Origin of the sequence: Acinetobacter portensis (genome assembly GCF_023158935.1) — a bacterium.
In the GTDB taxonomy this organism is placed as follows: Bacteria; Pseudomonadota; Gammaproteobacteria; order Pseudomonadales; family Moraxellaceae; genus Acinetobacter; species Acinetobacter faecalis.
Genome location: NZ_CP096120.1, coordinates 57,672 through 115,342 on the forward strand (window position 1 = coordinate 57,672; position 57,671 = coordinate 115,342).

The 57,671-nt window shown below is 35.9% G+C and carries 55 protein-coding genes and 1 pseudogene (1 of these 56 only partly in view); 30 read left to right on the plus strand and 26 right to left on the minus strand.

All coding sequences use genetic code 11. The annotated features are described in order from the left end of the window. Positions 1-146: 146 nt before the first annotated feature. Complete coding sequence (locus tag MZO21_RS00300; RefSeq protein ID WP_248102477.1) at positions 147-599, plus strand: YcgN family cysteine cluster protein; 453 nt, start codon at positions 147-149, stop codon at positions 597-599. A 14-nt stretch (positions 600-613) separates the two neighbouring features. Here the strand turns inward: MZO21_RS00300 and MZO21_RS00305 are convergent, their stop codons facing one another. Next, a complete protein-coding gene (locus tag MZO21_RS00305; protein ID WP_248102480.1) occupies positions 614-1,075 on the minus strand; it encodes a DUF523 domain-containing protein in 462 nt (153 codons plus the stop codon). Positions 1,076-1,183: 108 nt separating this feature from the next. Between MZO21_RS00305 and MZO21_RS00310 the strand changes: the two genes are divergently transcribed. The 4 genes from MZO21_RS00310 (at position 1,184) to MZO21_RS00325 (ending at position 6,343) form a co-directional block, all read left to right on the plus strand. Further along, on the plus strand, positions 1,184-2,449 hold the full coding sequence (locus tag MZO21_RS00310; protein ID WP_248102483.1) for a replication-associated recombination protein A: 1,266 nt from the start codon (positions 1,184-1,186) through the stop codon (positions 2,447-2,449). 380 nt (positions 2,450-2,829) lie between these two features. Further along, positions 2,830-4,752 (plus strand): TonB-dependent receptor domain-containing protein, encoded by a 1,923-nt coding sequence (locus MZO21_RS00315; protein WP_248102486.1) that lies wholly within the window; start codon positions 2,830-2,832, stop codon positions 4,750-4,752. Positions 4,753-4,802: 50 nt separating this feature from the next. Further along, a protein-coding gene (locus tag MZO21_RS00320) for an IS4-like element ISAba1 family transposase (RefSeq protein WP_085940648.1) occupies positions 4,803-5,893 on the plus strand; the annotation gives its coding sequence in 2 pieces (ribosomal slippage) (positions 4,803-5,343 and positions 5,343-5,893; 1,092 coding nt in all). Between the two features lie 24 nt (positions 5,894-5,917). Then, complete coding sequence (locus MZO21_RS00325) at positions 5,918-6,343, plus strand: TonB-dependent receptor (protein WP_248103988.1); 426 nt, start codon at positions 5,918-5,920, stop codon at positions 6,341-6,343. 81 nt (positions 6,344-6,424) lie between these two features. On the opposite strand, the gene MZO21_RS00330 is transcribed toward MZO21_RS00325, so the two are convergent. The 4 genes from MZO21_RS00330 to dapA all read right to left on the minus strand — a co-directional run bounded on the left by MZO21_RS00330 (position 6,425) and on the right by dapA (position 9,553). After that, a complete protein-coding gene (locus tag MZO21_RS00330) occupies positions 6,425-7,060 on the minus strand; it encodes a YrbL family protein (RefSeq protein ID WP_248103985.1) in 636 nt (211 codons plus the stop codon). A 214-nt stretch (positions 7,061-7,274) separates the two neighbouring features. Further along, a complete protein-coding gene (gene purC / locus MZO21_RS00335) occupies positions 7,275-7,994 on the minus strand; it encodes a phosphoribosylaminoimidazolesuccinocarboxamide synthase (protein WP_248103982.1) in 720 nt (239 codons plus the stop codon). Positions 7,995-8,031: 37 nt separating this feature from the next. Further along, positions 8,032-8,640 carry a DUF3568 domain-containing protein gene (locus MZO21_RS00340; RefSeq protein WP_248103980.1) on the minus strand — a complete coding sequence of 203 codons (609 nt, stop codon included), beginning with the start codon at positions 8,638-8,640 and terminating at the stop codon, positions 8,032-8,034. Between the two features lie 13 nt (positions 8,641-8,653). Then, positions 8,654-9,553: a 4-hydroxy-tetrahydrodipicolinate synthase gene (dapA, locus tag MZO21_RS00345; protein ID WP_248103977.1), complete on the minus strand. Its 900-nt coding sequence runs from the start codon at positions 9,551-9,553 to the stop codon at positions 8,654-8,656. Positions 9,554-10,202: 649 nt separating this feature from the next. Here dapA and mhpT point away from each other — a divergent pair. The 3 genes from mhpT to MZO21_RS00360 all read left to right on the plus strand — a co-directional run bounded on the left by mhpT (position 10,203) and on the right by MZO21_RS00360 (position 13,294). Next, positions 10,203-11,483 (plus strand): 3-(3-hydroxy-phenyl)propionate transporter MhpT, encoded by a 1,281-nt coding sequence (mhpT, locus tag MZO21_RS00350; RefSeq protein WP_348983942.1) that lies wholly within the window; start codon positions 10,203-10,205, stop codon positions 11,481-11,483. Positions 11,484-11,633: 150 nt separating this feature from the next. Next, entirely contained in the window at positions 11,634-12,266 is a 633-nt protein-coding gene (gene pncA, locus MZO21_RS00355) for a bifunctional nicotinamidase/pyrazinamidase (protein WP_248103974.1), read from the plus strand. 83 nt (positions 12,267-12,349) lie between these two features. After that, positions 12,350-13,294: a bile acid:sodium symporter family protein gene (locus MZO21_RS00360; RefSeq protein ID WP_248103971.1), complete on the plus strand. Its 945-nt coding sequence runs from the start codon at positions 12,350-12,352 to the stop codon at positions 13,292-13,294. A gap of 60 nt (positions 13,295-13,354) precedes the next feature. Here MZO21_RS00360 and MZO21_RS00365 read toward each other — a convergent pair whose 3' ends face one another. Further along, entirely contained in the window at positions 13,355-14,608 is a 1,254-nt protein-coding gene (locus MZO21_RS00365; protein ID WP_248103968.1) for a hypothetical protein, read from the minus strand. A 77-nt stretch (positions 14,609-14,685) separates the two neighbouring features. Between MZO21_RS00365 and serB the strand changes: the two genes are divergently transcribed. The 3 genes from serB to MZO21_RS00380 all read left to right on the plus strand — a co-directional run bounded on the left by serB (position 14,686) and on the right by MZO21_RS00380 (position 17,291). Continuing rightward, entirely contained in the window at positions 14,686-15,906 is a 1,221-nt protein-coding gene (gene serB, locus MZO21_RS00370) for a phosphoserine phosphatase SerB (RefSeq protein ID WP_248103965.1), read from the plus strand. A gap of 412 nt (positions 15,907-16,318) precedes the next feature. Further along, positions 16,319-16,657, plus strand: coding sequence for a ciprofloxacin tolerance protein AciT (gene aciT, locus MZO21_RS00375; RefSeq protein ID WP_248103962.1), 339 nt, complete (start codon positions 16,319-16,321; stop codon positions 16,655-16,657). Between the two features lie 154 nt (positions 16,658-16,811). Then, positions 16,812-17,291 (plus strand): SCP-2 sterol transfer family protein, encoded by a 480-nt coding sequence (locus MZO21_RS00380; RefSeq protein WP_154773295.1) that lies wholly within the window; start codon positions 16,812-16,814, stop codon positions 17,289-17,291. 89 nt (positions 17,292-17,380) lie between these two features. Here the strand turns inward: MZO21_RS00380 and MZO21_RS00385 are convergent, their stop codons facing one another. Both MZO21_RS00385 and dtd read right to left on the minus strand, forming a co-directional pair. Beyond that, complete coding sequence (locus MZO21_RS00385) at positions 17,381-18,685, minus strand: IS4 family transposase (protein ID WP_248104251.1); 1,305 nt, start codon at positions 18,683-18,685, stop codon at positions 17,381-17,383. 109 nt (positions 18,686-18,794) lie between these two features. Next, entirely contained in the window at positions 18,795-19,235 is a 441-nt protein-coding gene (gene dtd, locus MZO21_RS00390; RefSeq protein ID WP_248103011.1) for a D-aminoacyl-tRNA deacylase, read from the minus strand. A gap of 236 nt (positions 19,236-19,471) precedes the next feature. Between dtd and MZO21_RS00395 the strand changes: the two genes are divergently transcribed. The 5 genes from MZO21_RS00395 to asd all read left to right on the plus strand — a co-directional run bounded on the left by MZO21_RS00395 (position 19,472) and on the right by asd (position 24,875). Continuing rightward, positions 19,472-20,989, plus strand: a complete 1,518-nt coding sequence (locus tag MZO21_RS00395) for a catalase (RefSeq protein ID WP_248103008.1) — start codon at positions 19,472-19,474, stop codon at positions 20,987-20,989. A gap of 177 nt (positions 20,990-21,166) precedes the next feature. Then, positions 21,167-21,664: an ankyrin repeat domain-containing protein gene (locus tag MZO21_RS00400; RefSeq protein WP_248103005.1), complete on the plus strand. Its 498-nt coding sequence runs from the start codon at positions 21,167-21,169 to the stop codon at positions 21,662-21,664. A 149-nt stretch (positions 21,665-21,813) separates the two neighbouring features. Continuing rightward, on the plus strand, positions 21,814-23,016 hold the full coding sequence (pncB, locus tag MZO21_RS00405; RefSeq protein ID WP_248103002.1) for a nicotinate phosphoribosyltransferase: 1,203 nt from the start codon (positions 21,814-21,816) through the stop codon (positions 23,014-23,016). Positions 23,017-23,184: 168 nt separating this feature from the next. Then, positions 23,185-24,027 (plus strand): sulfurtransferase, encoded by an 843-nt coding sequence (locus MZO21_RS00410; RefSeq protein ID WP_248102999.1) that lies wholly within the window; start codon positions 23,185-23,187, stop codon positions 24,025-24,027. Continuing rightward, complete coding sequence (asd, locus tag MZO21_RS00415; RefSeq protein ID WP_154773289.1) at positions 24,024-24,875, plus strand: archaetidylserine decarboxylase; 852 nt, start codon at positions 24,024-24,026, stop codon at positions 24,873-24,875. The genes MZO21_RS00410 and asd overlap by 4 nt, the downstream gene beginning before the upstream one ends. A gap of 57 nt (positions 24,876-24,932) precedes the next feature. On the opposite strand, the gene phoR is transcribed toward asd, so the two are convergent. Both phoR and phoB read right to left on the minus strand, forming a co-directional pair. After that, complete coding sequence (gene phoR / locus MZO21_RS00420; protein WP_154773288.1) at positions 24,933-26,291, minus strand: phosphate regulon sensor histidine kinase PhoR; 1,359 nt, start codon at positions 26,289-26,291, stop codon at positions 24,933-24,935. 10 nt (positions 26,292-26,301) lie between these two features. After that, positions 26,302-27,012: a phosphate regulon transcriptional regulator PhoB gene (gene phoB / locus MZO21_RS00425; protein ID WP_248102996.1), complete on the minus strand. Its 711-nt coding sequence runs from the start codon at positions 27,010-27,012 to the stop codon at positions 26,302-26,304. A gap of 479 nt (positions 27,013-27,491) precedes the next feature. Between phoB and MZO21_RS00430 the strand changes: the two genes are divergently transcribed. Then, entirely contained in the window at positions 27,492-28,322 is an 831-nt protein-coding gene (locus MZO21_RS00430) for an SDR family NAD(P)-dependent oxidoreductase (RefSeq protein ID WP_154773287.1), read from the plus strand. Between the two features lie 60 nt (positions 28,323-28,382). Here MZO21_RS00430 and MZO21_RS00435 read toward each other — a convergent pair whose 3' ends face one another. The 6 genes from MZO21_RS00435 to MZO21_RS00460 all read right to left on the minus strand — a co-directional run bounded on the left by MZO21_RS00435 (position 28,383) and on the right by MZO21_RS00460 (position 35,110). Further along, positions 28,383-29,759, minus strand: coding sequence for an LLM class flavin-dependent oxidoreductase (locus MZO21_RS00435; protein ID WP_248102993.1), 1,377 nt, complete (start codon positions 29,757-29,759; stop codon positions 28,383-28,385). Positions 29,760-29,886: 127 nt separating this feature from the next. Continuing rightward, the gene (locus MZO21_RS00440) at positions 29,887-31,257 is read right to left on the minus strand and encodes an MATE family efflux transporter (protein WP_154773285.1); all 1,371 of its coding nucleotides are present in this window, start codon (positions 31,255-31,257) and stop codon (positions 29,887-29,889) included. Between the two features lie 124 nt (positions 31,258-31,381). Continuing rightward, positions 31,382-32,536 (minus strand): methionine aminotransferase, encoded by a 1,155-nt coding sequence (locus MZO21_RS00445; RefSeq protein WP_248102990.1) that lies wholly within the window; start codon positions 32,534-32,536, stop codon positions 31,382-31,384. Between the two features lie 108 nt (positions 32,537-32,644). Next, the gene (locus MZO21_RS00450; RefSeq protein WP_248102989.1) at positions 32,645-33,952 is read right to left on the minus strand and encodes a DUF445 domain-containing protein; all 1,308 of its coding nucleotides are present in this window, start codon (positions 33,950-33,952) and stop codon (positions 32,645-32,647) included. A 14-nt stretch (positions 33,953-33,966) separates the two neighbouring features. Next, on the minus strand, positions 33,967-34,527 hold the full coding sequence (locus tag MZO21_RS00455; RefSeq protein ID WP_248102987.1) for a CC0125/CC1285 family lipoprotein: 561 nt from the start codon (positions 34,525-34,527) through the stop codon (positions 33,967-33,969). Positions 34,528-34,570: 43 nt separating this feature from the next. Further along, entirely contained in the window at positions 34,571-35,110 is a 540-nt protein-coding gene (locus tag MZO21_RS00460; protein WP_248103017.1) for a DUF924 family protein, read from the minus strand. A gap of 210 nt (positions 35,111-35,320) precedes the next feature. Between MZO21_RS00460 and gshA the strand changes: the two genes are divergently transcribed. Next, entirely contained in the window at positions 35,321-36,898 is a 1,578-nt protein-coding gene (gshA, locus tag MZO21_RS00465; protein ID WP_248102985.1) for a glutamate--cysteine ligase, read from the plus strand. A gap of 19 nt (positions 36,899-36,917) precedes the next feature. Beyond that, a complete protein-coding gene (locus MZO21_RS00470; protein ID WP_248102983.1) occupies positions 36,918-37,418 on the plus strand; it encodes a disulfide bond formation protein B in 501 nt (166 codons plus the stop codon). A 79-nt stretch (positions 37,419-37,497) separates the two neighbouring features. Here the strand turns inward: MZO21_RS00470 and MZO21_RS00475 are convergent, their stop codons facing one another. Continuing rightward, positions 37,498-38,829 carry an alpha/beta fold hydrolase gene (locus MZO21_RS00475; protein WP_248102981.1) on the minus strand — a complete coding sequence of 444 codons (1,332 nt, stop codon included), beginning with the start codon at positions 38,827-38,829 and terminating at the stop codon, positions 37,498-37,500. Between the two features lie 233 nt (positions 38,830-39,062). Between MZO21_RS00475 and MZO21_RS00480 the strand changes: the two genes are divergently transcribed. Continuing rightward, positions 39,063-39,635, plus strand: a complete 573-nt coding sequence (locus MZO21_RS00480; protein WP_248102978.1) for a YqiA/YcfP family alpha/beta fold hydrolase — start codon at positions 39,063-39,065, stop codon at positions 39,633-39,635. A 15-nt stretch (positions 39,636-39,650) separates the two neighbouring features. Then, on the plus strand, positions 39,651-41,531 hold the full coding sequence (gene parE / locus MZO21_RS00485; protein WP_248102975.1) for a DNA topoisomerase IV subunit B: 1,881 nt from the start codon (positions 39,651-39,653) through the stop codon (positions 41,529-41,531). Positions 41,532-41,583: 52 nt separating this feature from the next. Here the strand turns inward: parE and MZO21_RS00490 are convergent. Further along, positions 41,584-42,291 (minus strand): annotated as a pseudogene (locus tag MZO21_RS00490) (phospholipase D family protein). Positions 42,292-42,521: 230 nt separating this feature from the next. On the opposite strand from MZO21_RS00490, the gene MZO21_RS00495 reads away from it, so the two are divergent. Further along, entirely contained in the window at positions 42,522-42,923 is a 402-nt protein-coding gene (locus MZO21_RS00495; protein ID WP_248102972.1) for a nuclear transport factor 2 family protein, read from the plus strand. 47 nt (positions 42,924-42,970) lie between these two features. On the opposite strand, the gene MZO21_RS00500 is transcribed toward MZO21_RS00495, so the two are convergent. Together MZO21_RS00500 and MZO21_RS00505 are read right to left on the minus strand one after the other, a co-directional pair. Next, positions 42,971-43,480, minus strand: coding sequence for a GNAT family N-acetyltransferase (locus MZO21_RS00500; protein WP_248102970.1), 510 nt, complete (start codon positions 43,478-43,480; stop codon positions 42,971-42,973). Between the two features lie 97 nt (positions 43,481-43,577). Further along, the gene (locus MZO21_RS00505; RefSeq protein WP_248102969.1) at positions 43,578-44,324 is read right to left on the minus strand and encodes an outer membrane protein OmpK; all 747 of its coding nucleotides are present in this window, start codon (positions 44,322-44,324) and stop codon (positions 43,578-43,580) included. Positions 44,325-44,853: 529 nt separating this feature from the next. On the opposite strand from MZO21_RS00505, the gene MZO21_RS00510 reads away from it, so the two are divergent. The 5 genes from MZO21_RS00510 (at position 44,854) to MZO21_RS00530 (ending at position 49,239) form a co-directional block, all read left to right on the plus strand. After that, positions 44,854-45,246: an HPF/RaiA family ribosome-associated protein gene (locus tag MZO21_RS00510; RefSeq protein ID WP_248102966.1), complete on the plus strand. Its 393-nt coding sequence runs from the start codon at positions 44,854-44,856 to the stop codon at positions 45,244-45,246. 133 nt (positions 45,247-45,379) lie between these two features. Next, positions 45,380-45,922 carry an ankyrin repeat domain-containing protein gene (locus MZO21_RS00515; RefSeq protein ID WP_248102963.1) on the plus strand — a complete coding sequence of 181 codons (543 nt, stop codon included), beginning with the start codon at positions 45,380-45,382 and terminating at the stop codon, positions 45,920-45,922. Between the two features lie 18 nt (positions 45,923-45,940). Further along, positions 45,941-46,708, plus strand: a complete 768-nt coding sequence (locus tag MZO21_RS00520; RefSeq protein ID WP_248102961.1) for a transporter — start codon at positions 45,941-45,943, stop codon at positions 46,706-46,708. A gap of 66 nt (positions 46,709-46,774) precedes the next feature. Continuing rightward, complete coding sequence (gene dsbD / locus MZO21_RS00525; protein WP_248103014.1) at positions 46,775-48,559, plus strand: protein-disulfide reductase DsbD; 1,785 nt, start codon at positions 46,775-46,777, stop codon at positions 48,557-48,559. 2 nt (positions 48,560-48,561) lie between these two features. Further along, a complete protein-coding gene (locus MZO21_RS00530) occupies positions 48,562-49,239 on the plus strand; it encodes a glutathione S-transferase family protein (RefSeq protein WP_248102958.1) in 678 nt (225 codons plus the stop codon). A 44-nt stretch (positions 49,240-49,283) separates the two neighbouring features. Here MZO21_RS00530 and MZO21_RS00535 read toward each other — a convergent pair whose 3' ends face one another. Further along, positions 49,284-50,195 carry an alpha/beta hydrolase gene (locus MZO21_RS00535; RefSeq protein WP_248102955.1) on the minus strand — a complete coding sequence of 304 codons (912 nt, stop codon included), beginning with the start codon at positions 50,193-50,195 and terminating at the stop codon, positions 49,284-49,286. A gap of 154 nt (positions 50,196-50,349) precedes the next feature. Here MZO21_RS00535 and MZO21_RS00540 point away from each other — a divergent pair, with 154 nt between their 5' ends. After that, on the plus strand, positions 50,350-50,787 hold the full coding sequence (locus MZO21_RS00540) for a DUF2147 domain-containing protein (RefSeq protein ID WP_248102952.1): 438 nt from the start codon (positions 50,350-50,352) through the stop codon (positions 50,785-50,787). A gap of 59 nt (positions 50,788-50,846) precedes the next feature. On the opposite strand, the gene MZO21_RS00545 is transcribed toward MZO21_RS00540, so the two are convergent. Both MZO21_RS00545 and MZO21_RS00550 read right to left on the minus strand, forming a co-directional pair. After that, the gene (locus MZO21_RS00545) at positions 50,847-51,194 is read right to left on the minus strand and encodes a Spx/MgsR family RNA polymerase-binding regulatory protein (protein WP_248102949.1); all 348 of its coding nucleotides are present in this window, start codon (positions 51,192-51,194) and stop codon (positions 50,847-50,849) included. Positions 51,195-51,639: 445 nt separating this feature from the next. Continuing rightward, positions 51,640-52,458 (minus strand): exodeoxyribonuclease III, encoded by an 819-nt coding sequence (locus MZO21_RS00550; protein ID WP_248102946.1) that lies wholly within the window; start codon positions 52,456-52,458, stop codon positions 51,640-51,642. Positions 52,459-52,498: 40 nt separating this feature from the next. Between MZO21_RS00550 and pyrE the strand changes: the two genes are divergently transcribed. Further along, positions 52,499-53,149, plus strand: a complete 651-nt coding sequence (pyrE, locus tag MZO21_RS00555) for an orotate phosphoribosyltransferase (RefSeq protein ID WP_248102943.1) — start codon at positions 52,499-52,501, stop codon at positions 53,147-53,149. A 53-nt stretch (positions 53,150-53,202) separates the two neighbouring features. On the opposite strand, the gene MZO21_RS00560 is transcribed toward pyrE, so the two are convergent. Continuing rightward, positions 53,203-54,354: an IS4 family transposase gene (locus MZO21_RS00560; RefSeq protein ID WP_248104258.1), complete on the minus strand. Its 1,152-nt coding sequence runs from the start codon at positions 54,352-54,354 to the stop codon at positions 53,203-53,205. Positions 54,355-54,536: 182 nt separating this feature from the next. On the opposite strand from MZO21_RS00560, the gene MZO21_RS00565 reads away from it, so the two are divergent. Further along, positions 54,537-55,350, plus strand: a protein-coding gene (locus tag MZO21_RS00565) for an IS5 family transposase (RefSeq protein ID WP_432613351.1) whose coding sequence is annotated in 2 segments (ribosomal slippage) — positions 54,537-54,919 and positions 54,918-55,350 — 816 coding nt in all. Because the reading frame shifts where the segments join, the coding sequence is not laid out codon by codon here. A 220-nt stretch (positions 55,351-55,570) separates the two neighbouring features. Here MZO21_RS00565 and MZO21_RS00570 read toward each other — a convergent pair. Further along, entirely contained in the window at positions 55,571-56,839 is a 1,269-nt protein-coding gene (locus MZO21_RS00570) for a glycosyltransferase family 92 protein (protein WP_248104230.1), read from the minus strand. Positions 56,840-57,272: 433 nt separating this feature from the next. Beyond that, positions 57,273-57,671, minus strand: the 3' portion of a protein-coding gene (locus MZO21_RS00575; protein ID WP_152874006.1) for an IS1 family transposase. Its footprint extends 303 nt past the window's final position; only the last 399 of its 702 coding nucleotides appear in the window; the start codon falls outside the window, past its right edge; it ends in the stop codon at positions 57,273-57,275.

The window sequence follows — 57,671 nt, forward strand, 5'->3', positions numbered from 1 at the left end:
TAAAGATGACAATTCCAATAAATGTGATGTATTTGTTTGTTTTTTGTACTAGCTAAGAATGTTCCTTGGAAACAGGCTCTTCTTTCTTCCTGATCAATTAAGCCTGATATAATGCGATAGCATTTTCTTTTTTATTACACATTATTATGTCTGAACTATTACGCCCACAATTTTGGAAAAATTATAAATTAGCAGAATTAAATACTGCTGAATGGGAAGCTTTGTGTGATGGTTGTGGACTATGTTGTCTAATAAAATTAGAAGACGATGAAACCAATGAAGTTGCCTATACCAGAGTGTCTTGTAAGTTATTAGATTGCAAAACAGGGCATTGTTCAGACTATTCAAACCGTATTAAGCATGTGCCAGATTGCATTCAACTTACACCAGAAAAATTAGCTAAAATTACGTGGTTACCATCTTCTTGTGCCTATCAACGTATGAGTGAAGGTAAAAGTTTACCTTCTTGGCACTATTTAAATACAGGTACACGAGAAAGCGTGATTAAAGCAAGAAAATCGGTTGCAGGTCGCTGTGTTTCAGAAGCTGAAGTCGATGAAGATGAAATTGAAGACTATATTGTGCGTTGGGTTCGCTAATTTAATGCAACTATTTAATCTAAAGATTTTAAGAAATCATCTTCAGAAATGACATGAAATCCGTGTTGTTTCAGTAAACATGCAGTTATACCTAAACCTACAATTTTTGTGCCTGAAAATGAGCCATCATAAATAAAATTTGTCCCGCAAGATGGGCTATTTTCTTTTAAAACGACTGTAGAAACTTGATGCTTTTGAGCCATTTCTAATGCCTTAAAAGCACCATCAATAAAGGCATTTGTTACATCATTTTCTTCAGAATCGATTACTTTTGCTGTGCGATTTAAAACATCTTGAGCGGTTCCACCGATAATTTCTGCGGCTAAACGAGGCGTGTCTAATCCTCCAGAAACTTCAGGGCATATGGTAATGGCTTGTTGTGTTTGTATTAGTTGAGCGATTTTTTCATAGTTATACGCTTTGCCATCGTAACGTACAGGAATGTTCGCTAAGCAGGCGCTAATTAAATATTTCATAAAAATAATGCTTCGTTAAAATGATCGTAAATATTGTGCTGAAAACTGTTGCCTAGATAGATGAATAACATAGTAGACTAAGTAAAAGCTTAGTAAAGTAATAACAAGATGTCAGATAGCAATATTCCACTTCCTGAACGCTTACGTCCTAGAGACTTATCCGAAATTATTGGACAAGACCACCTGCTTGGTTCAGATGCACCTTTACGCCAAATGATTGATCAGGGACATTTACCCTCTATTATTTTTTGGGGACCACCAGGCGTTGGAAAAACGACAATAGCCTTATTGCTTGCTCAAGCTATAGATCGACCATTTGTAAGTTTATCTGCGCTGAATACTAGTGTAAAAGAATTAAGAGAAGTTATTTCAGATAGTGGCGATTTAATGCCACCAGTGGTTTTTATTGATGAAATTCATCGCTTTAATAAAACACAGCAAGATGCACTTTTGAATGCCGTAGAAAAGGGCAAAATTACACTTATTGGTGCAACAACAGAAAATCCATCATTTGAAGTTAATAGTGCATTACTTTCACGTTGTCAGGTTTATACCTTAAATGCTTTAAATGAAAATGCGATTCAAACTTTAATTAATCATGCGATTGAAAAAGATCAATTTTTAAAAGATCGTTATATTCAAATTGAAGAATTTGATGCGCTTATTCAATTTGCAGCAGGTGATGCTCGTAAAGCTTTAAATTTATTAGACTTAATTGCCAGTACATTTGAACCTGATTTAGAAAATATCATCACCAATGCAGTGGTTGTAAAAGTTGCACAGCAGAATATTGCGCGTTACGACAAAGCTGGTGAGCAGCATTATGATTTGGTTTCTGCATTTATAAAGTCTATTCGTGGCAGTGATCCAGATGGTGCGCTTTATTGGATGGCCCGTATGCTTAAAGGCGGCGAAGATCCTGTATTTATTGCACGTCGTATGCTAATTGCAGCATCTGAAGATATTGGTAATTCAAATCCAAATGCACTATTACTTGCAGGTGAATGCTTCCGTTCAGTTCAAGTCATTGGAATGCCAGAATCCCGAATTATTCTTGGTCAATGTGCAGTGTATTTAGCAACAAGTGCGAAAAGTAATAGCACGTATTTAGCTATTAATAAGGCGATGGATTTAGCAGAAAAAACAGCAAATTTACCTGTGCCACTTCATTTACGTAATGCTCCAACAAAGTTAATGAAAGAGCAGGGATATGGTGTCGATTATTTATATCCGCACAATTATCCAGAACATTTTGTACTACAGGAATATTTGCCACCTGAATTAAAAGGGACAAAATTGTATGAGTCTGCACGTAATAAGCGTGAAGTTGAAGGTGAAAAGTTGCAACAACGACGTTGGCAGCAACAGCAATAAAAAAAGCCCGTTCCTTGGGGAAACGGGCATAAAATGGATGTTTCTTAGGGAGATTACATCCAGAGGGTAAACTGGTCGGCAATGTAGAACAAAAACGCTGAGATATTTTCTACATTGCCTTGTATGTAATGAATAATAGAAAAATAAACTTAAAAAGTAAAAATGATCATTTTAATCATCATTATGTGTTTATCCGATTATAAAAGAGACTTTTTTAAAGTTTTCCGAATAAAATATTTATTATCAGAAATTTATTTTTTGATTCAATAAGATACAAAATCACAACTTTTAAAAATGTTGGATCTTCTTGTTTGGGAATATTCATCATTAAATAAAACTGTATAATAGTATGTTATAACATAACATAAAAAGACAGTAATATGAAAACCGTACCTATGCTATTTCTACTTTTTATTCTTATAGAACAAGTAGAAGCAGAAGAAATTCAATCGGCTCATTCTTTAAAATCTATTAAGCTAAGTGCGGAAGAAGAATTTAAAAAAGAGCATAAAGTTGAAAAGCAGTTTATTGAAAAAGCGAATACTTTAGGCGATGCCATTAAACATGTTTCAGGTGTGCAAAGTAGTTCATTTGGTCCAAATTCAGGAGTACCTGTGATTCGTGGTTTGCAAGGTAATCGCGTTGGTGTATTTGAAAATGGAACATCTATTCAAGGGTTAAATGCCATTAGTGGAAATGTAAATATTCCATTCGATCCAATTTTTACAGAATCTATTAAAATTAATAAATCGAGTAATAGTGTGCGTTATGGAGATCAATCTTTAGGTGGGAGTGTTGAAGTAGATAGCGGTTTAATTCCTAAAAAAATTCCAGAAAAATCTCGCGAATTAGATTTGGTTTTAAAAAAAGGTTGGAATAATTTTGATGCGAAAGGTCTTAAATTACAACTCAGCAATCAAACAAACTTAGCGACCAATATTCGATTTTCCAGACAAGAAATTAAGTCTTATAAAATTCCAGGAAAGAGCAAAGCAGATGTTTGTGAAAGTGAAATTTTTAGAAATGGTGGTGTGAATAGTTCTTTGGCAGATGTATGTCAAAAAGATTCAAGAATTAAGAGTACATATAACAAAGCATCTCAGCCTTATATTGATCGATTTATAACAGATAATCCTGATTATGCAGATGGCGATTTTTCATATTATACCGATAATGCAACATCAACTTTTGGCGGAAAATTATATCAAAATATTGTGAATCCCGATTATGTTCAAGGAACAGAAAGGTTTAAACATGAGAATATTAATAATGATGTGACGCCAAACTATAATAAAAAGCTAGGTAATAGTTACGCAATTAATGACAACATTGCTTTGGGAACAACGTATTTTCTAGAAAATGGTTATATTGGATTTAGTGCAGATTATAAAAAGAGTCATTATGGTGTGCCTGGTTTTTCTATGGAAAATAAGTCTTTTCAAACAAACTATGATGATGGTTTACCCGTTGGTGTAAAGACTGAACAAAATACATTTTTATTAGATAGTTTGTTTAATCAACCTTTGCCTTTTTTAGATAATATTCAATTTAAAGCTTCTAATTTAGTGAATAAATCAGGTGAATATATTGGCGCGAGCGAAGCAAATTTATATGAGTTTGAACAAAATTTTGCAGAATTTGTCGTTAAGCAAAAAGAATTAAAATTTTTATCTGGTGAGATGGGGCTAAGTTGGGGGCAAAGGGATGTTCATGGAAAAGGATATGCTCGTTATTTACCGAATGTAAAAACTAATAGACAAGCATTTTTCATTCAAGAGAAACTTAGTTTTAATCCTATTTATTTTGATGCAGGTTACCGTAAAGAAAAAGTCGAACATCAAATTCAAGATCAAACATTTGTGCTAGCGCGTAACGCAAATAATCAAAAATTAGAAAATCGTGATTTTGATTTAACTCAATTTTATGTAGGCGCAGGGCTTAACTGGGGAGAACATGTTCATATTTATGCTAAATATAGCGAGTCTGAACGAGCACCAGAAATTAACGAATTATATTCAAGTAATCCGCATTACTCTGTTATGACTCAAGAAGAAGGTAATCAAAATTTAGAAAAAGAAAAAGTGAAAGCTATGGAATTAAATACAGATTTTGCATTTGATCAATCAAGAATTCAGCTTTCTTTGTATCAAATGGATTTTACAAATTATGTATATTTAATGCATTCAGGGATGGCAATGGGGAATCGTTTACCCTTGAAATATTGGAGACAAACAGATGTTAAAATTGATGGTTTTGAAATTGATTTAAGCTATAAATTTTTGCTCTGTACACGACAAAAATAGATAACTCATTGAAATAATGTCACAATAATTGTTTTCTAACGACGAATACTATGACACATCTCAATGAGTTATATCTTATCTTAAACAAATCTCTAAAATGGAACAAGTCACATTTAAAGTGCTTTGCGCTCATCATGCTTGTGATTATTTTAAAGCAAACATGTAATCTTTCTTCTGCATCTAAAGCCTTGCCCATCAAGTGTTTACCACAATCATTTTATCGACGTATGCAGCGCTTCTTTGCAGGTCAGTATTTTGATTATCGTCAAATTTCTCAGTTGATTTTCAATATGTTTTCATTCGACCAAGTGCAACTGACTTTAGATAGAACCAATTGGAAATGGGGAAAACGAAATATTAATATCCTGATGCTCGCAATCGTTTATCGTGGAATAGCGATACCTATCCTTTGGACATTGCTTAATAAACGTGGAAATTCAGATACGAAAGAGCGTATTGCTTTGATTCAACGCTTTATAGCCATTTTTGGTAAAGACCGTATTGTGAATGTGTTCGCAGACAGAGAGTTTATCGGTGAGCAGTGGTTTACATGGTTAATTGAACAAGACATCAACTTCTGCATTCGTGTTAAAAAAACTTCATTGTCACCAATCATTTAGGAAAGAATCATAAAATTAGTGATTTATTTCGCCATCTTAAAGTTGGTCAAATTGAATGTCGTAAACGACGGATTTTGGTTGGTCGGGTGAAACTATATATAAGTGCACTACAGTTAGAAAATGGAGAGCTTTTACTCGTCGTTTCTCCTCAGTTTAATGCCAATGCTATTCAGGATTATGCATTACGCTGGGAAATTGAAACCTTATTCAGTTGTCTCAAAGGACGCGGGTTTAATCTTGAAAATACGCGCTTGACAGACCCTAGACGAGTGAAAAAATTGATTGCGGTGTTAGCTATAAGCTTCTGTTGGTGTTACTTAACGGGTGAATGGCAACATAATCAAAAAAAAGCGATAAAAATAAAGAAGCATGGACGACTCTCAATGAGTTTATTTCGCTATGGTTTAGACTATGTTCAAATGGCGATTCAGCGTTTAATTGGTTTTGGGAAAAAAGAAGAGTTTAAGGAAATTTTGGCAATTTTAAGAAAGCAGAATCCTGATAGGATAAGGGTTCTGTGAAATTTGTCGTGTACAGAGAAATTTTTGTTAGATCAATGGGGAGATTTAACGCTCAGTGCTTTTGGTGATTTTGTGAAAAATCGTGTGAAGGATACAAAAAAATTACAGTCCTCAAATGATGGTGAATATCCAACAAATATGCCAACTAATCGCTATGGAGCAAGTTTAGAGTGGGAAAAGGATGATTATCACATGCGACTTTCCAACACTTATTATGCAAAGCCACAATACTTAGGTAAAAGTGTAAATACCGAAGTTGCATTACCTGCTTATAATTTATTAGATTTATCTTTTAGTAAGAAACTTGCATTAAAAAATGCAGAAGTTGAATTTTATTTAAATGGAACAAACTTACTGAATGAAGAAGCTAGACCTCAAAACTCGCCATTGAAATATATTGCTCCTTTGCCAGGAAGAGGGTTTCAATTGGGTATAACAATGAGTTTATAAAGCAATATTCCTTTTTGAATTGATATTAAAAAAGCCCTAATTTATAGGGCTTTTTAAAAAGTATTAATAAGCTATTTTTTACTATGAGTGTGCATTTAACAGAACTTGAATTTCAGCATCAATACGTTTTTGCATTTTCCGAATATTCTTGGTGTTAATGCTTTTAAATAAGCTTCTTATTGGAAGAAAAAGTTTTTCACCAATCCCATCAACCAAAACAAATTCAGGTTTATTATTACGGCTTTCGGTGTACATAATTCCTGCAATATTTACTTCACCATAAACAATGTGTAAGTCACAGCAAGCATCATAGAATTCAGCTAAAGCTTTAGCATGTTTATCCGTGAATTTTTTATCTCTACTTAATTCGAAAAGTGTTATGCCTTGACCATTGGGGCTTACAATTTTTTCAGTAATTAAACCCAGACCGTGAGATGTCATGGCGAAGCCATAAGGTGTTTCAATTGGGAACTGAAATTTATTGTCATGATAATTGGTTTTACAAAGCTCTAAGTATTGTAATAATTCACGACGGAATTGTTTGTACACACCATTTGATAATTTGCTTTTAAAAGTATGATTTTGCCAACCACCACCTTCACTAACTAAATCAGGATTCATAATTTTGATAATTTTATTATTATCTTCAGGATGTTGGTAAACAATTTTAGAACATCCTTGTCCTAAGCGTTGTAATTCACTTATTTGATAAATCATAAGTTTACTCGTAGTGAAATGGCACTAGATAAATCTAGAAAATACTGTAAAAGATTATGTATTATTACACTTCTATAATGCTTTATAAAGCATTAGGCAGTAGAGGACGTAATCGCTTAGCTTTAATATATTAGAGCTTATAAGCATTTTAACTGTGAAATTTAAATATAAAAAAACCGAGCTTATTAGCCCGGTTTTTTAAGTTTAGACAGTATTAGATATCTGAAAGGTCGATGCCAATACGTGCAGCAACTTCTTCATAAGCTTCAACAACACCACCTAAACCTTGACGGAAGCGGTCTTTGTCGAGTTTTTTCTTAGTTTCTTTATCCCACAAACGGCAACCATCTGGAGAGAATTCATCACCAAGAACGATGCGGTCATGGAACACACCAAATTCAAGTTTGAAATCTACAAGAAGCATGTTGCCAGTTGCGAATAATTCTTTAAGAACTTCATTTACTTGGTAAGTCAATTCTTTCATACGAGCAAGTTGCTCAGCAGTTGCCCAACCTAATGTGATTGCTTGAGACTCGTTAACCATTGGGTCACCAAGTGCATCATCTTTAAAGAATAATTCGAAAGTAGGTGGAACAAGTTCTTTACCTTCTTCAACACCTAAGCGACGGCATAATGAACCTGCAGCATAGTTACGAACTACACATTCAACAGGAATCATGTCTAACTTCTTAACCAAAACTTCTGTAGGAGAAAGAAGTTTTTCGAAATGTGTTTCGATACCAGCGGCAGCCAGTTTTTCCATGATAAAGGCGTTAAAACGGTTGTTAACCTTACCTTTTCGATCTAGTTGTTCGATTTTCTCGCCATTGAATGCAGAAGCATCATCACGAAAGACTAAAATCAGATGGTCTGCACTATCTGTTTCATAAACAGATTTTGCTTTACCAGTATAGAGCAAGGTTTGTTTTAACATGGAGGGAACCTTTTTCAAAAAAAATGCCTAGAAATGTCTAGGCTGGCCAATTTTGATAAATCTGGGCTAACAATTCTGCAGCAACTTGTTTGTCTGCAAAAGTGTTGTCAGTATTGAACACAGCGAGGCTATTACTTGAACCAACAGAAGATAGTCTTAATACGTAAGATTTTTGATCAATCTTAATTGTTACATCAGTCGCATTTTTGCTTTGAGCTACAATTGAGTGGTTAAGACTGCTAAGCGTGGCAAGTGTATATTGCCAAATTGTAGCAGAATTCCCATCAATTTTGAGCAAAGGATTTTGATTACCATCAGTTATTTGCTGAGGACGACCAATAGAGCTTTCGTTCAAATCATCTTGTGTAGTCGTTTGAGCTTGCGTAAATGTTGTTGGACGTGGAAGCGCAAAACGATTACCACGGTCATTTTCATATTTTGGTGCATTTGCAGTCGCAAGAGGATCAACAATAGGAGCAGGATACAAAGGCGTTGCTGGTCTAACCATTGAACCTTCAGGATATTGTAAAGGTTCGATTGTTGCTGTTTTTTTATAGTCCAAAGAACCATTGCCGATTCCAAGTGAACTACAACCAACCAAACTTAAAGCTGAAAGTGCAGTGACTAAACCAAAACGTATTTGCATAATATAAGCTCTTTTATTTAATGATGCCTGCCGACGTGAGTGCTTCACGAAGCGGAGTGCGATATTGTTCTGCAAGTGGGGTAAGAGGTAAACGAATCCCTGTACCAATAAGTTTCATTTCATGAAGCGCCCATTTCACAGGAATTGGGTTCGATTCACAGAATAAAATGTCATGTAAAATAGCAACCTTGCTATTTAATTGTTCTGCTTTTGAAGAGTCGCCAGTAAGCGCTGTTGCACATACTTCACTCATTTCTTTAGGCGCAACGTTTGCGGTAACAGAAATATTACCTTTAGCACCTAATGCAATAAGTTGATATGCAGTTGCATCATCACCAGAGTAAACAGTCATTGCTTTGCCATTTAAGCCAGTAATTAATTCCTGACCGCGTGGTACATCGCCAGTAGCATCTTTAATACCAACAATGTTTGGGATGTCTGCAAGACGAATAACTGTCTCATTCAGCATATCTACACCAGTACGACCCGGTACATTATATAGAATGATAGGTAAGTCTACTGCTTCTGCAATGGCTTTATAATGCTGATATAAACCTTCTTGTGTTGGCTTGTTGTAATAAGGAGTCACCAACAATGCAGCATCTGCACCAAGTTCTTTTGCTTCTTGCGTAAGTTCAATGGCTTCGCGTGTTGAGTTTGCACCAGTACCAGCAATAATCGGAATGCGTTTGTTTGCTACACGAATGATTTCTTTGATCACTTGAGTATGTTCAGCCATACTTAAAGTAGATGCTTCACCAGTTGTGCCAACTGCAACAATGCTGTTCGTGCCTTGTTCTATGTGCCACTCAACGAGCTTTTCTAGACCCTTCCAATCTACGCTGCCATCTTCTAACATTGGGGTGACAATTGCGACAATTGAGCCTTGAATGGTCTGTGCTTGCTGAGTCATTTTTAAAAAATATCCTATTTTCCCATCCACGTTATGTAGCGAAACAGAAAATGTGGATGGTTGCAGTATTTTGATTTGAGTCAAAATTCAATAATCATCATTGAATAATGCTTATGCAAATTATGACTGATTCAGTTTGTCAGAACAATAACCTTTAGTCAAAGCAATAACAAAGTTTTTAATATTTATAAAACTTTATTGAAATTATAAGTTTGATTTTAAAACGCTGTTATTTTCTTCATTAAAATGAGCCTTTTTTTAATTTTCAATTATGAAAATCCAACAAAAATATTTTGTTTTAAATCTATTCAGAGATTCATTTAAAAGTTATTTGATATTTAAATACTTATTTTTAAGATGAAATAAATCTATTTTTAGATAAAGTTGATCTTAATAGTCGGCTTAATTTGAGGTTTAATTATCGAAAATAAATCATTATTTAAGACCTTTTTAGTCTATTTAAGAAAATTATCATTATTACATGGTGATAAAATATTCTTTAATTGAGCATAAAAATTCAATATTGCTCTATCGATTTTAATTATTTATTGTTTTTAAGACTATTTATCTAATAGTAAATTAATAGAAAATTCACATGAGTTAATTTCAAATATTAAACTCTATTCCACCAATAGTTAGCTACAGTTTTATTTCAAATTTAAAGATGATGGGCACTTTCTTAACATCTAGTTTGAGTTTAACTATGGATAGTGTAAATCACCAATCCAATAAGAAGCATGCAATTGTTACAGTAGCAATCTGCTTTCTTATTGCAGTAATCGAAGGGTTAGATATTCAAGCAGCAGGGATTGCTGCGGCGGGGATTAGAGAACATTTTGGCTTAGATAGTTCTCAATTAGGCATTTTCTTCAGTGTTGGTATTTTGGGTTTATTACCAGGTGCTTTAGTTGGTGGTCGAATTGCCGATCGTATTGGTCGTAAAACTGTCCTTATTTGGTCAGTAGCTACATTTGCAGTTTTCACCTTATGTACTGTATGGGTAAATAGCTTTGGTTCTTTATTGGCAGTGCGTTTCTTAGCGGGTGCTGGTTTGGGTGCTGCAATGCCTATTCTCATTACCTTAGCATCAGAAGCAGTATCTCCACAGAACCGTGGTCGTGCTGTTGGCTTAATGTACTGTGGTATGCCTGTAGGTGCAGCAATTCTATCTTTGGTTGCAGCAACTGAATTTGGTAGTAACTGGAAAAATATTTTCTACCTAGGTGGTTTACTGCCAATCATCGTTATTCCTGTAATGATGTGGTTCTTACCTGAATCTAAAGAATACTTAAAAGCAAAAGATATTGCTGCGTCAGCGCCAGCAGCTGCTGCTGCTCAGGGCTCATTCAAAGATTTATTTAATTCTCAAAATTTAATGCGTACATTGTTCATTTGGACAAGCTACTTCTTCACATTGATGGTGGTTTACATCATGTTAAGCTGGTTGCCATCATTGTTCCAAGAACTAGGCTTTACACGTAAAGAAGGTGCAACTGCGCAGTTCTACTTCATGGTAAGTGCAACGATTGGTACAATCATTTTAGGTATGTTGACTGACCGTTGGAAGAAAGCTTATGTTATTTTGTTAATGTACGGCGGTATCTTGGCTGGTCTAATTGCATTAAACGCAGCAGGCTCATTAACACAAATGTATATGGCTTCGGCATTGGTTGGTGCATTCGTAATTGGTTGTCAAGGTGTACTTTACGCATTCGGTGGTATTGTTTATCCAACAACAGTGCGTGGCACAGGTATTGGTGTTGCTTCTGCGGTAGGCCGTATTGGCGCTATGCTTGGTCCTGCAATTGCGGGTAGCTTATTAACAGCAGGTTTTGGTGCGGCAGGTGTGATCTCAGCAGCAATTCCATGTATTATCATTTCAGCTGTAGTGATGTTGTTACTTGTTCGTAAAATGAATACAACGAACTAAGCAAAATTTTCTTAAAAGACCCGCCATGAGCGGGTCTTTTTTATTTTAGCTTTTACCCTAGGCAGTCAAATAATTTACTCGTTTAGAATAAACATAAAATTTTAAGTTATGCTTGAATACAGTCTAAACTGAGAAGAACATGGTCGGCTTATGCAAAAAAATGCAGCTTTAATTGTTGTTGATGTTCAAAATGGATTTACGCCAGGTGGAAATTTAGCTGTTGCAAATGCAGATGAAATTATTCCAAACATCAATGAAATTGCGACGTATTTTGAAAATATTATTATCACGCAAGATTGGCATCCTGAAGATCATATTTCTTTTGCCCAAAACCATGCCAATAAGAACCCTTTTGATACTGTAGAACTAGATTACGGTACGCAAGTATTGTGGCCATCGCATTGTGTGCAGGGAACTTATGATGCCGAATTGCATCCAAATTTAAAATTGCCAACAGCTCAACTTATTATTCGAAAAGGATTCCATCGTTATATCGACAGTTATTCTGCATTTATGGAAGCTGACCATAAAACAACAACAGGCTTGTCTGGTTATTTAAAAGAACGCGCGATAGACACGGTTTTCGTTGTGGGTATTGCAACAGATTTCTGTGTGGCTTGGACGGCAATTGATGCTGTAACTTTAGGTTTTAAAACCTTTGTCATTGCAGATGCGACCAAAGGAATTGATTTAAACGGTTCGCTGCAGCAAGCATGGCAAGATATGTTGGAAGCAGGTGTTCATCGAATTAATATGAAAGATTTAACAGAACAACAGGCTTAAATAAGTATCGTATTTCATGGGAATAATACAGAATTATTCCCTTTATTTTTATCTCCTAAAACCATAAATACAGGAGTAGGCGGATGTCTATTCTTTTTAAATTTACACAGTTTGTTCAAAAGACCTTTGCTTTATGGGTCATTCTTTTTTCAGGGCTTGCTCTTTATAGCCCAGAAAACTTTGTTTGGTTAAAAACCTATATTACATGGATGTTAGGCATCATTATGTTTGGTATGGGCATGACCATGACCTTGGGCGATTTTAAAAGTGTATTACAAAGCCCGAAAGCAGTCACGATTGGTGTATTTGCACAGTTTATTGTGATGCCAGCTTTGGCTTATTTACTATGTAAGCTTTTTAATTTACCTACAGAAATTGCAATTGGAGTGATTCTCGTAGGTTGTTGCCCAGGTGGCACAGCTTCTAATGTTATTACCTATATGGCAAAAGGGAATACAGCACTTTCCGTTGCATGTACTTCTGTTTCCACAATTCTTGCGCCAATTCTGACACCTGCAATTTTTTATGTTTTAGCTAGTCAGTGGATTGATATTAATGCCATGTCGATGCTGAAATCTATTTTACAAGTGGTGTTATTTCCAATTGTTTTGGGTTTACTTGTACGTGCTATTTTGAAAAACAAGGTCGATCATTATATTCAGGTTATGCCTCTAATTTCTGTAGTTGCGATTGTCGCAATTGTTGCTGCTATTATTGCAGGCAGTAAGGCACAAATTTTAGAATCAGGCTTAATGATTTTAGGCGTTGTAATTTTACATAATGGTTTAGGTTTACTTTTAGGTTTTTGGGCGGCGCGAATATTCAAATTGCCGTACACAGATTGCAAAGCAATTTCTATTGAAGTGGGAATGCAAAACTCAGGTTTAGGTGTTGCTTTAGCCGCAGTACATTTTGCACTTTCGCCAATTACAGCAGTTCCAAGTGCTATTTTTAGTTTATGGCACAATATTTCGGGTTCTGCGCTTGCAACGTATTGGGCAGCAAAATCAGATAAAATAGAAAAATAAATTTTTAGATGTAAAAAAGCCTGACATTTAGTCAGGCTTTTTTATTTTAACATCGCATATTTAAGATGCGCGAGATTGTTTTGCTTTAAGAATTTCAGTACGAATAGTTTGAGCCAATTCTGCTTGATTGCTATCCATGCCGTTAATCATAAATGCATGGCGCGTTAAAACATTGGTCGGATTTGGCAGATTCACTAATTCATAGTGCGTAGACAAATCTTTTAACAATTCGTTTGGTAGGTAAATTGCACTTTCTTTTGCTGAAAGTTGATTTACTAAACGTTCCGCAGCTTGTACTGCATTTAGCTGCATTGTTTCAACTGAAGTTGCGATAGCACAACGAGTTTGTAGAACAAAACGTTTGTCTTCGCGGTAACGCTTATACAATACTTCAGACAGAAGTTGGAACACTGTACCAATCATCGCTAAACATTCTGCAGCATTAGGCTTCTCAGAAGAAATAGTTAAAGTTGCACCATTTCGATTGAACTGCTGAACAGTTGTAATGTCGGAAACATTCAATTTGTAATGTTGAACACAAAGCTCAATACTCTTTGTTAAAAAGATTTGGCATAAATTAAAGTAAGGAATTGAAACCTTATCTGTAATTGAGTCAAGTAATTGCTTTGGATCGTAGAACTGAATATTTAAAGCAATTGCATTTTGATCTTGAGTTTCGGCTTTGAATTCTCTTGCTTTAACTAAAGGCTTCGAAAGATGCTGAGATTGCGCCAATGTTACAGCCGTATTTTTCTTTTCTTGTTCTAATGCTTGAGTCAGCATTTGAAGTTCGTGTTTTAAGCGCGCTTCATTATTAATATTTGTAAGATACTCAGTACGGCTTGGTCGAGCAATAGCGCGATACGCTAACCATAATAAGCTATGAATAAATAATGAAAATAGAATTGCCATCCATTGAGTACGTAAAATTTCACCAATACTTGGCTTAATTAACGTAATTTCAATTGTTCCGACTTTCTTTTCATTTTGTAAGGCATCACGAACAAAAATTTCACCCTGACGTGTTTTTGACATGCCGCCAGTCGCAAGCACCTGCTTATTGGCATCTAAAATACGAATAGATGCAATATTCGGGTTGGTTGCATAACGATTCGCCAACAAAGCAAGAGACACTGTATTGGCAGGATCAAGCTCAGATAAGCTGTCCGTAACCAATTGAGTTGTCATCAATTGCCCTTGATTGGCGCGGTTTTCATTTAATTGATGTGTCGTTGCAAGTACCAATAAAAAGGTATGCAAGGTAAAGCTTACAATCAGTAGGCTAGCAAATAGCCCTTGTCTAGGCGCATTCAACGTAAACTTCCAAAGTAATTCTACTTAAATTCGATTATGATTCTAACAATAGTTGTAGCTCAGACCAGAGTCAATTCATGCGTGAAATCATTCTTATATCATTTTTAGGACCTGACCAACCTAATCAGTTTACTCGATTAATGCAGGTGTTGTCCGCTCATTCCTTACAAATTCTAGATGTTGGCCAAGCCGTCATCCATAATCAACTCACTTTAGGTATTGTTGTTGCCTCTGAAGATCAGACTGCGACAGCATTAGCCATGAAAGAGATCTTAATTTTAGCACATGAAATTGGTTTAACTGTTCGCTTTAAACCAATCTTAACAACAGATTATGATCAATGGGTAAGTGAAGGCGGGCGCACACGTTATATCGTAACGGCATTAGCTCCTGAATTAAAAGCATCTCACTTACAAGCAGTGACTCAAATTGTGTCTAGCCAAGGCTTTAACATTGAAACGGTAACACGTTTATCTGGTAGACCAACCTTAGAAAATGAAGCAGTTGAGCCTAAACGAGCTTGTGTAGAGTTTGGTTTAAAAGGGCAAATGCTAGATGCGGCTGCAATGCGTGCGGCTTGTTTAAAGTTATCTAGCGAATTAAATGTCGATGTTGCTGTTCAAGAAGACAATGCTTACCGCCGTAACCGCCGCTTAGTATGTTTCGATATGGATTCAACACTAATTGAACAAGAAGTGATTGATGAACTTGCGAAAGAAGCAGGTGTAGGGGAGCAAGTTGCCGAAATTACCGAACGTGCAATGCAAGGCGAACTTGACTTCCAAAGCAGTTTCCGTGCACGTGTTGCTTTATTAAAAGGTATGGATGCTTCTGTACTTGAAAGTATTGCAGAACGTTTAACCATTACTGAAGGTGCAGAACGTTTAATTTCTACATTAAAAGCATTGGGTTATCGCACTGCAATTTTGTCTGGTGGTTTCCAATATTTTGCAGAATATTTACAAGCAAAATTAGGTATAGATGAAGTACATGCAAACATCTTAGATATTCAAGATGGCAAGGTAACAGGTGAAGTGAAAGGACATATTGTAGATGGTGCTCGTAAAGCTTTATTACTGACGAAAATTGCTGAAGAAATGGGTATTTCACTTGAACAAACAATTGCAGTAGGTGATGGTGCAAACGATTTACCAATGCTTTCAATTGCAGGCTTAGGCGTAGCATTCCGTGCTAAACCATTAGTTCGTCAAAATGCAAACCAAGCCATTTCAAGCGTTGGTTTAGATGGCGTACTTTATTTACTTGGCGTTCATGATAAAGACTTAAATCGAGCTTAATCACTGAATAGTTTGAATAAAAATACGGCAGTCATGCCGTATTTTTTTGTTTATATTTAGGTTAAAAACGAGAAGCAAGTAGCAGTTTAAAGCAAGAAAAAAATAACGATAAATGCCATCGGTAAAAAAAATTTCTGATCTAAAAAGAGCACTGTTTTTTTTGTAATGACACGCTAAGAAAGAACAGGCTTAAGTTCCCGAAAAAGTTAAAATCAAAAAAATGTAATTACAATATAATATTGCGACAATGTATGTCGCACAACCAAATAACAAGTCTTTTTTTATACAAAAAACTGCTCATAATGCTTTTCATAGAGTTTAAATATACATAGCCCATTAATCTAATTAAAGGTATTCGCGTTAGATGGGCGCTTTGTAAAAAAGCACAAATCTAACACTAACGGAGGTTTTTATGGCAACAGCAGATTTAGCAAGCATTGTCGGCATAAGCTTAGTAGCGGTTGCTTTGATTGCTGTTTTCTTCTCGCCTTATCGCCGCTGGTTAAGTTTTATGATGGCTGGAATGGTATTTTGGGGACTACTGGAAGCGGTACGTTTTAGCGTACAAACAGTATTCGAATTCCCTGTAACCTACAGTTATTTAGCTGCGATTTCATTTGCAATGGTCATGATGACAATATTGCTTTTAGTTGAAGATCGTCGCGCGGAACGAGCAGCAGTAGCAAAGCGTCGTTATATTGAGCATACTCCAGTATATGAGGACGATCAGCAGCAATATTCTAGCCGTTAAGCGAAGACTGATCTTTCTTGAAAAATGCACATTTATGTGCATTTTTTTATACCTAAAATTTATACTTTATTACGTAAAGCAGTACTGCAAAAAAAATAAGCTATGGTAGGATGTCGTAGTTCAATTTTATAAAATTACAATAGGCTTCGATGTCATGAAATTTCCTTCACTACCTGTCGTAAAACTACCACTTGTTGATGTGAGTACAGACCCACTTGATCTTATGATTGCAGGTTTGGTATTGCGTATGAAGCAATTGGCTCGTACAAGTCCTAAATTTATTGAGTTAATTCACGATAGACAGTTCCGTATTCAAATTGGCACGGACTTAGGTATGGCACGTCAAATTATTGTGAATAATGGCAAAATTGATACCGTTTCAGGAAGTGCTGAACCTGCTGATTTTACTTTGCAGTTTGCAGACAGTGAGCAAGGTGTGAAAACTTTGGCTAAAGGCGATCCATCTGTATTTATGACAGGTATGCAAAACGGCACAATTAAAATGGAAGGCGATTTCAGTTTATTGGTTTGGTTTAACCGCGTTGCTCGACTTATTCCACCAAAATTGCCAAAGCCTGTAAAAGAAAAATTGTCTTTTGCTCGTCAATTTATTAAAGAAAAAACGGGTAAATAAATCTTCTACTCCAAAGTTTCCTTTCTTTGAGAAAGTAGAAATTAGGAGAAAGCTTAATAAAAAGCCCTCTGTTGAGTAATGCCAGTCAGTTAAGAAATTGACTGGCATTTTCTTGGATATTTTTGTGCTTTAATTTTCACTACTCGCGGACATTGCCTTTGCCTTTTTTCAGGTAATACAAATATTTTAGATTGTTCAAATAATTGCGCTAAATGTTTGGGTAGGTTTCCTGCTGATTCTAAAGGTGTGTGCCTTAAGATATTGATAATACTCATGGATGCAATATGGAAACTGATCCTTAAAGGACTCACCTTTGCATGTTCAGCGATAAACCTCATCTGTCTTCTTAAGATATTATATGCAATAAATACCCCCCACAATTCTTGATAGACCAAATCAGGTTGTTTGCTTCTTAAAATCCTTGCATCCTGTAAATCACTTTTAATTTCCCGATAACACATTTCTATTTCCCAACGCTGGATATAAAGCATTGCAAGGTCTTTGAATGGATAAACTTTAGAATCTGTTAATGATGTAATGTAACATCTTATTTTCCCTGCATATTCAACTTCAATTAAACGTGCTTCCCAATAGTCACCCAATGACGGATTTATCTTTTTTGCTCTTGCTGAAACAGGCATTTTGATCTGAAAGTCATGGGCCGCATTATGATGAATCACTTCATAACGCAGGTTGTCCTTTGCTCGCATCAACCAATGACTCTCTTCTGCCTGAGATTGCCAACTCACTAAAAAATCAGCAGAGAAGTAAGCACGATCAAATAGGGTAATACTGCGAACTGGTGCTTTTAATTGACTGGCTAAGGTTAATTCACCTTGATCCATACTGCCAATTTGGGCATCAATCATTTCATGTGTATTGGTATTCACTAGGCAAGTCGCTCTGACTTGTGGGTAAGGGGCAGCTGCTGTTTTGCCTTTGGATGAACCAAAGTGCTTAAAGTTTTCTTCTGTATGAGGCATAGACCAAACCACACCATCTACAGCACAAACGCATAGACCGTGAAAGTTGCTATATTGTTGTTGTGAGTCTTTAAACCATGCCTGACTTAATGTCGAAAATAAAGCACTCATGGGTTCTAATCCTAAGCGCTGTCTTGCTTGTACGGATGCACTCGGTACACAGTATTCTGCCGTACCGAAAACAAGTTGCAATTGTTGAACCACATACCAAATCGGCTGATTTCGAAATAGAGCAAGTCCGATCACCAGCCAAACAACATGTTCAGCAGGCAGTTTTCTTTTTCGAATTGATGCTTTACCTGTTTGGTTTAAGCAATCTTCAATCCAGTTTAAATCAATCAATTCACTGAATTGTGAAAGTGAAGGTAGGGTTTGTTTTAATGTTAAATCTAGATTCTGAGATAAATTCATAAAAAAAGAGCGTATTTACATACGCTCTTTTTACAGCATTTTAACTTTTTTTGCTTAACTGACTGGCATTACGCATTTGCGGGCTTTTTTGCATATATAAGATATTGAGTTATTCAATTTCTAAGTTGAATGTTACAGGTCCATCATTGACCAAATGCACTTTCATATCTGCTGCGAAAATACCTGTTTGAACATTTTCAAACTGAGACTTTGCGTATTCAACCAATTGTTCATAAAGTTCTTTTGCATCGTTTGGTGCCATTGCAGGACCAAAGTCAGGACGTAAACCTTTTTGTGTTTGTGCCATCAAAGTAAATTGAGAAACAAGTAATAAGCCACCATTGGCTTGGGAAATATTCCAGCCCATTTTTCCTTGTTCATCATCAAAAAAGCGATATTTTAAAATTTTATCGATCAGCTTTTTGCCTTTTTCTAAATTATCTTCTTTGCCTAAACCTAGAAAAACTAGAATGCCTTTTTCAATTTCTCCTGTTGTTTCACCATCTACAACTACTTTAGCTTCAAGAACTCGTTGCAATAAAGCACGCATAACACAACCACATATGATGTTTTTTAATTCAAACAGATTGTAGCAAATATCACTACTCAGCATGATGTTTTGATGGTTGAATTCATATAAGTGTTTAATAAATATAAAAATCACATAAAAACCAAACTTATGATCTAATAAAACGATTAAAGCTATAAAAATAAACCTTTTTACCAATTTATGTGAAAAATGTAATTTAGCCCGTGCAGGAAAGGTATGAATTGAGAGAAAACATCATGTTTAAGCGTTCTTTATTGGTTGCGATGCTTACAGCAGCAACGGCAGCGACACAAGCTGCACCATTAACAAAAGATAACGGTGCTCCAGTGGGTGATAATCAAAACTCAATCACCGCGGGTCCAAATGGTGGCACTTTGCTACAAGACGTTCAATTGGTACAAAAATTACAACGTTTTGGTCGCGAGCGTATTCCTGAGCGTGTTGTTCATGCGCGCGGTACAGGTGCTTATGGTGAGTTTGTTGCAACTAAAGATTTATCGGATTTAACACTTGCATCACTTTTCAAAGGTGGCACTAAAACTCCAGTATTCTTACGTTTTTCAACTGTAATTCATGGTAAAGGTTCTCCTGAAACTTTACGTGACCCGCACGGTTTTGCAATTAAGTTTTATACAAAAGAAGGTAACTGGGATTTAGTGGGTAACCAATCTCCAGTATTCTTTATTCGTGATGCAATTAAATTCCCAGACTTCATTCATGCAATGAAGCCAAGCCCAATTAACAACGTTCAAGATGCGAACCGTGTTTTTGACTTCTTGTCTAGCCAGCCATGGGCAACAAACATGTTGACTTATGTGTACGGTAACCAAGGTGTGCCAACAAGCTATCGTGAACAAGATGGTTTTGGTGTTCACGCTTACAAGTTGTATAACGACAAAGGCGAATACAAATACGTTAAATTTAACTTCCGCTCTAAACAAGGCGTAAAAGGTCTTAACGTTAAAGAAGCTGCGGAACAGCAAGGTAAAGACTTCAACCACTTAACGAATGATCTTTACAACAACATTAACAAAGGTAATTTCCCTAAATGGGATCTTTACATCCAAGTTTTAGATCCGAAAAATTTAGGTAAATTCGATTTTGATCCATTAGATCCAACGAAAATTTGGCCTAATGATTTAGTTCCAGAAACTAAAGTGGGTACGTTAACGCTTAATCGTATGCCGAAGAACTTCTTTAACGAAACTGAGCAATCTGCATTTGCACCAGGTAACTTAGTTCCAGGTATCGAGCCATCTGAAGACCGTTTATTACAAGGTCGTGTGTTCTCGTATTCAGATACTCAAATGTATCGTTTAGGCACGAACCATCAGCAAATTCCTGTAAACCGTCCATTGGTTGAAGTAAATAATAACAACCAAGATGGTTACATGAACGTAAGTGAACGTGATTCTGATGTGAACTATGAACCAAGCCGTAAAGAGCCAAAACCATCAACTGCGAAAGCACGTGCGGTAGAAACGCCTTTATCTGGTTATGTTCAACAAATTGCTGTGAAAGAGCAAAACTTTAAGCAAGCTGGTGATTTATACCGCTCATACACTGCAAAAGAAAAAGATGATTTGATCATGAACTTGGCGGCTGACTTAGGCAACGTTAAAGATTCAGAAACAAAACACATCATGTTGTCTTACTTCTATAAAGCAGATGCAGACTACGGTACGCGTATGACTAAAGCTGTAAATGGTAACTTGGCGACTGTAAAAGCAAAAGCAGAGAAATTAAAAGACTAAGTTTTTAACTAATCAATTTAGGTTGATTGGCTGAATTGGTGACTAGGGCATAGGAAGTCACCTCAAGAAAGTCCTGTAGAACTCAATTCCTTTCCTGCACCCTAGGGGAGTTTTACAGGCACTCAATTTTTGCAAATTTCAAACTTTGAAATAATTCGATTTCTGTTGGAGTTCATTATGAGTATTTTACAACGAACATTTTTAGCCAGCATTTTTGTCTTTTCTTCTGCATTTGCAACAGCAACTGAAGTCAAAAATATCTCCCCCGCTAAAAATGCTGTAACTAATCAGGTGAACTCACAACAGGAATTGGTTGATCTATTTTTTGCTGCTGCTAAAACGGGCAATGAAGAAGTGATCAATGAATTTTTAAAATATGGTTTTCCTGTAGATGTCAGAAATAAAGATGGTTACACGCCACTCATGATGGCGGCTTATTATGGACATCAAAATATTGTAACAACCTTAATTTCAAAGGGTGCAGACCGCTGTGCCCGCGACAATAAAGGCAATACAGCCTTAATGGGCGCAATGTTTAAATTAGAATGGTCTATAGTGAAACAGCTTCGCAAAACAGATTGTGATGTAAATGCAAAGCAAACAGGACAGAAAACAGTTGAACAATTTGCCAAAATTATTGGACAGGATGAGAAATTAAAGCAGTTAAAAGATTAATTTTACGCTCTGAATATTAAGAATATTTAAGATCCAAGATAAATTGGATCTTTTCTTTTATCTAAAACAGACTACTGTCAGATAAAACTTTTAATTTTTACTTAAAAAATATGCTTTAATGCAATAAGCACAGCGAAATACATCAAGATATGGCTCCAATCATTCAATCTTTACTTGATACAGATTTATACAAATTTACAATGCTTCAGGTGGTTCTTCATAAGTTTCCACAAACGCATAGTGTCTATCATTTCCGTTGCCGTAATTTGCAAGATACGGCTTATCCACTTGTGGACATTTTAGATGATTTAAATGAGCAATTAGATCATCTTTGCCAACTTCAATTTAAAGAAGACGAACTTTTATATTTAAGAAGTTTGCGTTTTATTAAAAGTGATTTTGTCGATTATTTAGAATTATTTCAATTAAAGCGTCGTTTCATAAAAGCTGGAATAGATGAAGAAGGTCGTTTGGATATTTGGGTAGAAGGCCCAATGGTTCAAGCGATGATGTTTGAAATTTTTGTACTTGCCATTGTAAATGAGCTTTATTTTAAACGTATTCGTTCAGATGACGTTTTGGAAGAAGGTGAACGCCGTCTTTTAGCAAAAGTTGAACTACTTAAAAAATACGAAGCAGAACAAAATCCAAATGATCCACCATTTTTGGTTTCAGATTTTGGAACACGTCGTCGTTATAGTTTTGAATGGCAAAAGCACGTTATTGAAGAATTTAACAAAGCTGCACCGCATATTTTCCGTGGAACAAGTAACGTTTTAATTGCGAAGAATTTGAATATTACGCCTATTGGTACAATGGCGCATGAATTCTTACAGGCTTTCCAAGCTTTAGATGTACGTTTACGTAATTTCCAAAAATCGGCATTAGAAACTTGGGTGCAAGAGTATCGTGGTGATTTAGGAATTGCGCTGACCGATGTAGTCGGAATGGATGCATTTTTACGTGATTTCGATTTGTATTTTGCAAAACTGTTTGATGGTTTACGTCATGACAGTGGCGACCCATATGAATGGGGAGACAAAGCCTATGAACACTATAAAAAGCTCAAAATTGATAGCAAAACTAAAATGCTCACGTTTAGTGATGGCTTAAATTTAGAAAAAGCATGGTCGTTGCATAATTACTTTAAAGATCGTTTCCAGGTGAGTTTTGGTATAGGCACAAACTTAACCAATGACATGGGGCAAACACCACTTAATATCGTGTTGAAACTTGTAGAATGTAATGGACAATCTGTTGCAAAAATTTCAGATAGTCCAGGAAAAACCATGACAGATAATGATACTTTTCTTGCATATTTACGTCAGGTTTTTGATATTGCAGAAGTATAAAATCATACATATTTTAAAAATGCCGAACGTTATGTTTGGCATTTTTTTTAAATAAAAATCAAGTTTTCTTATTTAAAATTATGCTAAGTGAATACTAGAATTGCACAGATTACAAAAAAGTAAGTGTGCTAAGATTGAAGTTATTCATCTAAATATATAATGCAAAAAATGGCTACATTTGATTTTAATTTCAAACTGTTAATTGAGGCAGAGGATTTAGTTCCTTACCTAGGAAATGAGAAAATACGTATTGTTGATATGAGCCGAAGTTCGGTATATGCACAATTACATATTCCTCATGCAATTCATTTGAAACCAAATCTTTTGGTACGCCAAGAAGAAAATGCATTGGGTTTATTGCCTGAAGAAGATGGCTTAAAGGCACTGATTGAATATTTAAATATTTCGCCAGATCATCACGTTGTTGCTTATGACGATGAAGGTGGTGCATGGGCAGGGCGTTTAATTTGGAATTTACATTGTTTAGGTTTTTATAATACAAGCCTGTTGAATGGCGGTATTCATGCATGGTTAGGTGCAGGTTTACCTACTTCAGCAGATGTAGAAAGCTTTGAAAACGTAAGTAATTTAGTTCAATTTAATTTAGATGAAACATATCGAATTCAATATGATGAATTACTTGAAAAGGTGAATAATAAAGAGATTCAGGTTTGGGATTGCCGTACAGAAGATGAATATACAGGCATCCGATTAGCTGCGCGACGCGGCGGTCACATTCCAGGGGCTATTCATTTTGAATGGAGTACTGCCCTAAACCGTGAAAATCATTTAAAATTGCATCCATTACAAAACACGCAACAACGTTTGGAACAGTTAGGCTTCAATTTAAATGAACCTGTAGTGGTGTATTGCCAATCGCATCATCGTTCAGGTTTGGCTTATATTTTAGGTCGTTTATTGGGGTGGGAAATTCAAGCGTATGATGGGGCGTGGAGTGAATGGGGCAACCGCCTCGCTAGTCCTATTATTACTGGAGAGTCGCCGTCTTGAGCCTCACATCACGTTTAAAAAAACAACTTTTCATTCAAGCACAACGTGTTGTGCCACAACACCAATTATCTCGTGTTGTAGGTAAACTTGCGGCAAGTGAAACACCAATTATTAAAAACACAGTAATTAGTGCTTTTAAAGCGCAATATGGCATTGATATGTCGATTGCTGAACAACAAAATGCTTTGAAATTTAAATCATTTAATGAGTTTTTTACGCGCTCTTTAAAAGAAGGTGTTCGTGAAATTGATGCAGACGCAACAAGTATTGTGTCACCTGCTGATGGTGCAATTTCGCAATTAGGCAAAATTGAAGAAGGTGAAATTTTCCAAGCGAAAGGGCAAAGTTTTAATACAGCCAACTTAATTGCAGACCCTTTGCTTGCAGAACCATTTAAAAATGGTCAGTTTGCAACAGTTTATCTTTCACCTAAAGATTATCATCGTGTGCACATGCCATTTGCAGGAACATTAACTGAAACGCTTTATGTTCCGGGCGAATTATTTTCTGTGAATCAAACCACTGCTGAAAATATTCCAGGTTTATTTGCACGTAATGAACGTATGGTATGTTTATTTGATACAGAACTTGGTCGTATGGCGGTTGTTCTTGTTGGTGCGATGATTGTTGCGGGTATTGAAACTGTTGCGACAGGTAAAGTTAAACCTTCTGGTCGTTTAGAAGTGAATCAGCACAATTTATTTTTAGAAAAGGGTGCTGAATTAGGTCGTTTCTATTTAGGTTCAACGGCTGTAGTTTTATTTGAAGAGAATAAAATGCAGTGGGATGCAGAATTTAAAGCGAATTCTGCGGTAGAAATGGGTAAAGCTTTAGGTCATACACTTTAAGTTTTATGACATTAAAAAAGCACCGAAAGGTGCTTTTTTAATGTCTTATTTACGAATTTAATTTGAGTGAAATAAGCGTTCTTTTGGAAATACAGCTTTAAAAATTGAACCTTGATTTTCTTTAGATTCGACTTCTAAATAAGCATTATGTTGCATAAGAACATGCTTCACAATGGCTAAGCCTAAACCTGTACCACCTGTAGCACGGCTACGTGCACTATCTACACGGTAAAAGCGTTCTGTTAAGCGTGGCAAGTGTTTCGGGTCAATACCAATGCCTGTATCTTCTACTGTAAAGTAGCCATGCGTACCATCATCATGCCAACCAATGGTAATTGTTCCACCTTTAGGCGTGTATTTAATGGCATTGGTAATGAGGTTACTAAAAGCACTTGCGAGTTCCATATCTGAACCAATCAGTTCGCAGTGGCTATCAATATCTAAATTCAGTGTATGACCGTAATCGACATTATATGCTTGTGCATCATCAAATAATTGGTTCATTAAACTTGGCATTTCAATGATTTGGTTTTTGGCGATACTTTTTTCATTTTCTAAGCGAGAAAGTAAAAGTAGGTCATTTACCAAAGCATTCATACGACGTGTTTGCGATTGCATTTGATCAAATGCACGCTTCCAACGAGGATTAATATCTTCTTGGTCTGTAAATGTTTCAATATAGCCACTAAGCACGGTTAATGGCGTGCGAAGTTCGTGTGAAATGTTGTCTACAAAGTCTTTACGCATTTGTTCAAGATTGTGCATGCGAGTGACATCATAAGCAACCAATAGGCGACTTTCCCCACCAAAGCGAGTCATTTTAACTTGCACATAATGTTCTTCATGAACGCTTGATTTCATTTTCAAGCCATCTGGAGATTCATCAATATGGTTAAAGTATTCAATGAAACTTGGCTGACGTAAAATACTTAAAATATTTCGACCACGATCATGCAGTTGAAAACCAAGTAAGTTTTCTGCAGCAGGATTCCACCATTCAATTTGGTTGTTGTCGTCAATTAAAACAACTGCCTCTGCTAAGGCAACAAGTGATGATTGGGCACGATCAATTAAGCCCACCATTTCTGCTTGTACAATTCGCTCTTGGCGCTGTGCTCTGTAAACATTGAAAAGTAGTGCGCCCCAAATGCCACCTAAGTTTGGTGGGACATCGTAGGGTCTATTTGAAATCCAATCGTTCACTAAATAAAGTGAACGCAGTTGAATAATGCAGAACACTGCAAATGCACAAAGAATACAGCTCCAAAAGTATCCAGTTCCTAATCCAATAAATACAGCAATCACAATAAAGAATGTGAGGAGTCTTAAATCTTGCTTAGAAAAAGCCCATAAGCTGCTGTATCGAAATTTTTTATGATCTCTTGCAAGCTCTGGGACAGGATATGGTTCGTACATAAAAAAATAATTAACCTAATGCGACATCAGCTCGCGTAGAAAAACGGTAACCAGTTCCACGAACAGTTTGGACAAAACGATCTGCACCAAATGGTTCTAAAACTTTACGTAAACGACGAATATGAACGTCAATTGTACGGTCTTCAATATATACGTTTCCACCCCAAACTTGGTCAAGTAATTGAGCGCGGGTATATGCACGTTCAGGATGGGTCATGAAAAATGCCAAAAGACGGTATTCAGTTGGTCCCATTTCTAAAATATTGTTACCAAAGCTTACGCGTTGGCTAATAGGATCTAATATTAAACCATTGGCATCAATAGATTTTTCACCACTTAAAGCATTTGAGCGACGAAGAACAGCTTTAATGCGAGAAACCAATTCACGAGTAGAAAATGGTTTAGTCATGTAATCGTCTGCGCCCGCATCTAGACCTTGAACTTTATGGTCTTCTTCACCGCGAGCAGTCAGCATAATGACTGGAATTTCAGAAAGGCTTTCATCTTTTTTTAAGCGACGGCATAAATCAACACCGCTAACACCACCAGGCATCATCCAATCTAATAAGATAAGAGAAGGGCGTTGATCGACAATCATTTGATGTGCTTGGCGAGCATCTTCAGCTTGCAAACAGTTAAAGCCTGCCATATCTAAAGCAGTGTGGATCATTTCCCGAATAGGAAGTTCATCATCAACAATTAAAATGTAGTCATCTCTCACAGCGCAATACCCTATTAATTAAACGGTTGACGTTTTTGTATTTATGACAGGCTTATTACAAAGACTAATTATGACAGTATCATTGCAAAATAGAAAATATGACAATTATAAAACGTAAATATGAAATTTTCTTGATGATTTTGTGACGTTTTTTATTGCTGTAATGATTGCTATGATTATCTTTCAGATTGTTGAATGTGTTAAAAATTATAAAAAATAGAAATTAAAACAATTTATTTTAAAATTGAATTTTTCTGCAAATATCACAAGAATTATAAAGATACAGAGGCTCAATTTCTCTAAGATTATTGATAATTACTTGTGTCACTTTTATGACAAATTTGTAAAAAAAACGAACTTTTACTAAAAGTGACTGATGAAATTTCAAGTTTTTTCGGTTCATTGTTACAATTAAAAAATATACTTTGAACGGCAATATTTGCCTGTAATAATGCAAAATACTGAGAGATGTAAATAGAATGAAAAATTTTCAAAATAAAGTGGCTGCAATTACAGGTGCGGGTTCAGGTATTGGTCAGCAACTTGCACTTTTACTTGCAAAAGAAGGCTGTCATTTATCTTTAAGCGATGTAAATGAACAAGGTTTAATAGAAACTGTTGAAAAGCTAAAAGATACAGATGTACGTGTTACGATTAAAAAATTAGATGTTGCAGACCAAGTTGCTGTGAAAGAATGGGCAGAAGAAACCGTACAAGATCATGGTTCTGTGAATATGATTTTTAATAATGCAGGCGTGGCTTTAGCATCGACAGTTGAAGGCGCATCATATGAAGAGCTTGAATGGATTGTGAATATTAACTTTTGGGGCGTAGTTTACGGAACGAAAGAGTTTTTACCATTCATAAAGCAAACGGGTGATGGTCATATTGTGAATATTTCCAGTTTATTTGGATTAACCGCACAGCCAACACAATCTGCCTACAATGCGACTAAATTTGCGGTACGAGGTTTTACAGAATCTTTACGTCAAGAACTAGACATGGAAAATTGTGGTGTAAGCGCACTCTGTGTTCATCCTGGTGGTATTCGTACAAATATCGCAAATTCAGCAAAAATGAATGATAGTTTGAAGACTTTAGGAATGAATCCTGAAAAATCTGCAAAATCGTTTAATAAATTGCTGCGTTGCCCACCTAAAGAAGCGGCTCGCCAAATTTTAGAAGCTGTGAAAAAAGATAAACGCCGTTTGCTTATTGGTAATGATGCGAAAGCCCTAGATTTACTACAGCGCTTACTACCAACGGGCTATCAAAAGGTGATTGCATTTGCGAGTAAGTCCAAAAAATAATTGAAGTAAAAAGATAAAAAAGCCTGCAATTGCAGGCTTTTTATGAATCATTTAAATGAATTAGGATGCTTCTGAATTTTGCAAACGGCTTGCAACGACATATTGGTTTTCAGGACGTTTTAAACCTAAGTTTTCACGTAAAGTTGTGCCTTCATATTTTGTGCGGAATAGACCACGACGTTGTAATTCAGGCACAATAAATTCGACAAAATCATTTAAACCGGCAGGAGTAGATGGTGGCAAAACATTAAAACCATCTGCTGCTTCATTTTCAAACCACGTTTGTAACTGATTAACCACTTGTTCAGGTGTACCAATTAATGTCCAATGACCACGAGCGGAAGCAATATATTCATATAGCTGACGAATCGTAAAATTATGCTCTTTGGCAATATCAATGATCAATTGTTGACGGCTTGAGAAGGTTAAATCGGCATCGTTAATTTTAGGAAATGGTGCATCCAAATCGTATTTAGATAAGTCGATGCCACCAGATAATCCTGAAAGTAAACCAAGTCCTACATCAGGTAAAATTAAACTATTTAAAAGGTCATATTTTGCTTGTGCTTCTTCTTCTGTTTTTGCCACAAAAATAGAAACACCTGGCATGATTTTGATGTCATCTGCATGACGACCATATTTCACTAAACGACCTTTAATATCGCGATAGAACGCCTGAGCATCTTCTAAATTTTGTTGTGATGTAAAAATGACTTCTGCATATTTGGCAGCAAGTTCACGACCTGCTTCAGATTGTCCTGCTTGTACAATAACAGGATAACCTTGTGGGGGACGAGGTACGTTTAAAGCGCCTTGAACATTAAAATATTTACCGCTGTGCAAGGGTTCATGACTTTGTGAAGCCTCAAAAAATTGACCAGTTTTTTTATCATATTTAAAGGCGTCATCTGCCCAAGAGTCCCAAAGTTTTTGTGTGACTTCAATAAATTCATCGGCACGTTCATAACGTAACGCAGGATCAGGATGTCTGTCGAAATTGAAATTTCGTGCTGTGTCTGCTGCACTTGTTGTGACAACATTCCATCCAGCACGACCTTTACTAATATGATCTAAAGATGCAAATTTACGTGCAAGTAAATATGGGTCTTCGTAAGTGGTAGATGCCGTAGCAATAAAGCCAATATTTTTTGTGACAGCCGAAATTGCAGAAAATAAAGTGACAGGTTCAAAGCCAACAGCTTTGTCGGTATAACCTATTGTATTTGCATTTTTTGAAGCGCCATGGCTCCAATTTACAGATAAACCATCTGCTAAGAAGTAGGCATCAAATAAACCTTTTTCAGCAGTTTTGGCTAGCTCAATAGCGTAGTCGATACTTAAATGATCTTGTGGACGAGATTCAGGATGGCGCCAACCTGCGGCATGTTGTGATGTTGTAGGAATAAATGCGCCTAGTTTTATTTGTCGTTTTGCCATGAAAAAAACCTATTCATTTTTAATTTATGAATAGGTTTATAGCAACTTTAAAAATACTTGAAAAATAAGATAAAAATAAAACCTTATAAGAAATATGGAATTTAGTTTTCTCCTATTTTATAAATCATTAAATTAAGACTTGAATAGTTTTCTTTTTCCAAACAAATTGGTAATACAAACCTTGCATTAAGCATAAGCAAACAAATGCTAAAGCATAGGCATACCAAATGCCTTCCAAGCCCCACCAATCACTAAAGAGATACGCTGCAGGAACTTCAATACACACAATTGCAAAAACATTAATGAGCATAGGTATGTTGACCGTGCCACTTGCACGCATAATAGATGCAAAAATAGCACTTGCGCCAAAAAATAGAATTGACCACAACACAATGAATAATAATTGTTGCCCTAAAACAACAACATTTGGGTCTGTAATAAATAGTGCCATTAAATATTTTGAGAACAAATAAGCCAAAATGACCAAGCTACCTGTAAACAAAAAATTCATGCTTAAAGCTGTTTTTGTTACTTTAGAAAGCAAGTCAGATTTACCTGCACCAATGGCTTGAGCTGCAAAAATAGAAGCTGCAATTGCAATAGAAAGCGCAGGGAATTGAATGTAATTGAGCACCTGATTTACTGCGCCATAAGCTGCTGTTGCATCTGCACCATGTCGGTTAACTAAACCAATGATGACTAAGCCTGCAACAGAGGTCGTAATCATTTGTACGCCTGTTGGAATACCAAGGCGAAGTATAATTTTACTGAGTTTCGGATGGTGACGGATGCTTTTTATGAGGTTTAAGTCAGGCTTTAAAGGATGATCAGTTCTGTTCAAGTAAATAATTAAAAACAACAGAACAGTGAACATGCCTAAGTTGGTGGCAATAGCAGGCGCAAGCGTTCCTAATTTTGGAAAGCCAAAATAACCCGCAATAAGCACAGGTGTTGTGATTACTCCAACACCAATAGACATTGTTGACGCATAAAGTGGCGTTTTACTGTCACCAACACCACGTAAAATTGAAGTGTAAACAATATAAATAAATAGCAGAGGACTACCTGCAAGCATCCATTGCACATAAGGCAGTGAAAGGTGCATCACATCATCATCTAGACCAAGAGCAAGTAATATGTGTTCTGCAAAAATAACACCTAAAATGGCAATTATGGTTCCGCCTACAAGGGTCATAAATAGCGTTGAACCTACAACATTACGCACTTTTTCAAGGTTTTGGGCTCCCCAAGCTTGTCCAACAAGCACTGTTGCACCTGCAGAAAGACCAATCACAAAAGCCAATAAGCAAAATAAAATGGGGAAGAAAACAGCAACAGCAGCAATGGCGTGTACACCTAGCATCTGTCCCACAAAAATTGTGTTAATAGTGCCCGAAAGATTTTGCAGAATATTAGTCGCAATAAGAGGCAATAGGAAAATAAAGAACGTTTTCCATAAGTTAGGTTGGGTGACTAATGTTTGTTGATTATTCTGCATTAAAAGGCGGACTCACAATATTTTTATGTTATTCATCTAATGGGTTAAGGTAACTTAAAGTGAAAAAAAAAGCCTTAGTTATTCGGTAACAAAGGCTTAATTTTATAGATGTTTTTGTTTAAATTTAGATGCTAGAAAGAATTTCACCTGCACGAATTAAGGTTTCATCTTTTTTGGCAAAACAGAAGCGTAAAATACGTAAATCTTGCGGTTTATTTTTGTAAAAAACAGAGACAGGAATAGACACAATTTTATGTTGTTCAGCCAAATATTGGCACATTTCTACATCGCTTAAATCTGGGCGAATGTTGCTGTAATCTAAGCTTTGGAAATATGTGCCTGAAGAGGGTGTAAATTTAAAACGTGATTGTTCAAGACCTGCGTTAAATAAATCACGTTTGGCTTGGTAAAAAGAACCAAGTTCTGCAATATGTTCAGGATGCTTTTGCATAAAGTTTGCAAGTGCAACTTGAACAGGTGTAACACCACAGAAATTAGCAAATTGATAAACTTGGCGGAATACTTTCATGAGCTCAGGTGAAGCAATGCAATATCCAGTTTTCCAACCTGTCACATGAAAGGTTTTACCAAAAGACCCAACTACATAACTGCGATGACGTAATTCAGGAAATGACAACGCGGAATAATGTTGTTGTCCATCAAAAATTAAATGTTCATAGACTTCATCGGATAACACAACAATATTCGTATTTTGAATTAGTTCAATTAAATTCGACCAATCTTGCTTTGACCAAATGGCTCCTGAGGGATTATGTGGCGTGTTCACAATTATCATTTTGGTTTTTGCAGAAATAGCACTTTTTACTTTATTCCAATCGACTGAAAAGTCAGGTGTAGTGAGCGGAATATGAATAGGTGTTGCACCCACTAGCTGAATAGTTGGTGCGTAACTGTCGTAGCTCGGGTCGAAAATAATGACTTCATCACCTGCATGAACAATCGCTTGAATGGCACTAAAAATGCCAATGGTTGCCCCTGGAGTAATGGTAATTTCTGAAACAGGATCGAGTTGAAGTCCATCTCGTTTTAAAAATTGCGCTGCTACTTGTTCACGTAAAGTGAGTAAGCCATCGCCTGATGAATATTGGTTAAAACCATCCAAAGTGGCTTGGCTAAGTTCTTCTAATAAGGCAGGTGGTGCAGGAAAATCAGGAAATCCTTGAGATAGATTTAAAGCATTTAAGCGTTGAGCAAGGGCAGACATTACACTGAAAATGGTCACGCCTTGCATAGGAAGTTTGGATTGGATTTCGATCATGACCGCACTAAATTGTTAATTTAATCATAGTATTTAACATAGCACGGTCAGCTAAATTTGCGTATTCTAAAAAGTTGAAGAAGACATCAATAAATTGACTGAATGGCGCTATAAAAGCACATCTACAATGGCACGGATAATTCCTAAAGCTAAACCAATAAATGCACCGACGACAACACCATTCACACGAATCATGTGTAAATCGCCACCGACTTCATTTTCAATTTTGTCGATCATTTCACGAGAGTCCCATTCGTGAATACGTTCGCTAATAAAACGAATGACTTTTTCGCTGTACTGATCAGATAAATTAATGGCAATTCCACCAATTTTTTCATTTAACAATTGACGAACAGAGTCATTCGACACAATATTTTCGCCCACTTGTTGAATGGCAATTCGAATATTTTCTGCAATTCCTGAATTTGGTTTTTCTAAGTCATTTTTAATTGCATCGCATAAAATGACCACAGCACCGCTAATAAAATTGAGTACTTGTGGACTTTCGAGCAATGAGTTTTTCGTTTCATTGAGTTTAATGCTTGCAGCACTATTTTTATCTGCAAGTTGTAGCATCAGTTCTTGTCCAAATTCTTCAATATGAACACGCCAAGGGTGATTGGCATCGGAAAGCATCGCTTCAATTTTTTGAATAAGCGAATCAATCGAACGTTGTTGAACATCTAAACCAAAGAAGCTAGCGCCTTTGGCAATTTTCCAAACGCCAATTTCTTTAAATAATTGCTTAGACAAGCGTTGTACTTGTTCAGGATGCTGAATCATCCATTCATGAGCAACATCTAAACCACGTTGTAATACATCTTGATGGAAATCATTCTCTAAAACTGCACGAAGCATTTCACTTGCTAAGTAATTGACGTCTGTATTTTTGACCCATTGAACACTGTTCGATTGAATAAAGTGAGCGATTTGTTCTTGCCCAATAAACTCAAAAACTTTAGGTGCAGTTTGTTGAATAACTTGTGTGACTTGTACATTATTTTTAGGGTTTGCGAGCCATTGTCCAACCGCTAAAGACACATCGGTATTGTTCAGGCTTTTTTCTACAATTTGTGGAGATAGAAAATTTTCCTGAACAAAACGTCCCATCGACTCTGCAATACGAGCTTTGTTGCGAGGAATAATTTCCGTATGGTCACGTAAAAATTTTGGAATTGGCATTTTCCCAAAAGGATTACGAAATAAAACGGTAATGGCATACCAATCGGCTAATCCACCTACAACACCTGCTTCTGCAGAAAGCATTAAAATGTGAATAAGCCAGACATATTCAGGAACAAGTTTTGCGGTCACCATTAAGGCGATCCAAACACACACCGCAGCAATGAGTGCCCAAGTGGCAAACTTTTTACTACGCTGTAAACTTGGTGAAATATCTCGATCTGGTATTGCCATAGATGTTCCGTTATTTATTTGGCTGGAGTACTTGGTTCAGGTTGTAACACATCACCTTTTGGACTCAAACCATATTTTTGACCCAAAGATTGTAAGATGAGAGACGCATCAAAAGCTTCTTCTGGTGCAGATTTTTGGTCTTTAAAGCATTCAATTGTATAGGAAACCTGAGCAGGTTCTACATTTACAACTTGTGGTGTATCAAAAAATGGGTCAGACCAAAATGCAGGATGACGACGGTGATAGCCATACGGGCCATACATTGGCGGATTTGGATATACTACGGCTTGACGAGGTGGTTTTTGCGAACGATTACTTGGGTCATCCATCACTTTAAAAAAGCGGAAACCATTTTTTAGCGTTGTTTGCGCAGCTTTGACCAAAGTAATTTCTTCGGCTGTACCGTAGCTCATATTTGAGTCTGTAACAAAACTAATGCGGTATGTTTTCGCATTGAGTGGTGTAGTTGAAAACTGACCCAATTGATCGAATGTACGCGGTTTACTTGGTAAGGTCGCACAACCTGTTATAGTGAGCGTTGTTGCGACGGCTAAACCAATCAATATTTTTTTCATGCTATATCTCCTTATCGGATAATTAAGTAGCAAGGGGAGAAGGTTAAAAACTGCTATTTGGTTGTGTTAAAAACTCAATTTCTTCAGCCGTAGATTCACGACCTAAAATAGCATTGCGATGCGGATAACGTCCAAAACGATCAATAATCACTTTGTGTTTAATTTCAAAGTCTAAGTTAATTGGATTTCCTAAATCTTGAAATAGTTTTAATGCTTGTTCATGTATGATTTTTGATTCGCTATGCATGAAAGGCATGTATAAAAATTTACGGTAATCTTCAGTTAATTTTTGGTCTAAACCTAAGTGAATTGCTTCTTGAGCAAGAGCAAGTGCTAAAGCATCTTGAGCAAAAGCTTTTGGCGAGTTTCTATATAAATTACGTGAAAACTGATCGAGTACAATAATTTCAGCTAAACGACCTTCCGTAGTTTCACGCCATTGCCATAATTCTGCTTGCGCAGCTTGTTGATGAATATTTTTAAAGTTTTTTAATATCAGTTGGTCAAATTCATCACTTTTTGCAAACCATAGAGGTTGAGTTTTTTCATTGAACCAAAAATCGAGAATCACTTGATAATTCATCACTTTTATATCTCTTTATCTTTTATATGTTTATAGAAACACAAATTTTATATGTCTAAAAGAGTAAGTTTGTGATAAAAAATTGCAAAAAATATATGATCTGTTTCGAGTAAAAACTAGACAGCTTGTATGGAGTAGTCACTCAAACCGAGTATATTGATATAAACTTATGATTTTATTTATGTAGTTTCTTCCATAAGCGAGATAGTAATGAGTCAACCTGAATCGACCTCTCAAGAACAATTACCAGCTTGGGTGGAATCTTCGCTATTCAAAGGGATGTTACGTGGCATAGAACGTGAAACTTTACGTATGCAAAGTGACGGATTCCTCTCCCAAGAATCACATCCTAAAGCGTTGGGTTCGGCATTGACGCATCCGCATATTACTACAGACTATTCTGAAGCTTTAATGGAGTTTATTACGCCTCCAAAAGCAAGTATTCAAGAAACTTTAGATTATTTAACAGATATTCATACCGTTGCGCATCAGCACTTAGAAAATGAAGAAAAGCTGTGGCCACTTTCAATGCCATGTATGTTAGATGATGCCGATGACAGCATTCGTTTGGCGCAATATGGCACGTCAAATATTGGTTTATTTAAAACATTGTATCGCCGTGGTTTGGGTGTGCGTTATGGTCGTCGTATGCAAACGATTTCAGGCGTTCATTACAACTTATCTTTCCCAGATCAATTATTTGAAGCACTGCAAAGTAACGAAACAGACGAAAAACTAAAAGCACTGAGCGCACAAGATTATCGAAGCCATCGTTATTTAGGTTTAATTCGTAATTTTATTCGTTTAACGCCGTTGGTGATGTTTTTAGTTGGTGCAAGTCCGTCTGTTTGTAAGTGCTTTATGACAGGACGTGAACATCATTTATTGCCATTATTGAAAGGGACATTGTATTTACCTTTTGCAACGGCACTGCGCATGGGACGTTTTGGTTATCAAAACTCTGCGCAAAAACAATTAGGTATTCACTACAATAATTTGCCAGATTATTTAAGTGGCTTACAAAAAGCAGTGAAAACATCATATAAACCATTTAGCCGTTTAGGGTTAAATGATACCAATGGTGAGCCACTACAAATTAATGACCACGTTCTTCAAATTGAAAATGAATACTACAGTTTGGTACGTCCAAAACAAGTGCCAAAAGATGGAGAAACACCGTCTGAAGCATTAGCAAACCGTGGTATTGGCTATGTAGAATTACGTGCTGTAGATGTGAATCCGTATAGCCCAATTGGTATTGATGAAAACACAGCAGGTTTCTTAGAAGTATTGGCACTGTATTGTTTACTTACAGACAGCCCTGAACTTCTAGAGCAAGAACAAGATGTGATTGAGAAAAACCAAACAGAAGTTGTGAATCGTGGTCGTGCGCCAAATGCATCTATTGTTGAAAATGGTCAAGTACATTTTATTGAAGATTGGAGCCGTACATATTTAAATAATATGCAGGTTTTTGCTGAATTATTAGATGATGCATACCAAACTCAAATTTACTCAAATGCTTTGCAACTTATGCAAGCACGAGTGGATGAAGTAGATGAAACCCTATCTGCTAAAATGATTGCAGATACTTTAGAACATGGTGGCACTTGGAATTTTGGTAGTCACTTAGCATTACAACATGCTGAAGCTTATGAAAAACATAAGTTAAGTAAAACAACATCGGCTTATTTTAAAGAAACAGCGCAAGCATCTTTAGAAAAGCAAGAACAGCTCGAGCAAGATACAACACAAAGTTTTGAGGAGTTTCTTGCTCAATTTCGATAAAAATTAAAGAGGATTTACCATGAATTGGAGTCGATATCGCTTCGTGAGTGGTTTTTTATTTTTAGCTAGTGTCATTGGTATGGCATTCGCTTTGTATTTAGAGCATGTGCAAGGTTTTGAGCCTTGTCCGCTGTGCGTATTTCAGCGTGTTGGTTTAATTGCTTTAGGTGTAGTTTCACTTATTGCATTTATTCATAATCCTGCTTCAAATATCATGAAGCGTGTTTATGCCTTACTTGGTTTAGTTGGTATTCTTTGGTCTGCTGGCGTGGCTGCACGTCATGTTTGGCTACAAAACTTACCACCAGATCAAGTACCAAGTTGTGGACCTGGTTTAGATTATTTAGTTGATGCTCTTCCATTGAAATCGGTTTTATCTCAGGTTTTAAGCGGTTCTGGAGAGTGCGCAGTTGTTGATTGGTCATTCTTAGGGCAATCTTTACCTGTTTGGTCATTCTTATTTTTTGCTGTTTTAGCTTTAGTAAGTGTGTGGCAACTATTTAGAAAATATCCTGCTTAAAATGCCAAGTTAAAAATATAAAAAAGCCAGTTTAAAACTGGCTTTTTTAGTGCTCTTTTATTTTGTTAGAAGGTTATTTTTAGGTTAAAGCAATTCCGTTATAACGATCTAAATTAATAAAATATTCATGAACTTGTTCACTAGAATTTTCTTGCTGAAATGGGTAAAACCAAAGCGCAATTTGTTCTGCAACACTTGAGTTATGATGAATGCTAAAATGGCTTAAACCATAAAAAATCGCTTTGTGTGAGTCTGAAACATTAAGCTGTAAACGTGGATTTGGATGTTCACCCAAAGCACTTTGTATACTCACCAAATAATCACCAAAAAGATGGCGAGACGTTTTATTCTTTTTCTCACGTTCAATTGAACCAGCAATTAAATATGACTGAATATGCGAGGGCAATGGTGCAGGTTTTCGATGATCATCTACAAAGCCAACACGCGCATCGTTATATTCCCAGTCATCATCTCGAATACTGCCGTGGCGTAAATCTAAAATACCATTGCTACGTATATTAAATAAATGACCAAAAATTCTGACAACAGGAAATCTGCCTAATTTATTTTGAACATTAAAACTAAAACGTTCTAGCGCAGCACCATGATGTGGCGATGCAAGACAAACTAAATTTTCCGTTAAATGTAACCATGAATGCAGACTTTGCTTTGCATAAAACAATGCACTACGGGCAACTAAACCACCCATGCTATGGCCAATTAAACTCAAACTACTAATTTTAGGATTTCGCTGAATTAAGTCTTCAAGGGTATTTGCTAAGCTATGTCCGTTCGATGAAATACGACGTCCTGTGTTGTAATTTAAATACAACATGGTGTTATGGTCACGCTGTGCTAAAAGTTTTTCACCTATGCCACCAAATTGCGGATTTGACCAATCTAAATGGTTCATACACAGGCCATGAATAAACAGCACGACATGACCTGTAAGCTCGCCTTTTTGTACGCTTCCATAATGGTCGTAAATAACCATAGGTAAACTAATTGGATTTTGCTGTTTCAGCAAATAATCTCCGCAAACGCCATTTAAAGCACCTACAAAATAATGCTGTTTGGGTGTAAGTGGTGAAGCGTGGAGCGTTGGGAATTTAGTAATAATTTGACGTAAACCAGGCGCAATATATTGGCTACCGTAGTCTTGAATAGTGTCAAAAGAGTATTTATAAAATTTTTGAATATTAGAATTATTTTTTAATTTGGTCGATTTTTTACGACTAATTCCAAAAACACTCGAAATAACTTCATGTTGAATGGTTTGAATAAGCTCGCGTGCAACATGATTCAAAGGCGTACTTACAACTTGAGCAACACCCTCTAAAAGGTCTGCCTGACTTGGAGGCGTTCGATCCCATTTACAGTATGTTTCATGCAGTGGCGTTAAACTTGGCATATTTTGGCACCTCTTAAGGTGATCATTTTATTAACTCTTTATTTTTAATCGTGATCGCGGTATAAAATTCTACGATGAACAAAGTTGTTTAGAACAACTTTAAAAGTACAGGGCAAGATCACTATTTTTAAGTTATTTTGTCTGACAATTATATTTAAAGTACAAATTTAAACATGAGTGATGAATATCACATAAAATAGTTTAAATTGATTTTACGAAATAAGCAAAAATTGATGAATCTTATTTACTTACATGGCTTTCAAAGTACACCACTTTCTATGAAAGGACGGTGGTTAAATGACTATGTGGAACAACAAACAAACATTAAGATACATCTACCAGATTTAAACATGCCACCTTTAGATGTCATGAAAAATATGGAAAGCTTAATTCGCAGCTTAGATAATGTTGCTGTAGTTGGAAGTAGTTTAGGCGGATTTTACGCAACGCAGTTGGTCGCAAAGTTTGCTGTTCCTGCTGTTTTAATTAATCCTGCTATGCGACCATGGAAGTTATTTAAAGATTTATTTGGGGATGAGCAGATTCCGTACAAAGTCTGTGATACATGGACTTTAGATCATGCTCACTTGATCGATTTAGAACAACTTGCTGTACCGTTTGTGCAAGATGCAGACAAAATATTGGTGTTATTACAACAAGGCGATGAAGTCTTGGATTATCGTGAAGCAGAACGCTATTATAAGCGGTCTTTGCTCATTAGCGAATCCAATGGAAATCATGCAATGGAGGATTTTAAAACTAAAATCCCAATGGCACTGCGGTTTTTATCGGACAGCATAAAATAAAGGAAACAGTACAACGTGTCTCAATATACGGCTCAATCACTTGAAGTTTTATCTGGTTTAGACCCAGTACGCCGTCGTCCCGGCATGTATACAGATACCACTCGTCCAAACCATTTGGCGCAAGAGGTTATTGATAATGCTGTCGATGAGGCACTTGCAGGTCATGCCAACCAAATTACGGTAACCGTTTATAAAGATGGTTCATTGTCTGTAGATGATAACGGTCGTGGTATGCCAGTCGATATTCACCCCGAATATGGGCAAAGTGGTATCGAAATTATTCTGACCAAGCTTCATGCGGGCGGTAAATTTAGTACCGATAACTACCAATTTTCAGGTGGTTTGCATGGTGTAGGTATTTCGGTGGTAAATGCCTTATCTACACGTGTGGAAGTTGAAGTTAAGCGTCAAGGCAACCTTTACAAAATGGCGTTTGAACAAGGTGAAGCTATTGCGCCACTTGAAGTTTTAGAAGGTAAAGCACCAAAACGTGCAAGCGGAACATCTGTTCATTTTTGGCCTGAAGCAAAATATTTCGATTCACCAAAATTTGGACTAAAAGCGTTAAAACATAATTTAAAAGCAAAAGCAGTTTTAGCTGCAGGTTTACAAATTACTTATGTAGACCAAATTAACGATGAAAAAATTGTTTGGCAGTTTGAAAATGGTCTAGTCGACTACTTAATGGATGAATTGGAAGATCGTGAGATCGTTCCACATCCTGCATTTGTAGCAACGGGCGAAGCAGATCGATCAAGTGCAGAATTTGCTATTTGTTGGAATATTGAAGGTGGCGAAAGCACTCAAGAAAGTTATGTGAACTTAATTCCAACCGCACAAGGCGGTACGCATGTGAACGGTTTACGTTCAGGTGTAACAGATGCAATGCGTGAATTCTGTGAATTACGTAATTTGTTACCGCGGAATCTTAAACTTTCTGCTGAAGATGTTTGGGATGGCGTGAACTATATTCTGTCTTTAAAGTTCCAAGAACCACAATTCTCAGGACAAACCAAAGAACGTCTTTCAAGCCGTGAAGCTTCTGGTATTGTGCTTAACATTGCCAAAGATGCGTTTGCATTGTGGCTCAATCAAAATTCAGACGTTGCTATGCAATTAGCTGAAATGATGATTAGTAAAGCAGGTCGTCGTTTAAAAGCAGCGAAAAAAGTAGAGCGTAAAAAGATTGTTTCTGGGCCAACACTTCCGGGGAAATTGTCAGATTGTGTAGGACATACCCTTGAAGAATCTGAATTATTTATTGTGGAAGGTGACTCTGCGGGCGGTTCTGCAAAACAAGCACGAGATAAAAACTTCCAAGCAATTATGCCAATTCGAGGCAAAATTTTAAATACTTGGGAAGTCTCATCAGATGAAGTTTTGGCATCTCAAGAAGTTCATAATATTGCAATTGCGATTGGCGTAGACCCAGGCAGTGACGATCTTTCAGAGCTTCGTTACGGTAAAATTTGTATTCTTGCCGATGCCGATTCGGATGGTTTACACATTGCGACATTATTATGTGCGTTGTTTGTGAAGCATTTCCCAACATTGGTTGAAGCAGGGCATTTGTTTGTTGCAATGCCACCGCTGTACCGAATTGATGATGCAAAAGAAGTTCATTACGCTTTAGATGATGCTGAACTTGACGGTATTTTGAAGAAGTGTAAAACCAAAAATCCTCAAATTACTCGATTTAAAGGATTGGGTGAGATGAACGCAAGTCAGCTTCGTGAAACTACACTTGACCCAGATACACGTCGTTTGGTTCAGCTTGATCTAGATGATATGCAGTTTACTGCGGGCTTATTAGATAAGTTACTTGCTAAAAAGCGTTCTGGTGACCGTAAAGATTGGTTAGAACAAAAAGGTAATCTAGCTGATTTGGTGGTTTAATTTTTTGATGAAAGAAACCGTGCAAATGTACGGTTTCTTTTAAGAGAGTAGTTTAAAGGTCAATATTTTCTGGCCAAAGAAAATACCCACCATATTGACTTGCTCTGAATTCTCCACCAATTGCTTTACCTGAGTCGGTTAAATAATGTTTTCCATTTTCATTTAGGATAAGTAAATTTTTTTTGACTAGTTTTTCTAATAGTTCAGTTGTTTTCAATTTATGTTTTGCTGCTAATTTAGAAGTCGTAAGTTTTTCAAAAGTAGCAGTTTGCTTTTCTGTTTCTATATCTTCATTGGCGCTCGTTTCAGCCTTTACTTCATCTAACGTAATTCTAACTTCATCACTAATACGAATAATACGTTGTGCCTCTTCGTACGCTTCTTTAAAGACATCATTATCTTCATATTTGCGAACGAGGATGCCCATTTCATTATTATTGACTTGGCTAAATTCATAAAGATTTAAACTAGAAATAATGCATTCAGATTCATTTAAATAACATTTTGCATGTAAGTTTTTGCAGAAACTTAAGCGAACATAATCTAGTTTTTGCATTCATTTTATTTCATCGGGATGTAAATCACTTTTACCATAAACAATTCGAATATCAATTTTTAGACGGTCTTTATCTTCAAGTAATTCTTTAATTCGATCATTTAATCTTAAATAAGGACTGATCAGAATAAGGCGTTCTTTCGCATTTTTAATGAGTTCTTCTAAAAAAAAGTTAGTTGCACTTGTATTCAAAAACTTAGCCACTTATTCCCCCCAATTAATTAAAATTATTAGAGGAATATTAAAGCATAATAATGGTTGAGCTAAGACTAAAAGCTATATGAAATAAATGCTTAATTTCTAAAAATCCAACATAAATAAAAAATAGAACTGAAATATCATCAAAAAATAGACTATCACTCATGATAGTGCTTTTAAAAGTATAAAAATCGTATGCTCGTTACATCAACAAAACAGATATAAAGGTAAATAAAATGAGCCGTACAGTAGAACAAATAACACTCGATAAAATGTATGCAGCATTTGCTGAGCAAAATGTAGAAGCCGCAGTAGAAACGGTATCGGATGATTCAGTTTGGATTCATCATGGAACACAAAAATTACCGTCATTACGCTTTGAAGGAAAAGCAGGTGTAAACCAATTTTTCCAAGCGAACTTCACAACTTTAAAAGTTGAATACTTCGATATTTTAAATACTTATCAACAAGGAAATACGATTATTGTGACGGGTAAAGAAAAGTTTATTAAAGTAGAGGATGGCAGTATTTTGGCTCAAAAATGGGTGCAAATATATACCTTTGAAAATGGTCTAATTACACGTATGGAAGAGTTTGCAAGCTCTGCTGCCGATGAAGATTACATTGTAATTTCTTAATATCTCCCAAAATAAAAAAGCGCATTTATTTGCGCTTTTTTATTGTTTTATTCATTATTTAACATCAGTTGCATTAAAACCAAATCTCGCCATTTCCCAAATTTTTGACCTACTTGAGGCATATATCCTGTTTGTACAAAACCCAGTTTTTTATGCAGTTCAATTGATCCAATATTTTCATGATCAATTCCTGCAATCATCACATGCATATTGTTGAATTTTGCATGTTCAATAAGATGTTGCATCAAACGTTTACCTAAACCTTGTTTAACATATTCAGGTGAAATATAAACTGAATGTTCAACACTATATTTATAGCCAGAAAAATTTCGAAAAGATGCGTAATCTGCGTAGCCTGAAACTTTACTTTTTATTGAGTCTTTAACTACAAATACAGGAAAATTTTGCTGTTGGAGTTGTTTAAGCCAAATTTGCAAGTGTTTTAAGTCGTAAGGTTGCTCATTCCATGTTGCCAAGCCATTTAGAATTTCAGTGTTATAGATTTCTAAAATTTCAGGTAAATCTTGTTCTGTCGCAGGGCGAATAATATAAGACATAAAATGGCATTAAATATGAGAACTATAAGTTGAATCATGCACGTTAAGACATAAAAAAAGCAAGGCGATTGCCTTGCTTTTTTAGACTTCAAATCAATTAGAAGTGGTACTTAACTAAAGCACTTACGTCATTTTGATCTAAGCCTTTAATACCGTATTTGTTGTTCCACACAGAGTGTTCAACACCTAGGTATAAACGAGTTTCTGGAGAAATGTGTTTACCAACATTCCATTTCCATTGAGTCGTCCAGTTTAGTTCACTTGCGTGATCTTCTTCAGCCGTTGACCAATCAAGGAAACCATCAACTAAGAATTCTTCAGTACCTACTTTGAACGGTACGCCATACGTTACCGTCATTTGGTAATCGTCATCTGTGCCTTTTTCATTGTCTGCTTTATAGAAATTCAATTGAGCATACTGGAAGTAAGGAATAGCTAAGTCGAAACCAATACCATAAAGGTAGTTGTTAAAGTCAGCGCCAGGTGAATTTGAGCTATTGCCTTCCCAAGTTGTTGCAATTAAAACATCTTTAATAGGACCAAATTCAAGTTTTTGACCAGTTACAGCACCGAGGCTTAAACGTGGTGAAATCTCGAAATAAGTACTATTTTCAAAGTCATTATTTGCACGGTCAGCAAATGCAAAAAAATCGCCATATGTTAACTTTGCTGCATATTCTGCAGTAATAGTCGTTTGTTGGTTATCGTCTTTACCATTCGCAGGATGCGCATAGTTTTCGCCATACAAACCAGTAATGCTAAAGTCTTGCCAAACAGGAGCTGCTTGAGTGAATGCCGCAGTTGTTGCAAGAACAGTTGTAGCTACAATTTGATTAAATTTCATGAAAGTTTTACTTCCCCAAAAAAACGTGTAAAGAATACATGTTATTAAGCAAAAATAAAGTCAAAAAAGATGGTTGGTCAATGCTTATAAGTAGAATTTATCTTTTGTTATAAAATTACAACTTCAAAAGTTTTGATTCTTAAAGGAATATATTGATATAAATATGTCATTGAGTAATAAGGCACATTTTTAAAATTTTATATCGAACGATTTAAAATGAACGATTTGATAATTTGGCTAAAGTTTCCGTATATTTAAATGTACTGTGTTCCTTTTTATTTAAATAGAAGGCTTGTTATAAAATATTATTTTTCAAATATTACTTGCAAAATTTTAAGTTAGGCCCGATATTGAAAGTATAAGGACACGGTTCTGCAGACCTCGTTAGTGTTCATCATTCAATGTGGAGGATGTATTCCAAAATAGATTGAAGATGTTCTATTACTGCTTATAGCAGTGGGTTACCAACGTGCCAAGATAATAAGTTTTGTGCAAGAAAAGATACAAATAAAGAAGAGGATGGAATTATATGAATATTGAACTACGTACAGATAAAAACATTCAAAATAGTGACAGACTCATTACTTATGTGCGTGAAGAGCTACATCAAGAATTCCAACGTCACAGCGAAAAAATTACGCATTTTTCAGTACATTTAAGCGATGAAAATGGCCCTAAGGGTGGCGAGGCCGACATCAAATGTATGATTGAAGCACGTCCAGCAGGCTTAAAACCAGTGGTTGTGAATCATAAAGGTCATAACATTGATACTGCAATTCATGGTGCAATTGAACGCTTAAAACGAAGCCTAGAGCATACATTTGAAAAAAATGAAAAGCCGCGTAGTGCTCAACCTGCATTTGTAGATGCCGATGACGGTATTGTAGACGAAGATTTAGATGACTACAGTCCTCAACATTGAGTCTGAAAAAGCCCTGTGGGGCTTTTTTTTATGGTTTTTTACAGAATTAAAATAGTGTATGCATATTTAATTTCAACAAATGGGTAAATATTCTGCATAATACACATAAATTAAATTAATGAGAGTTCTCTCCATGTTAACAGCGCAGCAACAATTCTTGGTGCAAGCATTAGAAGAAGCAAACCTTGCACAAGTAAAAAGCCTTTTAGCAGATGGGCTCGATCCAAATTTTATTGATGGTGAAAAAGGTCCTGCAATTTCTGTATGGTCTGATGGTTTGTTTAAATGGTGGGAAGAAATTTGTGAAGCGCATGAAGCGGGAACACCGTTAAGTGCAGAACAAAAACAAGCAAATTTAGCGGTACATTTAGAAATTTTAGAAGTGCTGATTCAAGCGAAAGTAAATGTTCATTTGTGGGATTCAGAAGAAGTGTATGGTCCTCTTTGGGATGCTGCAAGCTCTGCATGTGTACCGGTAGTAAAACGTTTATTAGAAGAAAAAGTGAACCCAAATACGAAAGATGAAGAAGGTCTAACAATTTTAACTTCAATTAGTGATTTATTCTTCGATTGTGACTTCGATGAAATTAATTGGTCAGAAGCATTAGAAGAAGAAAAACAGACGTTAGAACTTTTACGCAGTCATGGCGCAAAAATGACAAAAGAATTGGTTTAATTATTTGAGATAACAATTATGTCAGCATTAAAAACTTTAGGGTTCGCTTTATTGGCAGGTTTAAGTGCAAATGCAGTTGCTACTGAATTTTCATTTGATCATGCAGGTTCTGGTATAGGCACGGGTATTACACCTGTAGGTAAGCTTGCTTGGGAACAATCTTTACCAAGCTATAGCTATTCTGAAGAAAAAACAGAAAATGGTAAGTTAAAAAAATCGACGTATAGTGCAGATGTACTATTACGTATAGGTTTAGCCGAAGGGCTTGAATTACAATTAGGTTGGGACGGTCCACAGTGGACACAATCTAAAGTAGGCAAAATCAAAGAATCTAAGCATGGTTTAGGCGATGTAAGCATTGGTTTGAAAAAAGCCATTGAGCTTGATGATGAAAAAATGTCGATGGCAGTTTTGGCGCAAGCTGTAATTGCAACAGGTAATGATGAATTTACCAACGACAAAGACATTTATAGCTTAGGTTCAGTGGTTGCTTATGATCACAGTGATCAGCTTACAACGTCTATTTCTATGATTTATGAAGTTCAAAACAGCAATTGGGCAGTAACAGCTGTACCAACAGTTGAGTATCTGATTGCTGGTAACTGGTCAGGTTTTTCTGAGTTGGTTTATCGTAAACAAGAAGGTCAAGATGTTGAATATAACTTAGGTTCAGGTGTAATTTATGCCTTTAATGAACGTGCCCAAGTTGATGCAACGATTGGCTTAGACTTGAATGGTCAAGATAAAGGTTATCAAGCAGGATTTGGTGTTTCTTACCTATTCTAATTTGAAGAACCTATGAAAAAGCATCTTCTAGAAAATAAGCCAAGTTTGGATGTCATTATAAAGTGGATGTTGGGCGGATTATTCGTACTTCTCTCAACAGCCTTATACGCTCAAACTTCCTTACGTTCGGCAGAAGATGCTTTTGCATTTTCAGTTGAATCTATAGATTCCAAACATGCCCAATTAAATTGGGAGATTCCAGAAAATTACTATCTTTATCAGCATAAATTTGAAGTCAAAAATAACTCAAAAATACTTCCTTTAAATTTACCAAAAGCTCAAAATTTATATGATGAAAACTATGGGGAAACTCAAGTTTATTATCAGAAAGTTCACTTTAATATTCCTATAGAAGCTTCTAAAAAATATCAAGTGATGTGGCAAGGGTGTGCTAAAGATCGAATTTGCTATCCACCACAACAAATAGAATTTGAAACAGATATTAATGGTTTGGTTGCATTAAAAAATCAGTCAGCGCCCTCAAAAAGCTTTTTGGATTTAGCGGCATCTACACAAAAAAATGAAGCGACAAATGCTGTAAATAATACAGAAACATCTTCGCCAAAAAACTTAAATAATGATGAGTCTGCTAAAGATCAAATGTGGTCGGAAAAACTTGCAGATAGTTCATTTATTTACGGATTATTACTGTTCTTTGGCTTAGGTATTTTGTTGGCATTTACGCCATGTTCTTTACCTATGATTCCTATTTTAACCTCACTTATTGTGCGTAATAACAAAGGCTTGAAAGCATGGGTGATTGCTTTGGTCTTTGTTTGTAGTATGGCAATGGTGTATGCAATTTTAGGATTAATTGCATCATCGGCAGGGTTAAATTTCCAAAGATGGTTGCAACAACCATCGACACTTATTGCATTTAGCTTGTTATTTGTAGTATTTGCGCTGAATTTATTTGGCGCATTCGAGCTTAAATTACCGCAGGCTTTGGTTAATAAACTGGATCATGCACAAGCTATGCAACAAGGTGGAAGTCTTGTTGGTGCCGCGGTCATGGGTATGATTTCGGCACTGTTGGTTGGTCCGTGTATGACAGCGCCTTTGGCAGGTGCATTACTCTTTATTTCTCAAACACAAAGTCAGTGGCATGGCGCATTGTTGCTGTTTACATTGGGTTTTGGGATGGGAACGCCACTTCTTATTGCCAGTATTTTAGGTTCTAAGTTTTTGCCAAAAGTTGGCATGTGGATGAATCAAATTAAAGTGATTTTTGCATTTATTATGCTCGCTTTAGCTTTGTATTTTGTGCGCCCATTATTGTCCGAAATGTGGTTCCAATGTTTAAGTTTGGCATTAGGCATTAGCTTTGTTGCCTATGTGCTATTTCGTTTTATGTGGAATAAAACACAATGGAAATGGGCATATATCGCGATCTTAATTTTAACTGTGCCTTATATGGTTTATAGCCAATATCAACAAAGCCAACGGTTCTTTAATACAGCTACAAGCACATCTGCAAATATGGTTTGGAATGTTGCACATACTGCTTCAGAATTTCATCAAATTTTGGCTCAAGCACCAAAAGATCAAGGCATTATTATTGATGTATATGCCGATTGGTGTGTCGCGTGTCAGCCTATAGAGCATCGTATTTTGAAGGCGACAAATGTTCAGCAAGTACTTCAAGGTTTTTATTTAATTAAACTTGACTTAAGTGAATATGATGCAGGTCATCAAGCTCTATTGAATGAGCGTGATATTTTGGGCCCTCCAACCTATTTATTCTTAAATGTGGAACAACAAGAAATTCGTAATTTACGTTTAACGGGTGCTTTTTCTGAACAAGAGTTGCTTAGTCAAATTGAAAAATTTAAACAGCATTTAGGAGATTAACCATGATGCAACTTTATATAGCCAATAAAAATTATTCGAGTTGGTCTATGCGTCCGTGGTTGGTACTTAAGGCTTTTAATATTCCATTTGAAGAAGTGATGATTTCTTTTCCCAAAGAGCGAAATACGGGTACATTCAAGCAAGAAATTCTAGCGGTAAACCCAAATGGGAAAGTACCTGCATTGGTAAACAGTGATCTATTAGTTTGGGATTCTTTAGCAATTTGTGAATATTTGGCAGAGCAATATGCTGAGAAAAATTTATGGCCTTTAGATTCTAAATTAAGAGCAAGAGCACGTTGTATTTCTACAGAAATGCATAGTGGTTTCCCAAATATTCGTAATTTATGTGGTATGAATCTTCGTGCTAATTTGGTAGAAAAAGGTGCTGAACTTTGGCAAGAGTTTAAAGATTTACAGGCAGACGTTGCACGTATTGAGCAAATTTTTTCGGAACGTCCATATAGAGATGGCTTTTTGTGTGGAGAGTTTTCTATAGCAGATGCATTTTACGCACCTGTAGTTACACGCTTAAAAACTTATGCCTTACCTGTGAGTGAAATCACGCAAATATATATGCAAAATGTTCTTAATCATTTTGCAGTTAAAGAATGGATAGAAGATGCGTTAGCTGAAGATACATGGGTGAATTATTTAGAGCCTTATCAAATTCAGAAATAAAATTAAAAAAAGAAGGCAAAGCCTTCTTTTTTTTACTTAAATTTTTAGTCTTTATCTTGTTTATGTGCAAATTCAGCTAAATCTGCCAAAGACTTTTTACCTTCATCAAACCAAGGATGAAACATTTGAAAGTTATGCCACATGCCTGTGTAAATTTTAAATGTCACATCTACACCTGCTTGTTCTGCTTTGTCTTTAAAGCGCTTTGCATCATCGAGTAAAAGCTCTTTAGAACCGACTTGAACAAGCGTTGGTGGTAAATCTTTGAAGTCATCAAACATTGGAGAAACTCGTGGATCTCCAACATCAACATTTTTAGGTAAATAATGCTTAATTCCAGTTTCAATGGTTTCTAGTGAAAGTAGCGCATCATGTTTTTGATTAAAACGGATAGATTCACTGGTCAGCGTTAAATCTAAAAATGGCGAAAGCAAAATAAGACCACTTACTTGAGGTAATTTTTCATTTCTAATTCTTAAGGCAAGTGCTAAAGCTAAATTCGCACCGCAAGAATCTCCTGACAAAATAATATCTTTAGCTTGAATGCCTTGATTGAGTAACTCTTGATAAACATCAAATAATGCATTTAAAGCCGTAGGAAAGCGGTGCTCTGGTGAAAGTGGATAATCGACATGAATCACCTGCATTTGTGTGCGTGCTGCAACATGGGTTAAAAATGCGCGATGTGTATTAAGCGAGCCTAAATAGAAGGCACCGCCATGTATGTGGAAAATCAGCTGAGTTGATTCATCTTGAGGTTTTAGTTCCTCAGCTTTTAATCCTGCTAAAGAAATTTTGCGAATTTCTATATTTGCATCTTTTGGAAAAAGCTTACACATTTGCTCAATTGAAAAGCGTGCCGAACCAATAGGCAGATTCAGTTTGCTAGGTGTACGAATTGAAGTTTTAAGAAATTGCTCTGTTAAAAATTGTTTCAACATTCGCGAGATATCCATATATACTCTATATTGATTGTTATTTAGACACTTTTTATTTAGTTCAACAATATAAATTACAAAGTTACACCAAACGGTCACATTCATAAATTGCTTTATATTTGTGATTTTTTGATACTAAGCTTGTATATAGATACATTAGGGACACAGAAAAATGAAAAAAATTGCAATGGTATTAGGGCTCGTTGGTTTTGCAGCAGTAGCACACGCGGCAGACCCATTAAATGGCACAGTGTGGAAAACAATTGATGATAAAACAAAACAGCCAAAAGCGGTTGTTAAGTTTACTGAACAATCAAACGGTACGTTGAATGCAACTATTCAAAGCATTCTAACGCCAGGTGAAGAAAATTCTTGTACTAAGTGTGAAGGTGCATATAAAAATAAATCACTGAAAGGTGTAACAATTGTACGTAACCTTAAAAATACAGGTGGTGAAAATTATGATGGTGGTTCAATTCTAGATCCTAAAAATGGCAAATCTTATAGCCTGAAAGGTAAGCTTGCGAATGGTGGCAAGAAACTTGAGCTACGTGGTTATATTGGTGTTGCTGCTTTAGGACGTAACCAAACTTGGATTCGTGCTAACTAAGTTTTAAATATATAAATAAAAAAGCCTGACAAATGTCAGGCTTTTTTATGAAGATAAATTTATTTTAATTTACGAATTTCAGCTTCATCAAAACCAATAATAAAGCCTGAACCGGTAGTAATAACAGGGCGTTTAATCATGCTTGTATGTGTAGTAAGTGTTTCAATAAGATTCGCTTCACTTGCAAGGGCATGTTGCTGTTCTTCTTCGCTTAGTTTTTTCCAAGTTGTCCCTTTTTTATTCAGTACTAAATCTTGACCAATTTCAGATAACAAAGTTTTCACAGTTTCGGCATCTATGCCTTGTTTTTTATAATCATGAAATTCATACGCTAAGCCAAGCTCTGTCAGTAAATCGAATGTTTTTTTCATTGAATTACAATTTTTAATGCCATAAACCTTAAGCATAATTACGCCTTATTTAGATTCTAAATTTTAAATAGATTAGCGGAAAATAAAGGAAAGCTCTATGTGAAATCATAAAAATCATGTTTCATGAGTTTGACACGAAAGGTTCATGTAATTGTCATGAAATTCATTGAGAATATGCTGTGTAGATAAGAAGAATAAAAAACTGCAAATAAAAATGATATTTATAAAAAGAGAAAACCCGCATCTAATCATCCTGATTATGCGGGTCTCACTATAACGTCCAATGTCTTACATCCTTGAGAACAAAATTAATTGTTCCTTCTTCATCCTACGGCTTCCAATCCTTTTGTTGTCATCCTGACAGTGTCCCTTTGCCGTGGAGCTATAATGCGCTGATTCGATGTAGAGATAAATGCCCAAATACGACATGTTGTGTAGGACAATAAACTCTATTCAGTGAACACTCGTAAACTTAATTGGTTTAAATTTTATAATCAATGATGACAGGGGCGTGGTCGCTAAACCATTCTTCTTTATATACCCAAGCATTCACTGTACGATCTTTCCAATCTAGAGAGCATGCTTGGTAGTCAATACGCCAACCTACGTTCTTCGCACGTGCTTGACCACGATTCGACCACCAAGAATACACTTCAGCTTCCTTACGAACTTCACGGAAAGTATCTACATAGCCTAAATCATCATAAATATGATCTAGCCAAGCACGTTCATGAGGTAAGCAGCCTGAAGCTTTTTGGTTGCCCGACCAGTTTTTAATATCAATACGTTTATGTACGATATTGTAGTCGCCACAGACAATGATAGATTTATTTTCTTCACGCCATTGTTTTAGAATTTTTTTGTATTCATCTAAAAAGTGGTCTTTGCGTACCTGAGCTTCATCGCCAGATGACCCAGAAGGGAGATATAATGAGCAAATATGCGCCGTTTTTTCTAATCCAAGATCAAATTCGGCTGAAATAAAACGACCTTGTGAATCGGCAAGTTCAAAACCTAAACCATCTGTTACAGATACAAAAGGTAAGCGGCTGTAAATTGCTGTACCTGCGTAGCCAGATTTTTCCGCAGGGAAAAGATGTGTGTACCATCCTTCAGGTTTGAATTTGTCTGTCCATTGTTCGTGCGTAATGCGTGATTCTTGCATGCAAATTACGTCTGCATCGGATGTTGCCATCCAATCGAAAATGCCTTTTTTTTCAGCCGCACGTAATCCGTTTACGTTTATTGACACTACTCGTAAAATTTTTTGATCACTTGGATAGCTACTCTTTGGTATCATGCGCAGTCATAACCTTTCTTTATGAATTTTGGAGCACCTCATGACATCGCCAGCTCAGTTTAACCCTCAAGCTTTTATCGAACTTGCATTATCACGTGGTGTGCTTAAATTTGGTGAGTTTACTTTAAAATCGGGTCGTGTGAGTCCTTATTTTTTCAATGCAGGTTTACTCAACGACGGTGAAGCTTTATCTGTATTAGCTTCGGGCTACGCAGATAAATTAACACAATGTGAAAATGTTGATGTGGTTTTTGGTCCTGCTTATAAAGGTATTCCGTTTGTAGCTGCAACTGCTGTGGCTTTGTCACAAAATCATGGTGTAAGTGTGCCATGGGGCTTTAACCGTAAAGAAGCGAAAGATCACGGTGAAGGTGGTGTTTTGGTTGGTGCTTCTGTTGAAGGTAAAAAAGTTTGGATTATTGATGATGTGATTACTGCGGGTACGGCTATTCGTGAAGTAGTTACAATTTTGAAAAATGCAGGCGCGCAAATTGCGGGTGTTTTGGTTGCGCTTGACCGTCAAGAAAAAGGTCAGGGTAGTTTGTCTGCAATTCAAGAAGTTCAGAAAGAATTAGAAATTCCTGTTCATGCATTAATTACTATGAAAGATTTAATGGATTATTTAGATGCGAAAGGTGAGAAAGAAGCTTTAGCGAAAATGGAAGCTTATCGCATTAAGTATGGTATCTAAGATTTTTTAGAGATGTAAAAAGGGAAGCAAAGGCCACTGCTGTCCCACAATTTTTATAAGAGGAAGCTCACATGAGCTTCCTCTTGTTTGATGGGGATTTTATCGGGTGAAAATAACGCTTTTAAGGTTTTTATTTCAAATAAATTCACCTGAATTATTCTGAGTAAGCGCTGAACTGTCCAGCCTTTTTTCCCTAAATGTTGAGCGAAACTTACTAGTAAATAGGCGATCATCGCAATCCAGATTTGTGTCTGAATTGCGTTCCTGCTGCGGCCTAGAAACGCTTTTAATTTGAGATTTTGCTTAATCGCCTTAAAGAACAGCTCAACTTTCCAACGATCTTTATAAATCGCCGCAATGGTGGAGGCGGCTAAATGAAAGTTATTGCTGAGAAAGCTAAAGTGCTTGCCACTTTGCTGATCTCTATATTCAATTCTTCTTAACACTGGGGCTTTTCTTTTTAGGGCATGTGCGCTATTCAGCTGAATGGTTTCATCTTTTAGAATACCTTTGGATTCAAGCACTGGATGTTGCTGGATCACCTGATACACAGATTTAGGCCTAAAACGTGTGACAAATCCAATGTTTTGAGCAGTCAGATTTGCATACCATTGGTAATCGACATAGCCTTTATCAAAAACTACAATGCTGCCAGCAGGAAACTGGAATTTGCGGCCTTGTACCATGTCATTTTCTTTGCCATTTTCAACTGCAACAAACTCAGGAATATCATTGCTGTGATTCAATCCTATGCTGAGTTTCATGCTGGCTTTTGAGTCGTGAACTTTGGCCCATTCACATAAGGAAAGCGACAGGTCAATATGACTGGCATCCAAGGAATACAAGGGATTCTTAAAGCGAAATTTATGAGCTACTTTTGAGTGTTCATAGTATTTAAGCAACTTGTAAAATAGCTGTTGATACAAGGCAGCAGGCTGCTGCTCATTGATTCGTGCCAGTGTACTTCGGGGTATAGACTTTGCTCCGAGATGACTCAGTTTTTCCTGCTGGCACTCCAGATTGGATTGAATATCTCTCAGACTTTGCCTGCAGGAAAGTTGAGACATCAATATGGCAATAAACTGATCCCATCTTGAGGCCGCTCTAAATTTCTGTCCAACATGGTGTACTTTAGCAAGTTGTTCAAAATCCTGTCGCACGACGGGTTTAATCAGCTGATGAAATACGGTATTCTGATGTGACAAAACCTGAATCCTGGTCGTTAAAGTGTTGGTTCGTACTCATATTTTAACTGTTAGGACTCAGGTTTTTTATTTAAATCAAACTATGGGACAGCAGTGAAGCAAAGGCTTCCTTTTTTGTTGCGTATTACACATAAAATATACTAGACCTCTTGCGAAAGTAAAAAATTGTTTATACTAGTCCCATGAAATATGAAAATTTAACTAGATTTAATGATGGGGAATTTAAACGACTTGTTGGAGTTCCTCGTCCATTATTCTTAAAAATGGTATCAGTGTTACAACATGCTGAACTTGCCAAGAAAAAATCTGGAAGACCTCATTCGTTGTGTTTAGAGGATCAATTGTTGTTAACTTTAAATTACTTACGCTGTTATAGAACTCAAATTGAGTTATCCGCCGACTATAACCTAGCTGAAAGTAATGTGAATCGTACGATTCAGAAAGTTGAAAATGCTCTGATTCAATCACGGATTTTCGCATTGCCTAAAAGGAGTCAAAAGTTTAGTGAGGAGGATTATGTAATCGTTGATGTCACTGAGTCACAGATTGAGCGTCCCAAAAAAACAAAGAAAATTCTATAGCGGTAAAAAGAAGAAACATACGCTAAAAACACAGGTCATTTTTAACCCAAAATTAAAGCAAATTGTAAGTATACAGATTGAAGATGGCAGAAAACACGATCTGACGATTGCGCGTAAGTATTTGAAGGAGATGGTCATTTATCCTTGTATCATGGCAGATTTAGCCTATAAAGGATTTCATCAGATTAAGAGTAAGTTACTCATTCCAATCAAGAAACCTAAGAATTTATCATTACCCCAAATAGCAAAACAGATCAACCAAGAAATCAGTCGGCGTAGGATCACAATTGAACATATCAACGGCAAACTTAAACATTTTCGGATATTAACAGAACGCTATAGAAATAGACGGAAACGCTTTGGTCTAAGAATGAATTTAATTGCTGGAATGGTGAATTGGATGCTCTTAAATTAACTTTCGCAAGAGATCTACTTATAACCATGAAAACAAATTAAAAAGCTCTATTTATTAGAACAGAGCTTTTAATTTTTATCTAAGTTTTTGAAACTTAATGATAAATATAGTAGAAGCAAGTTATATATCTTCTTGTAAGTATTTCTTCAAGCTTATGACAGCTATATATAGATGATTTCGCTCTTAAAATACTGACTATGAAAGGAGCTTTTATGCTAATTCATGAGCTTCTATTTGTAAAAATACCTAAACACTGCCTGAGGAAACTTATTTTTTGGGGTTTAATATGGTTGGTTACAAGAATAGACTTCTTTCGTATTTCGCTCTCTATTTGATTTTCAATTTCTATTTTGGGTATTTGAATTGTAGTTGATACAGAATCATTTTTATTAATAGGGAGGATATTAGTTATAATTTCAAAAAGATTTTGATCAAAATAGTGTTCATTTTTATTATATTCACAGTTAGTACTGCGATTCCATCGCCAGTTAGTGCTAATAATTTTATAATGTAAATGATAAAACTCTTCGCTGTATTGAACATTTTGACAATTGTTAACATCATGAACGCGCCATTGTGAAAACTTAGGTGTATTCCTAGGGTCAATGCACCATTTTTTAGTAGTTTCCACTAATTTTTTTGAGCGATAATAGAAATTGTTAAAATTAATACCAAGATCCTCTCTATAAGGAATTGGTTCAATCCACTCACCTTTTAATTTTAAATATGGTGTTTCTTTTAAAGCATCAAAAACAGTTCGTCCTGTTTTTGAAAAAATTAATTCATCAACATCTACTTGAATTACACCTGCAGCTTTTGCTAAAAAACACTCTTTTGCATGTTCAAGTATTCCATATTGACAAAAGTCTGAATCAAATGGCGCATCTATAGGGCCAAATTTGAAGTTCCAAGGAATTATAAATATATCAATATTTATATCACTTAAATAATTTTTTAAATCTTCTATAGAATATTGATCAGAATTATTATCATAAATAATAACAGAGTTGATATCATGTACACTTTTATAAAATTCTATCCAATCATGGATCCATCTTAAATTGTTATTTTTAGATTTGGTCAATAATACTTTCTTATTTAGAAATAAATCATGATAGCATTGGAAATTCTCCTTAATTTCAAAACATAATTCATTATAGACTAATGTGAATTTTTTTATTTCGGATGGAAAATGAATTGATAGCCTGCAAGCTCTATCAATTTTTTCAATATTAATTTTATTATTAGAAATGAGATTTCCATTAATAAAAAACTTTCCTTTTTTTATTATAGCCTCTAAACCATTGATGGGAGGTCCTGAGAAAACCAATTTGTTTTCTGACTTAAAAATATCATAAGAAAAAGTTTTATAATCAAATTCTAAATCATAATTGGAATCTTTTTTGTGGGGTTTCCTTGGCTCACGTCTTTTTAAATTAATTTCTTCTGGGATTACAATAGGATTAACTTGAAAAACAAAACAGCTCATATAATGGACTCTTATATATTGAAAATGAAAAATCTCATAAATTACAATTTAATTATAAATAGTATAGCTATAATGCTAGATGAGCTCATTATGTCGTGGTTTATTTATAATTCTGATCATTTAAAATAAATCGCTTATACGAAATTTAATTTCATCTACTGATACAACTTATAAAACCGATACTCAGGAAAAATTAACCCGACGATAAAAAGAATGGTAAATCCTATCCATGTAAATAAAGCCATTGCGCGTAATTGTTCTTTATTCTAATACGCTTCCATATCTAAAAAAAAGATACTTTTCCATCCTTTAATTGCATTTGCACCACCCCAAGAAAGTATCCATTTACAAATTAAGCTAATGAAAATATACAAACAAATCCAAACAGGCGTAGACATAATTTTTGGGTGGTGTTTCCAAAAGTATGCTGAAATTAAATGAAGCCATTATTGATATAAAAGAAGGTTAAGTCGAAGGCTTTAAAATGGTTTTCAAGCTTTTTCGAAAAATTACAACTTTTCCTAAAACTACGTCTAATTCGATGCCTTATTTTACAATTATTTCCTTCAATACCTACAGTAAAAAACTTACCAATACTTTGCTTACAGTTTTTAAAGGCAGTCACAAAACTATCCCAGTGATCACTTGAAATTCGGGTGTAGTGAACACCTAATTGCTTTAACTTTGCCTTCAATCGTTGGACTGTCGCCAGATCTCGTTTACCCCAAACATAAGCAACAATTTCACCTGTTTCTCTATGGTATGCGTAAATAAGCCATTGTTTATTCTTTTTATTTCCTACAAAAGTCCAAAACTCATCAACCTCAATAGA

Coding starts and splice junctions, on each gene's coding strand:
- MZO21_RS00540 (WP_248102952.1), top strand. CDS start 50,350: ATGAAAAAAATTGCAATGGTATTAGGGCTCGTTGGTTTTGCAGCAGTA.
- MZO21_RS00380 (WP_154773295.1), top strand. CDS start 16,812: ATGAAATTTCCTTCACTACCTGTCGTAAAACTACCACTTGTTGATGTG.
- aciT (WP_248103962.1), top strand. CDS start 16,319: ATGGCAACAGCAGATTTAGCAAGCATTGTCGGCATAAGCTTAGTAGCG.
- MZO21_RS00395 (WP_248103008.1), top strand. CDS start 19,472: ATGTTTAAGCGTTCTTTATTGGTTGCGATGCTTACAGCAGCAACGGCA.
- gshA (WP_248102985.1), top strand. CDS start 35,321: ATGAGTCAACCTGAATCGACCTCTCAAGAACAATTACCAGCTTGGGTG.
- purC (WP_248103982.1), bottom strand. CDS start 7,994: ATGTTAAAACAAACCTTGCTCTATACTGGTAAAGCAAAATCTGTTTAT.
- MZO21_RS00450 (WP_248102989.1), bottom strand. CDS start 33,952: ATGGCAATACCAGATCGAGATATTTCACCAAGTTTACAGCGTAGTAAA.
- MZO21_RS00455 (WP_248102987.1), bottom strand. CDS start 34,527: ATGAAAAAAATATTGATTGGTTTAGCCGTCGCAACAACGCTCACTATA.
- MZO21_RS00550 (WP_248102946.1), bottom strand. CDS start 52,458: ATGATACCAAAGAGTAGCTATCCAAGTGATCAAAAAATTTTACGAGTA.
- MZO21_RS00470 (WP_248102983.1), top strand. CDS start 36,918: ATGAATTGGAGTCGATATCGCTTCGTGAGTGGTTTTTTATTTTTAGCT.
- pncA (WP_248103974.1), top strand. CDS start 11,634: ATGCAAAAAAATGCAGCTTTAATTGTTGTTGATGTTCAAAATGGATTT.
- MZO21_RS00430 (WP_154773287.1), top strand. CDS start 27,492: ATGAAAAATTTTCAAAATAAAGTGGCTGCAATTACAGGTGCGGGTTCA.
- MZO21_RS00460 (WP_248103017.1), bottom strand. CDS start 35,110: ATGAATTATCAAGTGATTCTCGATTTTTGGTTCAATGAAAAAACTCAA.
- serB (WP_248103965.1), top strand. CDS start 14,686: ATGCGTGAAATCATTCTTATATCATTTTTAGGACCTGACCAACCTAAT.
- MZO21_RS00535 (WP_248102955.1), bottom strand. CDS start 50,195: ATGGATATCTCGCGAATGTTGAAACAATTTTTAACAGAGCAATTTCTT.
- MZO21_RS00510 (WP_248102966.1), top strand. CDS start 44,854: ATGAATATTGAACTACGTACAGATAAAAACATTCAAAATAGTGACAGA.
- pncB (WP_248103002.1), top strand. CDS start 21,814: ATGGCTCCAATCATTCAATCTTTACTTGATACAGATTTATACAAATTT.
- MZO21_RS00385 (WP_248104251.1), bottom strand. CDS start 18,685: ATGAATTTATCTCAGAATCTAGATTTAACATTAAAACAAACCCTACCT.
- phoR (WP_154773288.1), bottom strand. CDS start 26,291: ATGTACGAACCATATCCTGTCCCAGAGCTTGCAAGAGATCATAAAAAA.
- MZO21_RS00505 (WP_248102969.1), bottom strand. CDS start 44,324: ATGAAATTTAATCAAATTGTAGCTACAACTGTTCTTGCAACAACTGCG.
- MZO21_RS00315 (WP_248102486.1), top strand. CDS start 2,830: ATGAAAACCGTACCTATGCTATTTCTACTTTTTATTCTTATAGAACAA.
- MZO21_RS00435 (WP_248102993.1), bottom strand. CDS start 29,759: ATGGCAAAACGACAAATAAAACTAGGCGCATTTATTCCTACAACATCA.
- MZO21_RS00530 (WP_248102958.1), top strand. CDS start 48,562: ATGATGCAACTTTATATAGCCAATAAAAATTATTCGAGTTGGTCTATG.
- MZO21_RS00310 (WP_248102483.1), top strand. CDS start 1,184: ATGTCAGATAGCAATATTCCACTTCCTGAACGCTTACGTCCTAGAGAC.
- MZO21_RS00495 (WP_248102972.1), top strand. CDS start 42,522: ATGAGCCGTACAGTAGAACAAATAACACTCGATAAAATGTATGCAGCA.
- MZO21_RS00480 (WP_248102978.1), top strand. CDS start 39,063: ATGAATCTTATTTACTTACATGGCTTTCAAAGTACACCACTTTCTATG.
- MZO21_RS00410 (WP_248102999.1), top strand. CDS start 23,185: ATGGCTACATTTGATTTTAATTTCAAACTGTTAATTGAGGCAGAGGAT.
- MZO21_RS00500 (WP_248102970.1), bottom strand. CDS start 43,480: ATGTCTTATATTATTCGCCCTGCGACAGAACAAGATTTACCTGAAATT.
- MZO21_RS00440 (WP_154773285.1), bottom strand. CDS start 31,257: ATGCAGAATAATCAACAAACATTAGTCACCCAACCTAACTTATGGAAA.
- MZO21_RS00300 (WP_248102477.1), top strand. CDS start 147: ATGTCTGAACTATTACGCCCACAATTTTGGAAAAATTATAAATTAGCA.
- MZO21_RS00305 (WP_248102480.1), bottom strand. CDS start 1,075: ATGAAATATTTAATTAGCGCCTGCTTAGCGAACATTCCTGTACGTTAC.
- pyrE (WP_248102943.1), top strand. CDS start 52,499: ATGACATCGCCAGCTCAGTTTAACCCTCAAGCTTTTATCGAACTTGCA.
- MZO21_RS00360 (WP_248103971.1), top strand. CDS start 12,350: ATGTCTATTCTTTTTAAATTTACACAGTTTGTTCAAAAGACCTTTGCT.
- dsbD (WP_248103014.1), top strand. CDS start 46,775: ATGTTGGGCGGATTATTCGTACTTCTCTCAACAGCCTTATACGCTCAA.
- dtd (WP_248103011.1), bottom strand. CDS start 19,235: ATGCGTGCTTTATTGCAACGAGTTCTTGAAGCTAAAGTAGTTGTAGAT.
- MZO21_RS00545 (WP_248102949.1), bottom strand. CDS start 51,194: ATGCTTAAGGTTTATGGCATTAAAAATTGTAATTCAATGAAAAAAACA.
- dapA (WP_248103977.1), bottom strand. CDS start 9,553: ATGACTCAGCAAGCACAGACCATTCAAGGCTCAATTGTCGCAATTGTC.
- MZO21_RS00520 (WP_248102961.1), top strand. CDS start 45,941: ATGTCAGCATTAAAAACTTTAGGGTTCGCTTTATTGGCAGGTTTAAGT.
- MZO21_RS00400 (WP_248103005.1), top strand. CDS start 21,167: ATGAGTATTTTACAACGAACATTTTTAGCCAGCATTTTTGTCTTTTCT.
- MZO21_RS00475 (WP_248102981.1), bottom strand. CDS start 38,829: ATGCCAAGTTTAACGCCACTGCATGAAACATACTGTAAATGGGATCGA.
- MZO21_RS00445 (WP_248102990.1), bottom strand. CDS start 32,536: ATGATCGAAATCCAATCCAAACTTCCTATGCAAGGCGTGACCATTTTC.
- MZO21_RS00330 (WP_248103985.1), bottom strand. CDS start 7,060: ATGATTTATCAAATAAGTGAATTACAACGCTTAGGACAAGGATGTTCT.
- MZO21_RS00570 (WP_248104230.1), bottom strand. CDS start 56,839: ATGAGCTGTTTTGTTTTTCAAGTTAATCCTATTGTAATCCCAGAAGAA.
- MZO21_RS00340 (WP_248103980.1), bottom strand. CDS start 8,640: ATGCAAATACGTTTTGGTTTAGTCACTGCACTTTCAGCTTTAAGTTTG.
- MZO21_RS00515 (WP_248102963.1), top strand. CDS start 45,380: ATGTTAACAGCGCAGCAACAATTCTTGGTGCAAGCATTAGAAGAAGCA.